We start from the raw sequence: 46,071 nt of genomic DNA, 5'->3' as shown, positions 1-46,071 counted from the left end.
CCTTTGCGAGCAACGCTCGCACATCATGCAGAGGCGGAGCCAATCCCAGTCTGCGTACTTTTTACAATAAAAGCCGCCTTAGAAATAAGGCGGCTTTTTTGTGTCCAGTCGACTGGGACGAGAACGCAGTTCGACTGCAGGTCATGCGAGCAATGCGAGAAGCACGCATCAATCCATTGCGCACTCGCTCGCATACCATGCAGAGGCGCAGCCAATCCCAATTTGCGTACAACAAAAAAGAGTCACTCTATGCCGAGTGACTCACAGACTGTTAAAAAACCTCTACGAGGTTTCTGCACCAAGCCCAGAGTGGTAGGACCAACTCTGGGTACTTGCAGAAATCAAACTAGAAGTCTGAAGGACTTCACGCTTGAAAATGATTTAGCTCGGTATGCTTCAAGCTCTAGCGTTGAGATCTGAATATCCACGACTAGACCCAAGGTTTTCTCCTACTCTCAAACTCTTGGGCTTAGCCCCCTTTGTTTTTTTAAAGCTTAATCCATGAAAAATCTCAGCCTCTTCCCTACAGGCTCTCGATACTAATCCTTCTTAACTCCAACGGATCTCCATGATCCTGGAAACCCAAGTACCCTGACATTGGCCGATCCTTCAAACCTGTTTTATCCAGATACATATCCTGCACCTTCTCGCCATTAAGCCAGACCTTGAGATGATGCCCCTCACAGCGCACCTTCACTTGATTCCATTCACCCGGCTTCCTTGACATGTTTTTGGCAGCACCGCGCGTGAAGATAACTCCGCCATTGTCGTGATGAGACAGCGCTCCCTTCTTCCCATAAGAATCCAAAATCTGGATTTCAATCCCAGTCTCCACCGGATCGTCCGCATCAGCAGCTCTGAAATAAAAACCACTATTCCCTCGCTTCCCGTGCTTATACTCGAATCGACACACAAAATCACCATACTGTTTCTTCGCCCAGAGGTAGGATCCATACCGCTTCCACCCTGACTCGCCGGAACGTGGAACCAGACTGATGACATCACCTTGTTCCTTCCAGTTCCCCTCAGTACTAAAATCTGAGAGCTGCATGGTTTGCCTCTCGTTAGGAAATTCCTTGATGCGAATATTCTTCCAGCGCACCTGCCACTTGGGATCACCAGGAACCGAATGCACTTGTAAGCCGATAAACCCCGAACGCGTCATTCCATCCTCTAAATCTGCAACGAGCACCCCATTCACCCAAGTCTTCAGCGTGTCCCCAACACACACAACACGATAAGCATTCCACTCACCCTTCTTGTATGCCTGACGCTTCTCCTCACCACTGCGATCTTTCGACAACCACCCACGACGACCTTCATCATAAATAAACCCAGCCGTACCATTCAGCGATTCTATCTCTACTTGATAACCATGCACTTGCCCCCTCCTGTAATCTTGAGAGCTGTTACTGCGAATCTGACAACCAGAATTGAGGGCATCGTCATCTAACATAACATCAAACCGTAAATCAAAGTTGGCATAATGCTTATCCGTACTTAAAAACGTGTTCGGTGACCCTTTCACTGTCGTCCCAACAATGGCGCCATCCTCAACTCGATACTCAGCCCTACCATTCTTAACACTCCATCCCGTTAAATCCTTGCCATTAAAAATCGCTTCAAACCCCTCTTCTAAGGGGGCTGCATGCGCGCAAGTCACTGCCATCATTACAGCTAAAATAGTTTTCATTCTCATTGTTTTGATTAATTTTTGGGAGCTCCTTTTTGAATCCATAACTCGAGCGCTCTTTGCATCTTCGAATCCACCGTTGGCATTGGATAGGGTGGCATACTTCCTGTATTCACCATGCCTAAGATATGGCTCTTGCTTGGACTTTCTGTATCGATGACCCGAAGCAACGACTCGTAACTCGAGAAGTCGTATTTAGAACTCGCATTGTGGCAAGCAATACACCCCTGGCCCATAATGATGTTCTGATGCACCCAATCATAATTCAGATCCTCCTCACGATAACGAACACTCGGCCCGACTGGTCGCTTGAATGAATCCCTCCCGGCACGCGCATCAAAGAATTCCATCAATGTCGCATAGGTATTCCCATTCTTCTGTTTGAAGGGCACTTTGAGATCATAGGCCTTGCCCTCCTGAGCCATTACCCCCTTCATCGCCACCTTCGGTAATTGATTCAAAGTAGCAAATAAATTGAGCGAAACCGCATCCCCTGAAATCGAACGCAAATCTCCAAATACCTGCGTACACATCGCCGGCAAAATAGCCGGAACATTGATGAACAACTCTTTCCCGTCATCAGATAGATAGACCGATGCCACTTCCAAATAATCATGCCCGATCTGCTCAGGGTGCTTCACCGAATACTCAGCAGATCCATAACTATGAGCGGAGTCGATATAGTTCCACTGCTGGACAAAAATGTGAGTGACACTCTCTGGATCCAGCGCCTGCTCAAACTTCACAGAGATCCCATTGCTGTATGCCTCCCACCCAGATGGCCCCAAATACTTCTTCCCAGTGTAGCGGACCCGATGCAAACAACCTTCCTTCACAGCAAAATCCCCCCACGCATCAAACCCCACCACATACAACTGACCATCTTTAGGACTCGTCGACAATCGCGCAGAGCCACTTGAAAACTCTCCCGGCAACATCTGCAGTGCAGCCTGAGGGCTGCCATTATTCTTATTGCGCATCACCTGATACATCCTCCCAGAGCCATAGCTCACCCCAACAATCGATTTCCCCAAAGGACCAAAGCTCCCACTATCCATAAACAAACGACTCCCCGGCGAGTTGTCCACGCCACGCGGCAAATAGAGAATCCTACGCAGCTTCGCAACCGACCCAGCATTCTCCGGATGCTGAGACTCAAAAATCGTACATGTCCCATTCCCTCTGTCACCCTCAGATGAATCACTCAAAACTAAGCCGTCAGCTCGCACACCCAAACCAAATGGATTCCTAGCCCTGTGCCCCACCACATCTAATTTCTTCCCATCCCGGCTCAGGCGGTGGGTCCCATTCACGTTGCTAAAATAAAAGTTTCCACCGGCATCAGTCTGCAGGTCATGTGCGTGGTCACTCGGCAGTCTAACACCCGTAAAGGGCTTCACCCTGTCAGCTTCACCATCCCCGTTTAGATCGGACACTTGTAACACTTGCGTCTTCGTCACCACATGCAAGACATCATCGACCATTTCCATCCCCAATGGCGTGTTCAACCCACTCGCAAAACGCTGCCACACCACCTCTTTCAAATCCCCATCTAAGCCTCGAACCCGCCACACATCCCCAACTAAACTCGAGACATAGGCCACACCTTTACTATCAAACGCAACCCCACACAAAGTCATGGGTGTCCCGTAGGGGTTCTCCACAGGCACAGGAATATCATCGATCTCATAAGCCGTCCCACTCGCTGCAGGATCAGCATTCAATACCCCAGCGACTTTGACCTCATCCTTAAAATACCTCTCCCCACCTGCTAAACACGCAGAAAGCTTCTCCAATGCAATTTCCGGAAACGTCGTTTCTTCCACCTCAAGCGCACTCGCCCAACTCGCTACTTGAACCTGATCACCCTTCTTTAAGGCAGAAAAATCTACCCAATAATCTCCACCTTCTTCCCTTACTTTCACTGTCCCTGGATCCCCAGAATACTGCACCTGATACACCACCCTTTGCTTCTCTCCACGAACCACACACCACCATGCATTGCCTGTCCGTGTCACCTTCACTTTCGGATTCTGCAGACGCACTGCCGCCTTCGCTAACTTATAACGCTTCGCACCTCCATCCTCCATCCACTCAAAATGCCTACTATAGATAGGCTTCCCACCCACTCTGCTGACGCGGGGACTATCCAACATAGCTACGCCGCCCACTGAACGACTAAAAACCACCGCATCTTGGTGCAAGTAGTAACCTTGCTTAGTCACCGTCATTGCCCCCCCCTCACCCCCATACCATTCCGCTCCAGAGTGGATAAAATAGTCCTTCCCATTGAGGGTCATTCCAAAGCCAAACCTATCCACCACATGCGCAAAGGCATGTACTGGAGCCCTGAGTTCTGCGTCTAACACAACTTTCTCAACCACAGGAGCGCCACCTCTCAAGAAACAAACTGCCTGCTTTCCTTCCTCTCCTGATACGATATATTGATCCCCTCCTTTTCCTCGATTCACCAGCCTGTGATAGACCGGCTCCTCCACTCTCCCCAGATACGCTGCCGATGTCTTCTCATTCGTCACACCCCAGTGCCCTCTCCTGCCCCCTTCCAAACCTGGATAGGGCAATAACAAGTCAGGGATCGTCGCCTGACTCAGATGGTGACGCGCCTGACGCGCATAAAAATCGTAGATGCGATACTGATTGATCGTGGCATCAGCAAATCGATGACCACGCCTCCCTAAATCTGTCTGAAAATGTGGCAACTCTGCAACCGGCTCTCTCAATGCCAATGCCCCATACTGCCCCTTCACCTCCTGCGCATGAACCATGCACAGTGCTATCAACCCCACGAATTTCAGATAATTTCTCATACACTTTGACGCCACTATTGCCTGGCTCTCATCCCCATAACAGTACCCTACGTCCCCGCACCCAACTACCTCTCATTGTGCACAAAACTAATACTCTAGTCTCACCCTCACAGGAGGTAACAACACAGCTTGACCCAAAAGGATCAAATAACGGTCCAATGGGTTCAGAAATAAAGGCGCGACAAAGAAGTCTCGCACACGCGGGACCACTGAAGAGAAACGGTGATTTATAAGCAAAGAGCCCGAGCCTCATTTGCTTTCGAGTCGCGCAATACATCAAGCCACAAAAAATGCATCATTCTATCTCTTTTGAAGTGCAATTTGGTATAAGACTCAGAATAGAGCACCGTACAGTCAACACACATGCAAAAGGAACGCATCCCATCTGACCCCAACCAATCTTTCCGCCTCTTTTCGTGGGAAGAGAGCTTGGAGAACATCCACTTGCACAGTGGCCACGGTGAGTCAACCCCACTCTCTGGTTTAGGCAATGTCTGGCACTACCACCCAGAAATTGAACTCACCTTCTTCACTCAAGGTGAAGGCATCCATTACATCGGCGATGACATCAGCGCCTTCGAGTCTCCAGAACTTGTCCTGCTTGGCTCGAACCTGCCACACCACTGGGATGTGGATCATTCTTCTGGATATTGCATCCAGTTCTCATTCACCCCCAGCTCCCCACTCGCCGGACTTCACGAAAGCAGCGACCTGACTAACCTGCTAAAACAAGCCGAACGCGGCTTGCTCTTCTCTAAAAATTGCCAGCAAGACATCCTCCCATTGATTGAAGAATGCATCCACCTCGACCCCATTCTACGACTCACGCATTTCCTCCAGATCCTTCACAGACTCAGTAAAGCTCGCGCCACCGCTCTCTCCTCTTACCTCCCTCAAGCCGCGAACCAATCCAAGAGCCCACAAATCAAAAATGCCATCCAATTCATTGTAGAAAATGCCACCAGAGAAGACCTATCACTCTCCCACGTGCTCGACCACGTCTCCATGTCCCGCGCTACCTTCTCACGCCAATTCCAAAAAGCTCTCGGCCTCAGCTACACCAATTTCATCCAATCTATCCGACTAGAAACAGCCAGACGACTCCTCACCACCACCAACCAATCCATCACTGAAATCGCCTACGCCTCCGGCTTCTCAAACCTCTCCCACTTCAACGCCCTCTTCAGAAAACGTTGGAACATGGCACCCAGCAGTCTCAGAAAAAAACTCTAATCAATCGCATTCAGAGCAAAGATCTAAAAACATTAGTGATGCCTACTCATCACTCTTCTGTTTCCTGAAAGTCAGTTCCTTTGGCTCAGACTTCTGATCAAATACATCACGCATCGATAGACGCACCTGATAGTCCTTTCCTCTATCCAACTTTCTAAGATCAAAAGTATGCTCACGCACGTGGGGATCCAGTTTTGAAATACTCTCAAGCACATTTAAATTGGGTCCTAACAAATCCAGCGAATAACCAAATTGAGGTAATCCTTTTTCCTCCACACTCCACTTCACTTTGAGCTTCCCTGCATCCTGCTGCAGCTGCATGCCCTTTAGTTTACCTGCCTCATAGCGTGGACTTTGATCTACCACGTTCACCGAAAAGAGAGCACTCGTCTTCTCTGGATAGGCGAGGGGCTTCTGGCTGCGAGCCTCTCCCCCAATTTCCATAAAATAATACGCACCCGTCGCGTCACGCTTCACACCTGCATTCCACTTATCTTGATGTAAAAACGATCTCCCCCCTTTTTTGAGATCCCAACTATTGACTGAAAACTTTGCCGTCCCAGCGCCGAGCCACTTTCCACTAGTCGTACGCCTCCAGTTACTGCGCAGGTGCATCCTGCGCGTCGTCCCTCCATTGCTCCCCCAATCTTCAATAAAGGCATCATTGCCCCCTTGAAGGCGAATATTCTTCTCTTTGACACCCACCGTGGAAAGGTGCCGCCAAATACCAGTCATCCCATCGCGCACAAAGAAGCCGTAGTGCGTCTCTTCGCCCACGGGCCAGCACCTAACAAGGTGGGTGTACCAGACACCTGTTTTCCAATACAGAGGGTCAGTCTTGTCGCTGGTCAGCTTCCACGTCTTCAGCCCCACACCTTCGCCACCAAAATGCTCGGACTGCATACCGTGCCCCAAATGCACAACATAGGGGAAATTCGCTGTATCCTTAGGGTCATCGACCTTATGCCAAATCGAAAAGATGTGCACTCGATTACCTCGCGAATCCAAGCTCTCTTGGATACCACCATAGCCATTACCCGTGCCATTCCCCTTATTGCCCAAAAAACCCAATGTCTCATAATACGTGGAATGCGCCAGACCATCAGCCGGAACTCTCACCTCACTAATCTGAATATCACCCAGTGCGGGCTCAGAATAATTGAAAAATAAATGAGAAGAAGGAGCGGAATCACCTGGCTTAGCCTCCACCATGACCCCGCCCACTAACATTGCCCCAATGACTCTCTGTGATTGTTTGAGTATACTCATAAGTAAATGTTCCTTGAAATGTCTGAGCAAGCGATTCCTCCTCCCGCTACAATGATGGAATGATCCAGCCATTGATCTTAGGGAATGGCTTCCACCATAGAGCCCATACTCTAAGAGAGCGAGAAATCTAGTGCTGCTAGACCCAAACTCATATACCAAGCCCCCCCAACCGTCACTACCCATCGCGCCTAGTAATCATTCTAATTATCGTATAACATCTCCGCCCCCCACAATCGCAACCGCATCATGAAATGTTCGAGGGCTACCCTCGTACTCCTGCTATATTCCATTGATATCCATCCACAGACCTCCATCCTCATTGCCTAACTCTTTTGAATGAAGACTACCTACACGATCGCCGTCACAGCACCATTCTGGATGGAGTATGCCTCTGAATTACTCAAAGGGGCACAGGCATATGCTAGGGAGCAAACCAATATGCGTGTGATTGCCCTCCCCATCCATGAACACGGACAGTCTCCCATCTCCTCGAAAGGCACGCATTTTGACGGCCTATTTGCATTTGCCAATGTCAAGGATCAGCAATGGATAGAAACACTCTGGAAAAATGGACTCCCCGTAGTGAATTCTAGCGGAGACATTCAGGACTCAGACATCCCGATGATTCGCCCAGAACCCATCTACCTCAAAGCCGCCGAATACCTAAAAAAACTCGGTCGCCAAGACGTCGCCTTTGTCTGCCCAGATCTCCAGAAGCATCCAGCCTGGAAACCCCTATGCGATGGGTTCCGACTAGATGTTCCAACATTAGGTCTCAACTCCCACATCTTTTCACAATGTGAAGTCGATCCCGGATACGCGCCCTCGCGTATCTTTGAAGCGCACCTAGAAACTGAGCTCATCGCATTCTTAAAAAAACTTCCCAAGCCTGCAGGCGTCTGGTGCCCGAATGACGAGCTCGCCGCCTTAGTATGTGAATGCGCGCGAATATCCGGTCTGTCTGTACCGCAAGATATTGCTGTCATAGGCACAGGCAACAGCCAAATTTCCCGCCTCTCTACCCCATCGATTTCTTCATTCAAACTTCCAGCTCAGACCATTGGATACGAAGGCATGCGCTTGCTACACCAACTCATTTTGGAGAAATACCCCCCAAAAGAACCCATACACATCAGTATCCCCGTCCCCCCCATCATTGAGCGAGAATCAACCATAACACAAGCCCCCGACCGCACTCTAACACTCGCGAGAGAGTTCATTCTAAACCATGCCTCAGACGGTATCACCATCAAAGATGTGCTCGCGCAAATACCTATGAGCCGAATGACTTTCTACAATCTCTATAAAGCTTCCTTTGGTTGCACTCCTGCCGAGGACTTGCGACGCAGCCGACTCGAGTCAGCAAAAAACCTCCTCGCATCTAGCTCGATGAACATCACCGAAGTTGCCTCAGCTTGCGGCTTCAACGAGCCCAATAAATTCTACGTTTTCTTTAAACGAGAAACCACTCTCAGCCCCAGCCAGTGGCGTGATGAAAATAACAAAACACACCCATAAACATCCTGAGTCCCAGCTTTGCCTATACCTAGCCCACGTAAAGGGCATTAGATAGAGCTTCCTAACAAGTTTGTGCCCGTCATGAGCTCAAATGGCGCCCCCATAGAGCATACCTTTGAAAAAAGTCACCCATGTCCCCCTAACATACAAATTTCTGGAAAAATTCCGAATCTATGCAAAAATACCCAAGATTATGAAAACACTCTGTCTCATCATCGCAGGTGCTGGAGCTTTAGCTCTAGCAAGTTGTGCTTCCACCTCTGGTTGCTCTGGAAAATCAAAAAGCTGCGGCACCGAAAAATGCTGTGGTAAATGTTCTTCCGGTCAGTGCCAGTGTGGCACCAAGCGCTAAGCCTCAACACTACCCTCAACGATCAAAGCCCCGCAGTGTCATACTCGGGGCTTTTTCTTGTGATCCAGAGTTGCCTCAACCACCGAGATGCGCCAAAAACACCCCCAGTATGGCAACACCACTCTACGGACTCCTCCTCGTCGGCGGCAAATCATCCCGCATGGGCCAAAATAAAGCCCAACTCATCTATCGCGATGACACCCCTGAGTGGTTGCGCCTCCATAGCCTCTTGAGCGCCGTCTGCCAGTCTACCTTTCTCAGCCACCCCGAAGACCAAGACTTTGGTGTCCCCTATATCGCCGACCCGGCCGATGGTCCACTCGCAGCCATCCATGCAGCCCAAGCCGCACACCCTGGTGCCCGCTGGCTCGTCCTCGCCTGCGACCTTCCATTGCTTGACTCTGAAACCCTCCAAAACCTCGTCGAACACTCCAACCAAACCCATCACGCTACCGGCTACCTGAGCCGAATCGACCAGCGCATCGAACCGCTTTGCTCCATCTACGAACCGAGCTCCCGCCCCCACATCGAGGCAGCCCTCAAAGCTAACACCTTCTGCCCTAGGTCCGTGCTTGAGTCACTAGACACCCACACACTCACACTCCCAAACCCACATGCGCTAGATAATGCCAATAGCCCCGCCGATGCTCTAGAAGTGCGCAGCCACCTCACCCAAACCCGCTCCAAAAAATCGGTCCAGATCCAATACTTCGCCCAACTGCGTGAACTCGCCCAATGTGATTCCGAGTCCATCACAACCGAATGCGTTACCGCTTCCGGGCTCTACGAAGACCTTAAGGCACGCTACCACTTCCCCCATAAGCAAAAACAACTCATGCTAGCCATCAATGACGACTTCGCTGACTGGGCCACCCCCCTCAATGAAGGAGACTCCATCGTCTATATCCCCCCAGTGGCTGGTGGATAGACTACACCAAATCAAGCCGTGTCTGATACCATTGAGCGAGACGGAATGGACGAATGGTCGGAATGAGCATGCAGAATATCAAGGCGGAGTGAAGGTCTCCCGCACGCGCGGGACAACTGAATGACAACGAAGCCAGATACAAAAGATGCCTCAGCCTCCCAAATCCCTTTGCCGCAAGGCAACTGACTCCATATCACCCTATCTATAACGGGCGGTGAAGCAATTTGTCCTCACAGCCCAGGTAATGGCGGAGAGCTTCCACACTCCCTAAGCTACCGTGGCCCTCAGCCACATAGCCACCGTGACCTCGCACGTATTCCTTCACCTCCTCCTGAGAATTACTCACACACGCTATCATCCCCGCGACCTCCGGATGTAACTTGTCGATGTCATTGTGCCCGTCGCCAATCGCAAAAACCTGCTCCACGGGCACTCCCACCCTACGGGCGAGTTCCTGTAAAGAACTCCCCTTGTGGTAATCTTTATGCGTGAAGCGCATGTAAATGGAATTCCTCAGCACCCCCACTAAACCATAGGATTGACGCTCCTGTTCCACAAACGCCGCTATGCCGAGCATCTCATCCTCCGAACTTGCTATAATCCCCGCGGGATCTCCCTCCTCCTCAATCCACTGCGCAGCCGTCTCATCCTCAATGTAGCGCTTCATCATCTCTATGAACTCCGCTGATTCCTCCATAAAATGCGCCATATCCCTCATATAATGAGCATGCCATTCCTCGACCCGATGCCACCTGCCAAATTGATCTCCAGCCGTGTATATCTCTCGCTCGCGTGCCACCAAAAAATCCGGCGCAAAGGGAAATCCCCCCTGCTGGAATCCTTCTAACATATAAAGCAGCGACCTCCCAGTGTTGATTGCCCACAACCACCCCTCGTCCCTCAGTCCCGCAATCGTCTCATAAAAAATAGGCTCCAACGACACCTCGTTCTCAGGTAAAAACAATGTCCCGTCAAAATCAAAGGACAATATCCCCTTCACCTCCTCTGGATACTCAAGTGGCTTCACCCCCACACTCTAACCACCGATCCTGAAATAGCAAAAAACATTTCCGCCACCTTCCACCACACCCCATTGCGCTATCCTTTCGCAAATGGACTCCTAGAGCGCCCCTTCCTCAACGACTTTCCAAACGCCCACCCACCGAGGCAATCCATAGCATGACCCAAGCACATCCGTCCCGGCCGTCTCAACCTCAGCGTCACCAACAACAAAATCACTAAAGTAAAAGCCGAATGACCCCACCCATTCATTTCTGATTTCTGATTTCTGATTTCTGAAAACTTCCACCTTTCTCCTCTCACCTTTTTCCTTTCACCTTTCACCTTTTTCCTTCTGACTTTCACCCATGTCCGATTCCTACTTCGACCAAACCAACAAAGCTCCCGACACAGCGTACGAAAATTCGCTTCGTCCACCCGACTTTGAGGCATTCCACGGACAAGAAAAAATCAAAGACCGCCTCACCCTCATGGTCGAAGCCGCCACTCAACGCGACGATGTCCTCGAACACGTCCTGCTCTCTGGCCCTCCAGGACTCGGTAAAACCACCCTCGCCAATATCATCGCCGGCGCCGCAGGCACCCAACTCCACACCACCTCCGGCCCCCAAATCGAAAAAGCTGGCGACCTCGCTGGCGTCCTCACCAACGTCCAAAAAGGGGATATCCTCTTCATCGATGAAATCCACCGCCTCCACCCCGCTGTCGAGGAATACCTCTACCCAGCCATGGAAGACTTCCGCCTCGATATCATCATCGACTCCGGCCCCTCCGCCCGATCGATCCAACTCAACCTCCCCAAATTTACCCTCGTCGGTGCCACCACCCGCGCCGGTATGCTCACCTCCCCACTCCGCTCACGCTTCGGCCTCGTCAATCGACTCGATTACTACTCGCACGACGAACTCGCCGTCATCATCACCCGCTCCGCCGGCCTGCTTAAAATTCCCATCAAACCCGATGGTGCCGCCGAAATTGCCTCGCGCTCCCGTGGCACCCCACGTATCGCCAACAACCTCCTGCGCTGGGTCCGCGACTTCGCCCAAGTCCGCAGTGATGGCACCATCGATGCCGAAACCGCCCACAATGCCCTCGCCATGATCGAGATCGATAACGATGGGCTCGATGAAATGGACGTCCGCATCCTCGAAGCCATGATCTACAAATTCAGCGGAGGCCCCGTAGGCCTTAGCTCCATTGCCGTCGCCGTCGGTGAAGACGCCTCCACCCTCGAAGAAGTCCACGAACCCTTCCTTATCATGCAAGGTTTCGTCAAGCGCACCCCTCGCGGCCGCGTCGCTCTCCCCGCCGCCTACGCCAAAATCGGCGCCCCCATCAGTAAAAACCAAGACGAACTCTTCTAGACCTAGCTGACATCACATTACTGACGTATCAGCTAAGTGATGAACATCATTGCAGAAGGCCACCTTCCTAGCCAATAAAGCTAGTCTGCTGACAGAGAAGTAATCGACATCATTGCGAAAGGTAATTTTCCTGATCAATAAGGCCAGAGGAACTCCTAAAGAAACATTCAAGACCCAAGCACTTGAAAACCTCAACGAGGTTTCGGCTCCAAGCCCAGAGTGGCAAAGCCAACTCTGGGAACTTGCAAAAAATCAACACGAAGTCTGAAAGACTTCAGGCATAGAAGATGGCTCAACACCCAGTTGACATCACGCGAGGCCAAATGCACCCGAAGAATCTAAAAACAAACACTTTGCTCTATTTAAACAATAAATTCCTTGACCCAAAGCACAAGCGGTGGTTATCTCCGCGCCCACAACAAATTTCAAGATTATGGCAAAAGTATGTAGCATCCGCGGTTCCAAGGTTCGCGTAGGTCGCAAGATCCACCGCTCCGGTCTCGCAAAGAAAAAAGGCGGTATCGGTCGTCACGTAACGAAGACCGTCAAGCGCACCGTGTCTCCAAACCTTCAAACTAAGCGTATCTTCGTTCCAGAACTCGACCGCTACATTCGCGTAAAACTTACGGCGAAAGCGATCAAGACCATCAACAAGAACGGCGCATACGCAACACTCAAAAAAGCAGGCCTCATCTAAGCCCGCTCACACTGAGTCCATTCAATTTCCAAACGACGTGTCCACCTCGGACACGTCGTTTTTTTTTGCACACTCATCCACAAAACTAAGCCCATCTACTCCAGCCCCCCCTTCAACCCAATTTGCCATCCATTATTTCGCTTATGCACAGTGATTTTAAAAAATTAAATGGTAACACTAAGTAGACTAATGACATACTATAAAGACATACTTAGTACCACCAGCGCACTCAGCCTCCTCCCCTCGCTTCCCCCTCAGGCCCAACCAGTGCCGCTACAGCCAAAACACCTTCTATCTTAACCCAATCTTAACAAAAAAGTCTGACTATTCTCTTGAAGCCACCACCCCCTAAACGCTAGCTTCCTGTATCCAAAATTTGAGATCCACCATCTCTCCTCAGCCATTCCCCTTAACCTAAGAAAATACACCATGAAAAAGATCCAAATTGCCGGGCTCTCCGCCCTCACCATCTTCGGCTCTCTCTCTGCCGTAAACGCTCAATCCGCTACCACCGACCCAGTCGGGTACACCACTGTCACCTGCCTCGCGAACTCTGATACCATCGTTTCAGTTCCATTCCTGAACTCAACCGATAGCATCTCTTCATCAGTTTCGGGTTCCGCTACAGCCGATGGCACAAAAGCGGAATTCACCATGTCAGGAGTTTCCGGTCTCACCACTGACCAATACGCAACCCTATATTACGTCCGTTTCACTAGTGGAACTCTCGAAGGTAACGTCTACCAAATCACCAACAACGGCGCAGACTCAGTAAAAATTGAACTCAATGGCGACGCCTCTACTGACATCACCAGTGGAGACACATTCAAAATCTACAAATTCTGGACTCTCGGCTCTCTCTTCCCAGTGGGTAATGATACGATCGAAGAATCCACAGGCAATCTTGCCTTTCAGCGCAAGTCATCAATTCTCCTTCCGGACAACACTTCAGACGGCATCCAACATGCTCCTGCTGCAACTTATTTCTTAAAAAGCACAGGTTGGACTAACAACTCAAACACATCTGAAGATTCTTCAAACGTTATTCTATGGCCTGACACATATTTCATCATCCGACATAGCTCACTTGTGCAATCTGCTACAACATATACGGCTACTGGCACCGTAGATACCCACGCTAAAACTAGTATTCCACTCTCAACAAGAACAGATGGTCCTCAAGACAACTACGTTTCCATACCCAGACCTATCGATGTGAAGCTAAACGAGCTTAATCTTTTTGAAAGTGGCTCTTTCACACCTAGTACTGGAAACCTATCCTTTCAACGTAGAGACCAGTTGTTAGTATTCGACAACGGTGTACAAGCTCAACGCAAGGCTCCATCCAAGATCTACTTCCACAATGGTACAAATTGGGTCGACAATGGAAACGTCACCGGTAACGCAGATGAAGCTATTATAAAAGCAAGCCAAGGCATCATTATTCGTAAGTACCAAACTAATGATGGCGCCACCATTTTTTGGAACAATACTCCAACATACTAAGTCTCTAACGATATGATTAAATCAAAAAACACATTAGCTGCAAGCCTCTTAGCTGCAGCAGTAACAACGAGTAAGCTTGCAGCATCGGTCACACTTACTTTTCAAGGAGGCGTTCTTTCTGATTCTGATGGCATAGCTTTAGCCAACGGTAGAACAGTTGCCATTTTTGCCGACACCAGCGAAGACGGCTTCCTTCCTGGCAACAACGCGCTTGTAAACCAGACTTTAACTGAAGGCGCATTTTACGGTGGTGACCTACTTCTCTCTCTTTTTACTATTGATTCAACTGCCACAGGCTTTGCTGGGGGTTACCTCCATGAAGAAGCTAATATCACCTATAATGGAGGTAATTTTGATGAGGGAACAATCCTTGGCCTTTACTGGTTCGAAAACGGTACCGCTGTAGGAGATGATTACGGAGTTTTTACTTCTACAGTGATCGACACAGCTTCCTTTGGCACTAGTGCCCTTCAACTTCCTGCCGATGGATTCAGTTATGACGTAGCATATTTCGATGAAAATATTGTTGGTCCCGGTAGCATAGGCAAAGCTGAAGACTTCAAGGCAGCTCTCACCTTCACAGCAGTGCCAGAACCATCCAGCATCACTCTACTCGGTCTTGGTACAGTAGGTTTCCTTCTCCGTCGCCGTCGCTAAAGACCACGTCGAATAAGGACACGTATTTTCTCCCGCCCTCCCACCAGAGGGCGGGCTTTTTTTTGGAGTGCGCAAGCTTGCTTGCGCTTTTGCGGATCGCTGAAGCTTGCTTCAGGCGGCAGCCACTCCCACAGGAAAATCCAAACCAAAAAATCCTCCCTCCACCCGAGAAACACTTCTCACTCTCAGCTTTTGCGGATCGCTGAAGCTTGCTTCAGACGGCAGCCCTCTCCCACAGGAAACTTCAAACCAAAAACTCCTCACTCCCCTAGAGAAAAACTTCTCACTCTCAGCTTTCGCGGATCGCTGAAGCTTGCTTCAGACGGCAGCCACTCCCACAGGAAACTCCAAACCAAAAAATCCTCCCTCCACCCGAGAAACACTTCTCACTCCCAGCTTTTGCGGATCGCTGAAGCTTGCTTCAGGCGGCAGCCCTCTCCCACAGGAAACTTCAAACCAAAAACTCCTCCCTCCACCCGAGAAACACTTCTCACTCTCAGCTTTTGCGGATCGCTGAAGCTTGCTTCAGGCGGCAGCCCTCTCCCACAGGAAACTTCAAACCAAAAACTCCTCACTCCCCCAGAGAAAAACTTCTCACTCTCAGCTTTCGCGGATCGCTGAAGCTTGCTTCAGACGGCAGCCCTCTCCCACCCCAAAAAGCCTCTCCCTAAAACTCCCCCGAGAAGCAAGCTTCTCTCGCCCCCAGAGCACAAGCAAGCTTATGCACTCCACAATCCCCTCACCTAGCGTGCTCTTTGATTCAAAAGTCGTCTCGAACCCGAAGCGTATCAGTCTTAAAACTATTCACTGTATGATAATAGCTAGTGTCTGCGACACGTTCAAACCAACGCGCTGAACACCATGGATAGAGACTCGCTTTCCTTACTAATCCATGATGCACCGCATTTTCATTCACATACTTCAATCTTGCGTAGTGAGATGTCTCGTAGGTAATCAGTGAGTCCCAATAGTTAAACCACACTCTACGTCCCGGACTCCCATCAATCTGGTTCACAAAACGCGCACTGACACTATGCAGATGCTGGATGAATCTGCGCAACTGAGGCTCATCTGGAGACAGAGCAATGAAATGGTAATGATTAGGAAATACAGCCCAAGCCTGTAGTTGCCATTCATATTTTTGAGCGAGCTCAAGCAAGACATCCTGCAAATAGGCTAACTGCTTCCAGCTCTTGAAGAAATGCTCTTTCCCCATCGTCCCCGCAGTGACCATATAAATCCCTGAATCGCGTGTATAATGTGGTGGCGCATGTGGCCAAAATTGATTGTTAGACATAATCTAACACCTTACCACAGGACGCAAGTCTCTCGGAGTGCGCAAGCTTGCTTGCGCTTTCGCGGATCGCTGAAGCTTGCTTCAGGCGGCAGCCCTCTCCCACAGGAAACTCCAAACCAAAACCTCTCCCTCCGCCAGAGAGAAACTTCTCACTCTCAGCAGGCGCGGATCGCTGAAGCTTGCTTCAGGCGGCGGCCCTCTCCCACAGACCCTCCTATTCCTCAACCACACAGGGAACAAGGATCCCATCCTTCATCCCGTGGATCTTCTTCTTATCAGCGGGGACAATGGTCGCAAGCGTACCACCCAGCTGAGTTTCACCAGCATCATTCGTGAAGTAGTATGGGCAAAGTCGCACTCGCCCTAACATGAGCTTTTCCTCACCGGTATCGGGGTCAAAATACGGATGCTCCACCACGCGGCCTGCGTGATATTCTTGCATGACCCACGGTTGATGATCAAAAGCGTAGGTCGCATCCTCTATCGCCTCAGCCCACTCCTGGCGCGGCATATCGTGACCGATCTTCACACTCTTAGAACCCCAGGCCAACTCACTAAAGCCACTCACCTTCACGACCAAGCGTCGTTCTTTCTGGCTCATTTGCCCGACCTCTTTCCACGAATGCACCCCCAGCCTCGGCAAGGCCGCATGCGGCGGCAATTCCTGAGGGTCCATCATCCACCCGAATGGCACGACTTCACGCACACGCTCAAGGTGCTTCGCTCGCATCGACTCTTGCCATAAACCACGCAATGCTGGCGTCCATAATAAGGCCAACCAAAGCTTTTCTTCCAAGTGTGGCTTGCAGGGAGAAGTCAAATGCCCCTGCTGCGCCAACGCTTTCGCCGCCGGGATATTCTCCCAATCAAACCACTCAAAAAAGCGATAACTCGCATCCTCCGTCGCCTGCGCTGACTCCGCTGACTCCACACGATACCCATCACCTAACTGACGAGCCAACCATTCCATCTCAGGTCGATAGTCAGCACTTTCCTCCGAATGCAATATCCTACCACCCTCAGGCATCAGCGATTTGAAACCATCTAACACACCATCGCGGCCACCAAAAACTTCATAGCCAGCATCAGCATAAAGCTGGCTCAGCCACGTAGTGATCCCCATCCCCCCCGGCACACTGTCCAGCTCAGTCAGAGCAAATCCATCTTCTGTGAGAATCAAGTCTGGGCGAATCACCCTAGGCTGCACGTCGCGTAACGAAGCATCACGCTGTTGCTCTACTATCCATTGCGGCTTCCCAGCATCAAGCACCTCAGAGATCCAGCGCGGCACGCGCCCCATAGCGGATCGTTGATAAATCACATCACTAGCGCGCTGAAAATTGGCCAACACATGCCCAAGCGACGCCACCTTTCTCGCTTCCTTCTTGCTCAACACAAAAGGTCGCGGAGAAAAAAGCCACTCAGCCCCTTCTCGAAGTCCCGAGTCAGGCAAAGCCGCTTTGATGTCTGATTCCGTTAGGCTCATAGTTTCTGATGCGATAATTAACTTCCCACGTTCAATCTCACAATTGCCACGATGAGGAATCTTGATTCAACCATGCGTGGCAATGCCATTTTAAGCCGTGGTCAGCATACCATCGCTGGCTCACTAGATATCGAGGAAGTTTTGTAGCATTTGCTTACCGTGCTCGGTGAGGATCGACTCTGGGTGAAATTGCACACCATGCACTTCAAGCTCCTTGTGCTTGAGCCCCATGATCACACCATCCTCAGTCTCTGCCGTCACCTCCAAACAATCCGGTAAGCTCTCGCGCTTCACCACCAAGGAATGGTAACGAGTTGCCGTAAAGGGACTCGGTAGACCCTTGAACACACTCTTGCCAGTGTGAAAAACCGGTGATGTCTTGCCGTGCATCAAGGCATCCGCGCGCACTACCTCACCACCAAACACCTGCCCGATCGATTGGTGGCCAAGACAGACACCAAAGATCGGTATCTTCCCAGCAAACCTCTCAATCACCTCCAAGCTAATACCCGCCTCAGTCGGCGTGCATGGCCCAGGTGAGATACAAATGTGACTCGGCGCAAGCGCTTCAATCTCCTCAAGACTGTACTTATCATTGCGCACCACCTTCATCTCCTGACCAAGCTCGCCAAAATATTGCACGAGATTGTATGTGAAGGAATCGTAGTTATCGATGACTAACAACATGATCTCTTATCCTTGTACTTTATCGCTGCTTGCGATGGTTTTTGCTAACTCTACCGCGCGTAACATCCCCATGGCTTTGTTGCATGTCTCGTTATACTCGTAGGTTGGATTGCTGTCCGCAACCACACCTGCACCAGCCTGAACATACACCTTCTCATCTTTCACAAGACAGGTCCGCAGCGTGATACATCCGTCGTGACTACCATCCCATCCGAAATAACCAACAGCCCCAGAGTACGTGCCTCGCTTATTCTTCTCCAAACTATTGATGATCTGCATAGCCCGAATCTTAGGCGCACCACTCACGGTCCCTGCCGGGAAAGTAGAACGCAGCACATCGTAAGCACTGAAGCCTTCAGCCAAATCACCATGCACATTCGAAACAATATGCATCACGTGGCTGTAGCGCTCAACAATCATGAAATCATCTACAGACACACTCCCGTGCTTCGCGATACGCCCCACATCATTGCGCGCTAAATCCACTAACATCAAATGCTCAGCGCATTCCTTCTTGTCAGATAACAAATCCGCAGCAAGCGCATCATCTTCTTCTTGAGTCTTCCCCCTCCAGCGAGTGCCAGCAATCGGACGGATGTCAATACGCCCAGCAATCGAACGCACATGCACCTCAGGCGAACTCCCGACGAGTGCAAAACCATCCAGCTGCAAAATAAACATGTACGGCGAAGGGTTCACATGACGTAAAGCTCGGTACAAATTCACCGCAGACCCATCGTAGTCAGCCTCGAACCTTTGGCTAGGCACCACCTGAAAGGCATCACCCGCGGCAATGTATTCCTTCGCCTTCACCACCATCTCCTCATACTCAGCCTGCGTCGTGTTGCTGCGCCCCTCCGGCTCTGCATATTCCACCAAGCCATTGAGTGGCGCCACATGCACCGCCTCATCAAGCTTCTCAATCATCGCCCCAATCTTACCTACCGCATCCGTATAGGCAGCATCAGCTGATTCAAAATCATCTAACAAGGCATTGGAAACCACCAAAAGACGACGCAACTTGTGATCAAAGACCAGCATCGTCTCAGCCAACATAAACACAGCATCAGGCAAACCGAGGTTGTCCTCCGGCACCTCAGTGATCGTTGGCTCGAATTGCTGCACAGCATCGTACCCGAGGTAGCCAACCATCCCCCCGTAGAAGGGAGGCGCATCGCCGTGACTCACCGGCTTATAAGGAGCCATTAACTTTTCCAACTCCGCTAAAACATCGCGCTCCGCAGTGATAAATTGTGTCTCGTTACCAACTTGCCACTCGATCTCTTTTCCATATGCTTTGAACACGGCGCGTGGGGCACTTCCTACAAATGAGTAGCGACCACCAGCGTCAGTACTCTCAGCACTCTCCAACAAAAACGCACCTCTTTCCTCCGCAATCTTCAGATAAGCAGAGACAGGCGTCTCAAAGTCGGCAGCAAGCTGAGCATACACAGGAACGACATTTCCACGCTCAGAAAGCGTACGAAACTCGTCGAGACCAGGTTTGACAGGCAGTTGATTCACGCCGTGAGAATGCTCCAGCTCCGCTAACATGCAAGTGAGAAATGTCGCTTCTCACTGCTATTCGCACGCTTTCTCACAATTCAACTGACACAGGCAAACAATTGCCGATAATAGACAAATACCATGCGCAGTCAGATCATAGCTCTATCCCTCGCCATCACTAGCGTCGCAACTTGCCAAAACCAAGCCATACCTAGCTCCATCGACCTGGCTCCCTATCAGCAAAAAATCAACAATGCATTCCTCACCAATGGCGCCACCCCCGAACAAACACAAAAAGCCACCCAAGCCCTTGGCCTAAATACCATCACCCATGCCAGCCAAACCACTCAGCTAGTCAATGGCGCCTATCAAAGCACCCTCACACTCAAACGCCCCCAGCGTGGCATCTTCCAATGCTTCGGTACCCCGTCCACTGACGCGCTCCCATTTTATGCGCCCGCAAGCACAGATATCGCCCTCCAGCTCTCACTCGACCTTAGCCACTTCGAAGACCTCTACCTCGCCTACCACTCCGCACTCAACCAGAGAGATCAAGCCCGTGCCTGGCTCGACCAACCCATCGGCTCGCTCACCCTCGCCCAACACCTGAAAGAACTGCACCCCCGACTCCACCTAACCATCGACTTCGAAGACGATACCTCCCTAAACCTCGGGAACAAATCCATCGGCCGCCCACAATGCCTCCTGCGAATCGATGGTATGAGCCGCCCCCTTGAAAAACTCCTCCAGCACTACGTGAAGACACGTGGCGTTCCCTTCAAAAAAAATCCAGCAGGCAACTACCAACTCCCCGCCTACCTCGCAGAAGCTATGGCCAACTACCTTCCAGTCATCCGCTTTAACCACACCTCAGACCAAACCATCATCGCCTCCAGCACTCAGACACTCGAACGCATGGCCGACCGCGATGACGAAATTGTCGATGACCCCAATTTTCTGAAAACCTGGCAGCCAATGCCCGCTCGCGCTCACAGCAAACTCTACATCTCCAAACGTGCCGTCCACGGCTTCAGACTCCTCTTCCAGCAGGCAATGAAAGAAAAATGGACCGACAACCCCATCATCATCGAAAACAAACTAGCACTCACCGCTGCTGTCAACCAGCTCGATGCAACGGAATTCGGGCTTGCCTTCGCCCTCGTGTCCGACGAAAAGCAAGACACACTTCACGTCCATAGCCCTATTCCTCTCAGCTTATTCCTCTGGTTTCTCGCTAAATGACCATCAACGAAACGCTCTTCACCGCCATCGACTTCGAATCCGCTGGCACCGCCCCCGGAAAAACCGACGCCCCCGTCCAAGTCGGTACCTGCTCATGGTCACCAAACACCGGCATCACGGACACCTGGATTTCCTACATCCACACCGAACAAGACATCACGTGGTCAGCCCAAAAAGTCCACGGCATCACCCGCCAAGACCTCCGCCACGCCCCCAAACTCATGATGCTCTGGCCCAAAATTAAAAAACGCCTCAAAAACCACGCCGTCGTCGCCCACGGCCATGGCACCGAAAAACGCTTCCTCAATGCCTTCCCTGGACATGGATTCGGCCCCTGGATCGATACCCTCCAACTCACACGCGCCGCCTGGCCAGAACTCCCCAGCCACTCGCTCGGCGACCTCTGCATCAGCCTCCAGCTCGAAGAAAAAGTCAATGCACTCGTCCCCAAAAAAACCTGGCACGATGCCCTCTACGACGCAGTGGCCTCAGTCGTCCTGCTCGAAAAAATCATCGCTGACTTCTCACTTGAACAAGCCCCACTCTCCTGCCTCGAGTCCCCAGACACCCGAGCTTGGCACGCGCTGCGTCCCTAATTCAAAATAGCCCCACCACCAATGGCTCTTTTCTCAAGCCACATTGAGAAACAAGATTGTGGCCACCGCGTGATTTCTGTTAGCATGCTGTATGCCCTCTAATAAAATCACTCCAGATGAACTCAATGCCCTGATGGCTTCGGTCGACTCACTCCTAGTCATCGACGTCCGCCTCGACGACGACTTCGCCTACCAGCATATCCCAAAATCCCTCAACAATGCCGTCTTCGAAATGGCCTTTGCCGAACGTATGGCACAAATCGCCCCCAACCCACGCACACCCATCTGCGTCTATGGATCTCAAGAAGGGAGCCTAGAATCCGCCGAAGCTGCCGCAAAACTTGTCCGCCTAGGCTACGAACGAGTCTACGACCTCCATGGCGGCATCGACGCCTGGGCTCACAGCGGCCACGCCATTGTCAACGGCGACGGCTCACCACCCACTCCTCCCAAACTCAGCGACGGCGTCTATCAAGTTGACCTCGATAACTCCCACCTCAAATGGATCGGCCGTAACTTGCTCAACTCACACCATGGATCCATCGCCATCACCTCCGGAAAGATCGAAATCCAAAGTGGCTCGCTCGTCGACGCCCAACTCGAAGTCGACTTCACCAAAATCACTTGCGATGACCTCCAAGGCTCCGAGTGGCATGACGTCCTCATCGCCCACCTCGAAAGCGATGACTTCTTCGATACCGAACATTTCCCCGCCGGTGGCTTTCGCCTAACAGACTCCGAGACACTGGCCGACCTCAATTCCGGCGCCCTCAACCTCAAACTAGAAGGAGACCTCGTCATGCGCGGCCAAGTCCATCCAGTCACCCTCAGCGCCTCCGCTGGCATAAGCCCTGATGGCCAACCCGCCCTCCAAGCACATTTCTCAATCGACCGCACCCACTGGGGAATGCGCTATGGCTCAGGAAAATTCTTCTCACGCCTCGCCGGCCACCTCGTCAATGACCAGATCGAACTCGAACTCAAAATCATCGGCAAGTCAGACACCACACTAGCTTGAAGCATTCCTCCACCAACAAACGGATAATGAAGCTGATAGTTCATACCAGAAGAACAACACGGTACAACGCACAGGAATACTTGCCCCTCTAACCATAGCCCCCAACCAGAACTGAATCCGGACCTCACAAAAAAAGTAAACCAGAACTTCTGCGTCTCTCGTTGACAGAAGATCCCTGAAACCTATCCATTTCACTGGGCGTACTTCTTCCCAAGCTTCAGCTAACAACGAATATAACATTCATATGAAACCATTCATTCACCTCCTAGCACTACTCATCATCACCAGCTTTTCACTCAAAGCTGAGGAAGCCTTCGAGACGCGATTCACCCAACAACTAACCACCTTTATAAAGTCTCTCGACCAAGAGCAGCGCGAACAATGCCTCTTGCCCGCCAATGACAAACGCCGATGGAAAATGCAATACACCGGAGGCAAACGCGCCGGCCTGCAAATTGGAAAACTCACCCCCGAGCAGAAAGTAGAATTCGAAAAAACCATCAAGCTCGTGCTCTCAGAGGAAGGCTGGGAAATGGCTACCAAAGTCGCCCAACAAGACGGCGAAGTCGGCCTCAATAAATACTACATCGCTTGCTTCGGTGACCCAGCGAAAGACAAACAATTCGCATTCAGACTCGCAGAACACCACCTCACCATCGTCAACCTCATCCTCCGCGAAGGAAATACCAAAGAATTTGGTCCCATTCTCCTCGGCTCCAACCCACCAGAGCTCTGGAAGAAAGATGAAGAAGCACTCATGCAGCTCTGGAAAGATGCCAATGACCCCAAGCTACTCATCAAAGGTCGAGGAGCCATCTCAAGCCGCCCCATGCCGCAAGGCGACGGCCAAGCATACGCATCGCTCAACCCTAAGGCTCAAAAGCAGTTAGAAGCCGCATGGCAGGAACGCCTGAGAATCTTCACCCCTCCCGTCCAAGCCACCCTCACCCGCTTGCTCAAAGAAAATGGTGGCTTCGAGGCCGCCAAAGTCGCCTTCTACAACCAAGCCCCCGAGCAACGTTGTATCAATGGCGGCAAGTGGGACTTCAACTGCCAAATCAACAAGCTGCTCTGGGATTATGAAGGAAGCCGTGGCCACATCCATATGAGTCTCTGGGTCAAACAATAGGCCCATCAGCCCTTCAGAGCTCTCACGTGTGCTTCCACACAGTCAGCTAACAAAGGTGGCTCATACCCTCCTTCTAACACGGAAAGTACGCGCCCCTCGGACCATTTCGCTGCATACTTGCTCACCAACTTTGTCAGGGCTGCAAACCCCTCTGGGCTCACATTCAAATCGGCAAGTGGATCTCCCTCTGCAGCATCGAACCCTGCGCTGATGATGATCAACTCAGGCTTGAATGCCTTAAGCTTTGCTTTCAAAGGTGCCCCCCAAGCTTCCAAGATTTCAGCATCACCCGCACCAGCTGCTAAGGGCACATTCACCGTCGTCCCCTTCCCCTTGCCAGCCCCCACCTCATTTGCCTGGCCACTCTGCGTGAATAAACCTAACTGGTGGGTGGAGAAGTACAACACGCTCGGGTCATCATAGAAAATCTCCTGCGTCCCATTCCCACAATGGACGTCCCAATCGAGAATGGCCACGCGTTCGATACCATAGTTGCTCTGGGCATAGCGCGCCGCGATCGCCACATGGTTAAAGATGCAGAACCCCATTCCGAGGTCCGCCGTTGCATGGTGCCCAGGTGGGCGTACCGCACAAAAGACGTGATCCACTTCACCCGTAAATATCGCATCCACCGCATTGAGTACCCCACCCGTAGATAACACCGCCGCATCATAACTATATTCACAGATCGCCGTGTCCCCCGTGCGCAAACGCTCCGCAAAATTCTCCACATCCATCTTCACCATGTCGTGGTAATGTGCCGAATGCACCAATGTCACCTCAGCGACAGATGCAAATCGGTCATCAATACGCTTCATCTTCGGAAATGCCGAATCTAAACGATTTAACACAGATTGATAACGCACAGCTGACTCTGGGTGGCCAGGTCCTGTGTCGTGCTTCAACAGTTCCTCAGAACTCCAGAGTGCTACCTTCGCCGCTTTCTTGCGCTTCTTCCTCACCGGCTTAGTCTTCACCGCCGCCTTCTTTGTCGGCTTACTCACCTCTGCCTTCCCACGTTTCGCCCTCTTCTTCTCCCATTGCTCAGCCTGTTTCACCAAACTCGCAACCGACATCGTAAACTCATCACTGTCGTCACCTGGCACCCGCTCGCGCTCCGCCCCCCTATTCATAAATAATTGAATCATCGGCTCGTTGCGCTTCTGCACCGATGCCCAAAATGTCTCCACCCCTCGCTCTTGAGCAATCTTCGCAATCTCCGAGAGTAAGAAATTCGCAATCCCCTTTCGCCGCGCCTTCTCATGTACCAAAAAGGCCACTTCAGCACTCTTGCCACCAGAATCGAGGTAAAAACGCCCCACCGCCCGCAACAACTCACGGTGGTTGTCCCGGTAAAAAATCCCCAATGCCAAATCGTGAGATTGATCCACTGCCGACATCCTATACGCCGACCCTTCGTCCAGCACAGGCATGGCATGCCCATAACGTAAACGAATCGTCTCCTCATCTTGGGCATAGAAAAATTGCTGCAGCGAACGCACGTCACTCGGGTGCATCGGCCGCATCATATATTGGATGCTTCCAAACTCTACCCGCTTGATGTCAATACCCGCATCCTTGTCGTGAATCCCCGATGGGTTGAACCCATAAATCTCTGGAATCCATTTCTGCATCCGCGCCCCCTCAAGCAACGACTCCCGAACATCCGGGTGCGCAATCTCCACCAAACGTAACACCCGCTGGCGAATCGTCTGCCCAACCAAATTCGCCACTCCATACTCGGTCACCACATAGTGCACATCACCACGTGAACTACACACCCCACTGCCGGAAGTCAGGCCAGTCACGATCCTGCTGGATCCATCCGAGTCACACGAAGCCAAAGCAATGATTGGACGCCCCCCCTCACTCATCGCTGCTCCCCGAATGAAATCCTGAGTCGCCCCAATCCCTCCGTAAAACCGATGCCCGCGAGAATCCCGCACCACTTGCCCGGTCAAATCAATCTCACGCGCTCCATTGATCGAGACCATCTGTCGGTTCTTTGCAATCCGATGCGGGTCATTTGTCCACTCACTCTTGTGTAACTCGATCTCCTTATTCTCGTGCACGAAATCGTACAACTCTTGCGACCCCAGACAATGGCTCGCCACACTCACCCCCTTCTGGTACGCCTTCTTCGCATTCGTGACCACCCCTGCCTTCACTAAATCCATCATCTCATTGGTGAAACAACCAGTGTGAATCCCCAAGTCACTGTGCTTCCCCAAAGCCCTCAACACCGCCTGTGGACTATTCCCCATGCTCACTTGGAGCGTTGAACCATCCTCAATCAATTGCGCCGCATACTCACCAATCTTCTTATGATGCTCTTTATATTCCCATTGCTCTAAGTACGGTAACTCAGCATCGCACTCGATATAGTGGTCAATCTGCGCCAATGGAATGCGCGTGTCACCATACGTCATCGGCACATGCTTGTTGATCTGCGCCACCACCTTCTTGGCCGACTTCAACGCAGAATAGATCACATCCGTACTCAATCCCAGCGAGACATACCCATCCGCATCCGGCGGACTCACCTGAATCAATGCCGCATCCAAGGTGATCACACCGCTCTTAAATAACCGTGGCACCTCCGACGTCGGACACGGCGTGTAGTCAGCCCATCCTTCCCCCACGGCCTCACTCATTCGACGCGATAAAAAAAAGCTGTTCGTCCGAAAATTCCCCTCATAGCGGGCCTCCACCCACGGTAAATCCCCAAGCGTGTGTATGTGCAATAATTCCACATCCTGAAACTTTTCCGATTGCTCCAGTAATTGATCAATCAATGCAAATGGCACCATCGCTCCGCCTCCTATGAAGACCCGCCCCCCATTCGGAATGATCTTTTTCCATGGTAATGACTGCATGCCGCATTCCTAGCACGATTGCCCACCCGCGGCCACCACGAATGCCCAACCATCAGCCCAATTTCAGCCCACCCGTGACTCCCCTACTCTATACTTCCATCCATCCCACCCACAAATCTCCACCCGCCGCCGAGATTTCGATTGACACTTGACCGCAAGACTCCTAGTTTGCCCGCCCCTTCCCCACGGCTGAAATATCCAATGCATTTCTGACCGTGACATAAGGACAACCAAGAAAACGATAAAATGAAAACATTCTCCGCCAAAGCTCAGGACGTTGAGCGCAAATGGTACGTGATCGATGCCGCTGACAAAGTGCTCGGTCAGGTCGCTCGTGAAGCAGCAGTGCTCCTCCGTGGTAAGCATAAGCCAATCTTCACACCACACGTTGACACAGGTGACAACGTCATCATCATCAACGCTGAAAAAGTCGTCCTCACAGGCAACAAGGAAACTCAAAAGATCTACACAGCTTACACTGGATACGTCGGTAACCAAAAAGTAGAAACACCTAAGAAGGTGCGTGAGCGTCACCCAGAACTCCTCGTCGAACGCGCAGTCAAGGGCATGATCCCTCACAACAAGCTTGGTAGCGCAGTCTACAAGAAGCTCCACGTATACGCTGGCACTGAGCACCCACACGCTGCTCAGAACCCAGAAACTTTTGAAATCGCCTAATCATTCATTTTAATCATTTTCACATTATGAGCGAAGCAACAACATTCTCCGCAACTGGTCGTCGTAAAAACGCAGTAGCACACGCATGGGTCACTGAAGGTACCGGCCAAATCACTATCAATAAGCGCCAGTTCGAAGACTACCTTCCTACGATCACTCTTCAAAACGCAGTACTTGCACCATTCCAAGTCACTAACCTTCTTAACAAGTTTGACGTTCGCGTTTCCACCAAAGGTGGCGGCATCAACGGTCAAGTAGGCGCTATCCGCCTCGCTGTGGCACGTGCTCTCATCCAGCACGACCCAGAACTTCGTCCAGCACTCAAAGAAGCTATGCTCCTTCGCCGTGACCCACGTATGAAAGAGCGTAAGAAAGCTGGTCAGCCAGGCGCACGTAAGCGCTTCCAGTTCTCCAAGCGTTAATCCGCATCAGAGAATTGGGATGGTTCCCAATTTTTACAAAATCCGCATCTCCTCTCGAGGTGCGGATTTTTCTTTTGCCCACAGACCTGATGGACACCACTTCGTGATTCAAAAGAATCAAATGACGGTGCAATCTGTTCAGAAATTATACCATTGATCGAAACGGAATGGACGAATGGTCGGAATGAGCTTGCAGAATATCAAGGCGGAGTGAAGGCCTGATGTGGGCATCAGAACTGAATGACAACGATGACATTATGCAAGATAATCCGATTTACTCTAAAATCGCGAAGCGCAAACTTCACAGGACTAAACCCAACTCCATTCGTCTATTCCGAGTCGAGAGATGGTATAAGCCACTATGCAGAAAGTCCGCACGCCCTGGTCGACTGAAGGGAAACGCTGGTTTATCAGCAAAGAGACCACCCCTAGTTTTCTCTAGCTGTGAGCGATTTACCAAGCCCCCAAAATATCATCATTTGCCTCTTTTGAAGTGTGATGTGACACCACACTAACGGACAAAGTCCAGCTCGTCGCCACTGAGTTGCTCACCGTGCACGTGCTCCCTCAACATCATTGCGATGTCCATCTCCCGCCGATCAGTCCGCTTCCAACGGTAACCCCATCGCGATTCATCATCCTCCCTCGCCTCGTAAAAATATCCATCAGAGTCGATCACTAAGTACACCCCATCCTTCACATCACACAGATCCAAGCGACCATTCGTCTCCGCTAACGAACCCGTGATCCCAATCCACCCCTCTCGGTCAATGTCGTAATATTTGAGTACAGATACTTCCATGGCACTATGAGTCATTTAGCATACCCATACCATCGCCTAGAACAGCTGAAAACTCAAAAACTTCCGTCTCTCCAAGCTATTCCTCGTCGCCCTTCCACAGCCTCCTAGCATCCACCACCGGCAACTGGCACTGCATCCCCTCACACAGATAAGCAGCCGCACGACCATCTACTGGCTGTAATGATCTCTCGAAGGCCCCCACTGCTCCCTGATTCCCCATCACCGTCAACTGCGGTCGAAAAGCCCCGTGCGAGACATTCAAAAAGGTGCGCAGCCCTCCCTCACCATCTACCAAAACCAAGCGTTGCTTCTTGCCATGGTAAAACACCAAGGCCTTCAGCATTCCTGTCAGCGCACTGGGTGATCTCTCCAATGTGTCCGCATAGTATTTCAAAGTTTTCTCAGCCGCTTCCACATACGCTTTGTGACCCGTAATCTCCCCTAATTTTAATAATTCATAGGCAGCCACTGAGCTAACACTTGGCAGAGCCCCATCAAAATCCCCCTTTAAACGCACCAAAATATCCTCAGCATCCACACTCTCATAAAACCCTCCCGCCTCAGCGTCATAAAACACCTCCATCAACCTGTCAGCCAAGGCGCACGCAAAGTCCAATGCCTTTGGATCTAGCTCAATCTCATAAAGCATCCGAGATGCCTGTAACATCATCACGTAGCTTTCAGCTTGCTCCACCTTGTCTAGCTGCCCCTTCCACCAGCGGTGTCTCAGCTGCTTCCCATCCCACATCTGCCCCTCGACAAACTGATAGGCCCTACGCGCCGCCTTCCGGTAGCCTTCCTCATCGAGTACCAGCCCAGCCCGCGCAAGACTCCCAATCATCATACCATTCCAAGAGGCTAACACCTTGTCATCGACCTTTGGACGCACTCTCTTCCCCCGCGCTTCTATCATTTTCTCTTGCGCCTTGGCCAACGTCATTCTGCGCTCCGAATTTAGCCAAGCACCCTCCCTCACAACAGCCAACACATTCTGCCCCAGCAACGCCTCCGGATCCGAATGGTCATAAAAATTTCCTTTCTCAGAAATCCCATAGTACTCGCGAATCACTGCCCACTCCGCAGGTTCCAATATCCCTTTCAACTCTAACTCAGTCCAACAATAAAACTTCCCCTCCTTCCCCTCACTCTGCGCATCCTCCGCACAATAAAACCCACCAGCATCATCCTGCATCACCTCCAAAACATAATCCGCTATCCCTCGAGCCACCCCCGCATACGCTTCCTTCTTCGTTACCAAATATAAATCTACATAAAGGTCTAACAATTGCGCTTGATCGTACAGCATCTTCTCAAAATGCGGCACCAGCCACTCCCCATCCACAGCATAACGATGGAACCCTCCGCCAAGCTGGTCATAAATCCCTCCTGCTGCCATCTTCCTTGCCGACATCTCAACAAACTCTAACACATGCTCGTCATCACCACGCGCGCGCAACAAATAACTCAGGTGAGAGGGCATCGGAAACTTTGGCCCCTCGCCCCAGCCTCCTTGCTCGTGATCCCCCTCATCGACCAATGAGGAAGTCGCCGCAGCCACAAGACGAACAGGCGGCACAACCTCCCCACCCCGTTCATGCATCACTTGTTGTTCAAGCAATTGCTGCAATGTACCCGCCGAACTCACCACCTGATCTTGCTTATGCTCCCACGCTGACTGAAGCTGTGTGAGAACATCCATAAAGCCTGGCCGCCCAGCTCTCCCCACCGGAGGAAAATACGTCCCAGCGTAAAATGGCTTCAAATCTGGAGTCAAAAATACATTCAGCGGCCACCCGCCCCCTTCGCCAGTCATTGCCTGCAGGGCCGTCATATAGACCTTATCCACATCCGGCCTCTCCTCACGATCCAATTTCACCGAAATAAAGTGCGCATTCAGATAAGCTGCCACCTTCGCATCCATAAAGCTCTCGCGCTCCATCACGTGACACCAATGGCAAGTCGCATAACCCACGCTCAAAAATATCGGCTTATTCTCCTTTTTCGCCCGACGAAATGCCTCATCCCCCCACGGGTACCAATCTACAGGATTACTCGCGTGTTGCCTCAAATACGGTGAAGCCTCCCCAGCCAAGCGGTTCTCCTTCACCTCATCCCCCCAGACTCCCAGCACACCAATCAGCATGCAGGTAAGACAAAGTAAGCAATGCATCCTCATCCCCACAGCATACGCCCCCAACCTCTGACCTCAAGCCCAGTCACACACCACACGCATTTTGTACAAAAGCGGCAGACCACTTTACAGAATCGGCAGATCCAAAGCAGTATGATAGAATGAACCTTACGCTCCTGTACCCCCTTAGGACAGCCGCTTTGTCACACACTATGATGATCAAAAAACTTCTACCTCTGACTTGCTTCGCCCTCGCCGCCTGCTCGGACGACACCCCTGAGTCAGCCGCAACTCCCCAAAACCCCACTCTCACCTCCCCACAAGCACCTCAGGAGATTGCGAACCTGTCCTTCAACGAACACATCCAGCCCATCCTCTCAGCTTCCTGCTACCATTGCCACGGACCTGATGCTGGCACCCGCATGCCCGAAGAAGAACCACTGCGCCTCGACACTGAAGAGGGAGCCTTCGCTGTCAGAAAATCAGGCAAACCCGTCATCATCAAAGGTGATCCAGACAATTCATACCTCCTCCAACTCATGGAGACCGATGACCCAAACACGGTCATGCCTCCACACCCGACAAAAAGCCCTCACGGCAAGATTATGAAACCAGAGGAAATTGCTCTGGTGCGCCAGTGGATCCAACAAGGAGCCGAATACGAAGACCACTGGGCCTTCATCCCACCAAAAAAAGCCACCCCGCCTACCCCCACCAAAGCTGAATGGGCACGCACCCCGATCGACCACTTCGTCGCCGCTAAACTCGAACGTGCCGGACTCACTCCCAATCCTGACGAAGAGAAAGCACGCCTCCTCAGACGCCTCAGCTTCGACCTCACCGGATTGCCTCCAAGCCCCGAATCCACAAAGGCATTCCTCGAAGACCAACGTGACTTCGACACCGTCTACGCCGAAAAAGTCGACCAACTTCTCAACACCCAAGCCTATGCCGAGCACTTCACGCGCCACTGGCTCGATGTCGCACGCTATGCTGACACCCACGGAATTCACATCGATAACTATCGCTCGATCTGGCCCTACCGCGATTGGGTTCTCAATGCCTTCAAACAGAACATGCCCTTTGACCAATTCACCCGTGAACAAATTGCTGGTGACATGTTCGAAAACGCCACCCTTGAACAAAAAATAGCCTCAGGCTTCCACCGCTGCCTCCCGACCACCGGTGAAGGTGGCGCAATCGCTGAGGAGTACCAAGCAATCTACGCCCAAGATCGCGTCGATACCACCGCCGCTGCTTGGCTTGCCCTCACCACTGGCTGTGCCGCATGCCACGACCACAAGTTTGACCCAATCTCTACCAAAGAAAATTACCAACTCACCGCCTTCTTCCGCAATACCACCATGTCGGCCCTCGACAGGAATAATGCCACGCACCCACCCAACCTCCTCATCCCCGTCAAACAAGACCGAGAACGCTACAGCCAAATCGATACCGAAATCCATCAGGCTCAAAAAGCGCGCGATGACTACCGGAAAAAACACGAAGCCACATTCCAAACATGGCTGAAATCCGAGTCTGCCGTCGATAATTCAGAAATCGCCAAGGCCAATCGCCTCATCAAACTCCCCCTCACCGATCGTTCCCTCGGCATCACCGACACCAAAGGCACCACCTACACCAGCAAAACCCCTGTCGAGTGGGTCAGCAGCCCAGATGGTGACGCTATCCACTTCAATAAAAATAACCACATCAACCTCGGTGACGTCGCCAACTTCGAAAATAACCAATCGTTCAGCTATGGCGCTTGGATCAAAGTACCACACGCACTCTCCGCTGGCATCATCGCCAGAATGGACGTCGCCGACTCACATAAAGGTTACGACCTCTGGGCCGAAAATGGCCGACTCGCCGTCCACCTCATCCACGCCTGGCCACAAAACTACCTGAAAGTGCGCACCAAATCCAAAGTCCCAGAAAATGAATGGGTCCACGCCTTCGTCACCTACGATGGCTCCAAAAAAGCACAAGGAGTCAAAATCTACCTCAATGGCCAAGAACAAAAACTCGACATCCAAGGCAACAAACTCACCGAGTCCATGAAAAACAAGGCTCCCCTTCTCCTTGGATCTCGCCACGATGCCCAATACTTCACTAACGGACAACTCCATAGCTTCCAAATCTTCGACAAAAAACTGAGCCCCGACGAAGTCATTGCTATCTCCATTAATGGCAGAATCAACCAACTCAGAAAATCCTCAAAGCAATCCCCCAAAATCGTCCAGCAAATCCGTAATTACTACTTCACCCACGTAGATAAAAAATCACAACAACTCAACGCAGCCCTGGCCAAACTCAATGAGGAAAAAGCCGCGATCGAAAAACGCGGCACCATCACCTTGGTCATGCAGGAAAAGGCAAACCAGAAACCTACCGCCCAAGTCCTCATTCGCGGCCAGTACGCAGTCAAAGACGAGGAAATCCTCAGCCCAGACACACCTGCCGTTCTGCCTCCGATGAGCTCCTCCATGCCAAAAAACCGCATCGGCCTCGGCATGTGGCTCACCGACCCAGCAAACCCATTGCCAGCGCGTGTCACCGTCAACCGCTATTGGTACTACCTCTTCGGCTCCGGAATCGTAGAATCAACCAACGACTTCGGTATCATGGGCTCGAGACCCAGCCATCCGAAGTTGCTCGACTGGCTCGCTGTCGACTTCGTCGAAAATGGTTGGGATTTCCACCACCTCCTCCGAACCATCGTCACTTCATCTACCTACCGCCAGTCCGCTGTCCTCACACCCGAGAAACGTGAAAAGGATCCCAAGAACATCCTCCTCTCACGCGGACCGCGCTACCGCCTCGATGCCGAACAAATCCGTGATCTCGCCCTCCATTCCTCAGGCCTTCTCGCCGATCAATGGGGCGGCCCTTCTGTGAAACCCTACCAGCCAGCCAACATCTGGGAATCCGTGGCCATGAAGCAATCGAACACCCGCCACTATAAACAAGATTCTGGTGAAAAACTCTACCGCCGATCACTTTATACCTTCTGGAAACGCACGGCTCCACATCCATCCATGGAGATCCTCAACGCCCCAGCTCGTGAAGTCAGCTGTGTGCGCAGGGAACTTACCAACACCCCCCTCCAGGCATTTGTCGTCATGAACGACCCCCAGTTCGTGGAAAGCTCGCGCCAGCTTGCTGCCAGCGCCCTCAAGGAATCAAAGGACGACACATCCACCCTCCAGTGGATCGCTCACCGCCTACTCAACCGCCCACTCAACAGCACCGAGATCGAGATCGTCAACCGCACCCTCGTGAGCACGCGCGCCAACTTTAAAGCCAACCCAGAAAATGCCGCCAAGCTCATCGCCGTCGGCGAGTCAACCGCCCCCAAAGAACTCGCTCCCGATGAACTCGCCACTTGGACACTGATTGCCAACCAAATCCTCAACATGGACGAAACCCTCAATAAATAAGCACATGAACTTTACTGACATCCTCAAAAGCGTCGACCTCCACGATAAGTCCGTGAGCCGGAGACAATTCTTCCGCCACAATGCCATGGGTCTGGGTACTGCTGCCCTCAGTGCCCTTCTCCCCAAGGAGCTCCTCGGCGCCATCGGCAAAACCACCGGAAACTCGCACTTCGCCCCAAAAGCCAAACGCGTGATCTATATCTCATTGATCGGCGCTCCCTCACAACTCGAAACATTCGACTATAAACCCAACCTCAAAAAGGAGTTCAAAAAAGATATCAAAGACTTCTTGGTCAAATCCGGCCAGCGACTCACTGGCATGACCGCAGGCCAAAGCTCCTTTCCGGTCGCCCCCGCCTTCACCGACTTCAAACAACATGGAGAATCCGGCGCCTGGGTCTCAGACCTCCTCCCCTATACCGCCAAAATGGTCGACGATATCTGTATCATCAAATCGATGCATACCGATGCCATCAACCACGAACCCGCAAACCAACTCATCTACACGGGTTCCATGCAGAATGGCAAAGCCTCGATGGGATCCTGGCTCTCCTACGGCCTCGGCTCACTCAACAATGACCTCCCCACTTTCTGCGTGCTCCACGCCCAGCACTCCAGCCCGTACTCAAACGTCCAAGCCATCTCATCCAGGCTCTGGGGCTCTGGCTTCCTCCCCGGCAAACACGCAGGGGTCAACCTCCGCTCCCAAGGCGACCCAGTGCTCTTCCTCAAAGACGCTCCAGGCATCGATCGTACCATGCGCCGCGACATGCTCGACGGTCTCTCCTCACTCAACCAACAGACCCTCCAACACGTTGGCGACCCAGAGATCCAAACGCGTATCCAACAATACGAAATGGCCTACCGTATGCAAATGTCAGTCCCCGAACTCACGGACTTGTCGTCAGAGTCTGAACATACCTATGCACTCTACGGCCCGGATTCAAAAAAACCTGGCACCTTCGCCTACACTGCTTTGATGGCCAGAAGACTCGCCGAAAGAGGCGTCCGCTTCACCCAAATCTTCCACCGCGGTTGGGACCAACACGGAAACCTCCCACGCGATATCAAATCCCAATGCGGAGACATCGATCAGGCCTGCTACGGCCTCATCCAAGACCTCAAACAACGAGGCCTGCTCGAAGACACTCTCGTGATCTGTGGCGGGGAATTCGGCAGAACCGTCTACTCACAAGGGCAATTGACTGAAAAAAATTACGGCCGTGACCACCACCCGCGTGCCTTCTCCATCTGGATGGCCGGCGCCGGAGTCAAAGGCGGTATGGTCTACGGAGATACGGACGAATACTCGTTCAACATCATTACTCCCGACCAAAAAGTCCACGTGCGCGACCTCCATGCCACCATCCTCGAACGCTGCGGACTCGACTTCCACAAGTTCTCTTACCTCTACCAAGGCCTCGAACAAAAACTCACCGGAGTCGAACCCGCTCGTGTGGTCACTGACATCCTCAATGGCTCACACCTCGCGCATCACTAAACCGCATGTCCTTAATCCGACCAATCAGCTGTTTGATCGAAGGATTTTCATAATCCCTCTTGGAATAATTCCCTGCCTCCGTCTATCTTACTATCACCATGAAGAAGTCGATACTCCTTACATGTCTAGCTAGCACCCTAGCCCTCACCGGCTACACGCATGCTGAAGACACCAATAAAGCCACGACCGAACAAGAAGTCGGACACGTCGCCAAATCACTTGAGGGCAAGTTGCAGATCCTCAAAGACGATAAATACGTGCCACATAAAGCTTCTGCCGACACCGAATACTACCTTGTCTACTACACAGCAAGCTGGTGACCACCATGCCGCGCGACGGTTTCACAGTTAGTGAAATCCTATAACGACAAGATTACCAAAATGGACAATGTCGAACTCGTCATGATGAGCTATGACCGCACCGACAAAGCCGCTCTTGATTGGGCGAAAAAAGAATCATTCCCATGGCCAACTGTCCTCGGCCAAGACAAAGACGCCGTCCACTTCGGTAGCGTTGAAATCCTCGGAGTCCCTACTTATATTCTATTCAATGCCGATGGAGACATCGTCACTCGCGGTAAGGATGACATCTTCAAAAAACTCGAGGAGATTAAAAAGTAATACCCCCCCTGCGAACGGTTACACTTGCACGTTCTTTAACAATAAATTGCCCAGCTAGAGGATCCCCCCTTGCTGGGCAATTTTTTTACCACATACCGCTGAATCCACAGCGGATACAAAATGAGCCCTATCACAGTCCAAAAGCTCAGGGACTTAAAACTAGCTCTTATTTGCCCCCATCACACGGTACGCAAGCGCTCCTAGCACAGCCCCAATTATCGGAGCCACCCAGAATAACCAAAGCTGCTTGATCGCCCAACCACCTGCAAACAGCGCCACTCCTGTGCTACGCGCTGGATTCACTGAGGTATTCGTGACCGGAATGCTCACTAAGTGAATCAATGCCAGCCCCAAGCCAATCGCAATCGGAGCTAACCCTGCTGGCGCACGCTCGTCTGTCGCACCCAATATGATAATTAAAAACATCATCGTCATCACCACCTCACACACAAAACCTGCCAACATACTGTAGCCATTCGGCGAATACTCTCCATACCCGTTCGAAGCAAACCCACCGCTTAAACTAAATTCCTTGTTGCCACTCGCAATGATATACAACACCCCTCCAGCCACTATCGCGCCAACCAATTGCGCTATGATGTATGGAACCAAATCCTTCTTGTCGAACCGCCCACCCAACATCAAACCAATCGATACAGCAGGATTCAAATGACACCCAGAGATGTGCCCAATCGCAAAGGCCATCGTTAATACCGTCAAACCAAAGGCTAACGATACCCCCAAATAACCAATCCCCACATCCGGAATCCCCGCCGCTAGCACCGCACTGCCACACCCACCTAATACTAACCAAAATGTCCCAAAGGACTCTGCAATATATTTGTTCATAGCTCTCAGTATTTTATGATGTTACACCATCACCTAACAAGATAACAAAGAATCTGTTTGGACTCCAGAGCTTAATTCACACAAGTCCGACACCTATCCTCCTCAAACCATCTGCGTCCTCCCCCTCTGACAAAAATTCCACGTCCACCAATCCCATAAAATAAAGCATCAGGGCAAAAAGAAAGCGACCCGAGTGAAATCATCTGGAAAAACCCAAAAACCAGGAATGACATTCAATCGGGCCGCCTATTAGTGTCGACGGCAGAAACCTACACGAATCTCGACGCAGGTCAATACCTTTCTGAAAGTTTTTTTACTTTTTTTGTCATTGGTCACATTAGACCAACTTCAAACCCTCTATAAAATCAAGGTTTACCCAGTGATTGCACACTGCGTAAATTTTCTTGCATGGCCTCCATCCAGTCCTTTTCCTCTGGACGATTGCCACAAGGATCAAAAACGTAACTCTCAATGCCCATGCTCCGCAATTGTTGCACCACTTCATCCAGAGGCTTACCTTCCCACATCATGACACTTGCGGGATGTGTTTCCAAAACTTGCTTAAGTTCCTGCCATTGTTGCGCACTCGGAACGACTCCTGGCTCCCAATGCACGCTCTTCAGTTTCAGTCCGTACCGACGCGCAAGATACTGATACACTGGGTGAGAACCCACTATCACAGTCTCTCGTAGGCCCCTGAATTCCTTTTCAAAAGCAGCGTCAAGTCCAAGTAACTGTTCATAGATCTGCTTGAACCGGGGTTCAAACTCCTTCTTATGCTCAGGCCAATGTGCACATAACTGCTCATAAACCACCACCAACTGTAACTTCGCTAACTGTGGATCTAGCCAAGTCGTCGAGGCAATCTCTCCATGACTATGCACCTCACCATCCCCGTGGCTATGCGCCTCACCTCCCGCCTCCTCAATCAAACGATCCGAAAAATACTCAGAACTTACCACCAGCTTCTTCCGTGGCAAACTTACCTTGTCGACCCACTTCGCATAACCCGCCCCATTCAGAATGATTAAATCAGCTTCCTGAAACCTCCCAATTTCCTCGCTGTCGGGCTGCCAAAATGCCGGATCTCCCGCTATCACTGGAAAATGCACCTCAAATTGATCACCCACAATCTGCTCCGTAAAATACGCCAGTGGATAATTGACCACAGCCACACTAGGATCACGCTGCTCTTGCTCATGTTTCGTCTCAGAACATTGACTCAAGACCAATGCCGCTATGCCCCCCATTACCACTCGTCTTACTATCATCGCTTAACTAATTAACTGTTGAATCAACTTCGGTCCATAAACCACTAAACTCGCAGTACATGCCGCCGCGAGCACTCCCCCCGCCAATAAAATCATACTGACTTCTAGCCCAATCAAAGCCCCCACCTTTCCACGCTCCGCTCCTATTCGCTGCATCGTTAATATTTCACGTTTGCGCAATTCCACTGAGAGCATGAAGACTAATACCATCGTCATCCCTGCTGCCCCACCCGCCACCATCAAGCCGATCATCACAAAAGCCTGCACACTCGCTACCGTCTCCAAAAGCTCTTCCATAATCACTCTAGGCTGAACCATTTGCACAAATTGATTCTTTCCCACATACCTTCCACGCAACAGAGTCTCGGCCTTTTTATCATTGGGCACCACAATCAATGCGGATATTGGAAACTCATCTTGACTGCCATGAAAGTGAAATTGATGCACATTACTCGCTGTGACTTCATTGTATGTCTTCACAGCAGCATTTGCCACTATCTTGCCCTCCTCTTTTTTCAACACAGTAGGAGCAGCCTCCGCACTCGCCATATCCATATGTCCATGCGCTAAGCCCTGAATGACCCATGTCGTCTTGATATCTGTAAACACACCCATGTCGTCGGCTGTTCCGCTTTTAGCTAACACGCCAACAACCTTCATCTTCAGTGGATACACCCCAGCTAAATCAAACACACTCTCAGGTGAGGAAACCACACTATCACCTACTCCCACGCCCAATTCTTCTGCAGCTTCACTCCCCAATAAACACTCGCCTAAAGTGGCAAACAAGCGCCCCTCCCTCAATCTAAGCTTGCGAAAGCCCATGTAATCCAAGCTCGTCCCAACAATAGGTAAGCCCTGCACTTCAAATCGCGTGTACAAAGGAATCGCCTCAGCCAGCCCCCCTTCCATCACCTTCTCAGCTTCCCCATAACGAACGGCCTCAGGAGCTTCCCTGCCAAAATACAAGGCATTCATCGTAAGCTCTAATGCACTCCCTTTTGCTCCTAACAAAAGTGGTGTCGACTCAGACCGCGCCTTCAACACTCGCCCACCTTCTTCCACCACCAATTTCAACCCGCTTGGCAAAAAGAGAACCAATGCCACCGAGAATATCAAAATAATCGACTTCGCCCGGTAATAACACAAATTCCTCCAAGCCAAATAAAGACTATCTCTCACACCTTCCCTCCTTCTAACAAGGTGCTAAAATCAACACAGCGGTCAAACCGATCCAACAAATGCCGCTCGTGTGTCACACTCACTAGCGTCGCTCCAGATTCCTCCACGTACTTAAATAAAATCTCTAGCACCTTGTCGGTATTCTCAACATCAAGGTTTCCCGTTGGCTCATCCGCCAATATCAAACTTGGCTTCGCTAACAAAGCCCGACAAATCGCGACCCTCTGCCTCTCCCCCTGAGAGAGTTGCCTCACTGGCCGCTTAAGCTTATCACCTAACCCTACCTCATCCACTAATGCACCAGCACGTTGTTTCACCCCTCCATCTAGCTTCAACGCTCGGCTGATTCTATACGGTAATAATATATTATCTAACACATTGAGGTAATCCAACAACTCGAACTCCTGGAATATCAACCCAATATTCTGCACCCTAAATGCCCGCACATCTGCCTCACTCAACGAACAAAGTTCCTTGTTCATCACCAGAATCCGCCCGTGACCTGGCCTCTTAATCCCAGCTATCAAATGCAATAATGTCGTCTTACCACACCCGCTAGGTCCCACGATTGCAGTAGCTCTCCCCCCCTCCAACTTCAACTCAGGAATGTCCAAACAATACCCCCCCTCCGGATAGCTGAATCTTAACTTTTCGACTTCTACCATGAATCTGCATTCAGACTATGCAAAAGCCCGCTACCTCCTGCCAAGCCAGAAGCAATGATTTTTACTCAATTCGCTCTTCGTTCAAAATCTGCATCTCTACAATCTTCCAGTATCCAGTCCAACCATCAATACACCCTCTCCTCATCGAGCACCTCGACCTCCCTTATTGTCCAAACGCCTGAACTCGATACCAAATGAATCTTGGCTCGGTACATATTCTGCCGGTAATGCGTATGACCAAAGTGGTTCACTGAACCACGCACTTTCCAGCTAGCTACTAATTGCACGCCCTCTTCTCTTGCTTCGATATCCTGGATAGAAATGATTTCAACGTCCTCTACGCGAGCCCTCGCACCACCGCTCCTCTCTAACTCCAAAGCTCTTTGCTGATCAATATAGATTTCCGCAAGCTGTGGTCCAGAAATGCTCTTCTCAAGGGCATCATAAATCACACTCTCTCTTCGATAATCAAACGCTCGGTAAACATTACCCAATAAGGACCCTAATACCTCCTCGGCCCGCTTGCTATCTAATGGACTGACGAATGGATTGTGCGCCCTCACCAATGGATAACTCACAAAACCTATTCCTATTGCCGCAACCGCCATCATCGGCTTTTTCCGTAAAATTACAAAACCTAACAAACACAGCAGTGAGACGGGTGCCCAACTTGGCATTTCTGCCACCGTACTCACCACCTGAGTTTCCGCTACCGAACCATCCGCTGACCAAACTACCTTCATTGAGTCAGCCCCCACTTGATACCCATCGGTCGTCTCAGATGTCATCACGGAACATGGAATCTCAATGCCTTCGATCGGAAGCTTTAACCAGCGCATCTCTAAATCGCTAATAGGCGAATCCACCAAATATTGAAAGCTCAGCCCCACAATCGCATCCGCCATGCTCTCAACTACCGGACTCTCACGCACATATGCTCCCGCAACACCCAAAGTCAAAAAGTCCGCCCTCTGCGTTTCTGGCCTTACCGGCTGACCATCAATATCAAGCTCAAGCATGGCCCCTACCGCCTTGAGAACCTCTGCTTTAAAGTGATCTAACTCACTCAACCCGATAACTCTCTCGTCTTCTAGCTGAATACCCAACTTCTCTTGTAATGCCTCCGCCGAACACATCACCTCCACCCTTATCGCATAAGGCTCCACGTTAATAAAACTCATCACAGGCTCACTCAACCGACGCGGTGACTGAGAACGCACTTTGTTCTCAGCTTGAGGCGCCACTTCTACCACCGTCTTTGCATGCACCGCTTCTTCTGGATTACTCCACTCCCACAGCATCATAGCAACAACTCCTCCACCAAGAATCACTCCCAACACACGCTCTCTCTTGACCAATCTCCTGCACCCGACTCCAAGACCTATACCCACCAACGCCACCAACGCGCCACCTAATACAAAACTGAAAGTATCAACCTGATCCCCCCTCATTCCAATACTCTCAGCAAGCACAAAACCATACGAGAAAACAATCACACCAAGAGCCTTATCACTGTACCTCAAACACATCAAAGCTGCTAAAGCAGCCCATAAATACAACACTGTGCTAGACACCTCTAACACATAGAAATCCCTCAAAATTAAAGCCCCCAACACTCCAGATCCAAATGCACAGAACCGTGCTATCACCGCCCTGCTTCCCACGCCAAATCCTAACACTATACTCACACAGACGATTCCCCATTGCTGCACCGCCCCCCATAGCCCAGCCTGATAGCTTTCCCATGCCGAAGCCTCTTTCCCACGTTCCTTAAGAACAGATATCTCAACAGGGATGCCTACTAGGTCATTCAAAAATAATGAATGAGTCTCACCACCATCTAACCAAGTCGCGTAAACAAACGCACCAGTCCTTCCCCACGGTAACAAAACCACATCGCCCCCCTCCAAAAAACGCCCCCCGACTACCTCATACTCGACACGAACCATCGCCCCTCGCTTCGTATACACGGCAGGCTGGACTTCAAAACCATCAGGAAACAATGGCTCAGACAACACACTCTGCAACTGAGGTGAAACATCCACACTCAGACTGTACCGGTGCCCCTCCTTCTCATACAGACGCGTAGTGATCAGACCTGCATCGTCCGCGTGCGCCCCCCCAATAACCAGTAAATACAGGCAGAGAATCGCTCGCCTAATACAAAACAATCTATCGGACATCTCTAGTCAGGGCTTACAATCTGATACTTTTCTCTCAATGCGAGAAGTGCCTCATCCTGCTTTTTTTCTATTTGCTCAAAACGCCAGGCCTCCCTCATGTACCCCTCCACTTCCTCAAATAAAGGCTCTCTAGCCTCAATCACATTGAGTACCCTCACATAATGTTGCCCAACTCTGGATCGAACGGGGCCAAACCATTCCCCAACAGCATGAGTCTCCACACCCTCAGCCATTTCTGCCCCGAAATACATCGCCACACGTTCTCTCTCTTGCCCTTTAAAAAGATGCCCATACGCATACGGATCACCCAAGGCAGCCGCGCGATCTACCCCATCTAAGGTATCAAGAAACCCCTCAGAGTCCTCAGGCAATTTCTCTGAAACATGAGAAAAATAAACATGCTCGTAATCATAAGAAACCTGACTCCGGTATTCAGACTTCTTCTTCTGATAGTATTCCTGTAACTGAGTGATACTTGGATCTGCCACCACTGGCGTAATCGCAGAACGCATCAAGGTCAGTAACCTCTTCCTCACCCTAGGGTCCGTCCTGTCATACCCCGCAGCATAAGCCTCCCTCAACAAAACCTCTTCATCAATAATGCTCTCTATCGTCCGAGACCGATCCTCCTCCGTGCTTTTTCTACCTGAGAGCTCTTCATCTCTCTTTAGATACGCTTTCACAAGCTCAGGCCTCACCTCTATCCTCTCTTTCTCAACCTCCCCACCAGCACGCCACTCCACAATACCGTATAACATCGCCCCAATAATGAGATAACCAAACCAAGGCTCATTCCATATCTTCTTCATACCTGATATCAATCTGCACCACATGCTAGAGCATCCCCACTCCACAGCAACTCAATTCCATAGGTCTTAGCGTCGCACCGTCTCAGAAGGACTCTCCCCAAAGAGCTCCTTGTAGCGCTGTGCCATGTTACCCAAATGTTGGTAACCTAACGCGTACGCATATTCCTTAACTGCCCCCCGTTGAACATCAGCTCCTATTAACGCGCGCCTCAATGCATGCATTCTCATGATAGAAAGATATTGCCCAGGACCCATGCCAGCCCAGCGATGAAAGAGCCGGTTCAGCGTACGTGGTGAAATTTCTAACTCCTGAGCCAATTTATCTAAACATCCACCAGCCCCCTGAGCTCTCATCCACTCAGATGCTAGTGAAATCACTGCATAACCACCATTCACTCTCGCTGCAATCTCTCCACCTAATTCCCAGTCGCCAATCACCTTTCTTATCATCCTTACAATCTCTGCCTGCCATAAGAATAATTGCTCCGCTTCAACCTCTCCCCCCCTATGCCTACAAGCTCTGATCACCCCCCTCACACACATGCTCAATTGGTCTAACATTCTTCTCGAGCACCGTATCGGCCCAACATACAGATCTCCAAAACCTAACTCTCTAGAGAGATTGTAATCTAATTCAATCATCGCCCCCTGTGACCCCGCTGGTAAAATATAGTCATATTCATGCCCTCCTTGCTGCACCACCAAATCACGATCTCCCAATGCTTCCCCTCTCCATTGCACACACCTAGGCGACTCATCTACCACCCATAAACCAACCCCGCGCATCACCGGTCGCTCCACAAACCTCAATGTCGCATCGTGCCTCACATAATGCAATGTCATACTAGGCAACGCAGCCACCTCCCTCTCTCCTACATCGCCTGAATCTAACTGGTATACCTCAGTCTGGTAACTCTCAGAAAAATCACTCCCCAGTGCCTCAATGTCTGAATAAATATATTTCTGATATACCATAAACAATCCCACCTAACATTTTTTATCACTTCAGAAAAGGTAAAATGGTGGCAATTATTGGACTGCTCACACCCTTGATCGAATCTCCCAAATACCGCTATGATTTACTTTGAGAGATTCCTCCAACCGTAGCTCTCTATCCATTCTTACCAGCATGTCCCCCCTATAGAGAACCTTCATCACATATTGCAAATCTATCCAATCCTCACAAACAACACCATAAACACAATGAAAGCACTAAGAAACACCGCCCTATTAGGATTGGGCGCCCTGAGTATCACTTCCCCACTCAAAGCCGAAGACCCTGCCTCACCCGACCTATCTAAGGACCCAATCATCGATGGCCTCCCAGCAAGCCTCCAACCGTGAGAGATCCCAAAAATCCTGATGTCATCAAACTTGATAAAGACTACAACTCCTTTTTCATGCGCAAGGATCGCAGCAAAGAAGAACGAAAAGCAGGCCCTATCGACCTCAATCGCTACGAGTTCCAATTTTCTAAATGGGCCTTCCCACCTACCTTGGAGCCCCCATAGCCTTGAGCAAAGAAGACCTCATTGCCGGCAAAGTGGATGTTGCCATCGTCGGTGTTCCGAGTGACTTTAACGCCACTGGCGGCCAAGGCTGGGCAGCCAATCAGATGCGTATCATCCGCACGATTGATACAGCCAACAAAGGCTACGACCGCCATGTCTCCATCGACTACATGAAAGAACTCAACATTGTCGATTACGGCAATGCCGCCCAAAGTATGTTTCAGATGGGCCTCTCACTCGCTGAAGGCGCAAAAGTCGTCGGTGAAATTCTAGACGCAGGTGCGACCGCCATGGTGATTGGAGGTAGCCACGACACCGAAGCTGTTGGCCACATGGCCATGGTAAAGAAATTTGGCCCGAAGAACTATGCCACTATTCACTTTGATGCTCACGAAGACACCTACGATGTCTCACTCGGCACCTTTGTTCACGGTGGAAGAGCCCGTCGTTGGGCGTGGGAAAAAGGCTGGATCAAAGGTGAGGACCTCCATTCACTCGGTATGCGCGGAGCCTACGGCAGCCCAGAAATCCTCAAATGGCAACGCGAAGTCGGAGAACGCTACCACTACATGGCGGAGTTCGAAGAAAAAGGCTTCGACGCGACTTGGAAAAAAGTCCTCGAAGAAGTCAAAGGCAAGCGCCTCTACATTTCCTTCGACGTGGATGTGGTCGACCCGTCCCACGTACCAGGAGTCTCTAACCCTGATCCAGGTGGTTTCACTTCGGCTCAAGTGATTCGCATGGTGCGTGAACTCGCGATCCAGAACGAAGTCGCCGTCATCGACTTCTGCGAATACACCCCACTCCTCGATGACCGCCACTACAACACCGCACTCGTCATCGACCGCCTTATGCGCGCCTTCCTCGCAGGCAAAGCACTCCGCGACAAAAAGGGCATCACCGATCCGAACTATGTCGACCCACAAGTCCTCGACCACGGACAAGAGAAGTAGGTAACCAACTGTTCCGAACAGGAGTTATATCCCTCATACAAAAGCCCGTGCAGCATTCGACTCCACGGGCTTTTATGTGAAGAGAGGTCAACTGGTAAGTTTATTTCCTTTCTATTGGTTAGGGGTAAGTTGTATTGAACAACGGAATC

General features: G+C 51.1%; 40 protein-coding genes. 22 read left to right on the top strand and 18 right to left on the bottom strand.

Features of this window, described 5'->3' with window-relative positions; translation table 11 throughout:
* On the top strand, positions 1-260 hold a 260-nt coding region (locus tag ACFSW8_RS09820), incomplete at its 5' end, for a hypothetical protein (RefSeq protein WP_377178105.1).
* Between the two features lie 263 nt (positions 261-523).
* On the opposite strand, the gene ACFSW8_RS09815 is transcribed toward ACFSW8_RS09820, so the two are convergent.
* Complete coding sequence (locus ACFSW8_RS09815) at positions 524-1,693, bottom strand: 3-keto-disaccharide hydrolase (RefSeq protein WP_377089769.1); 1,170 nt, start codon at positions 1,691-1,693, stop codon at positions 524-526.
* Between the two features lie 14 nt (positions 1,694-1,707).
* A complete protein-coding gene (locus ACFSW8_RS09810) occupies positions 1,708-4,479 on the bottom strand; it encodes a hypothetical protein (RefSeq protein WP_377178103.1) in 2,772 nt (923 codons plus the stop codon).
* A gap of 405 nt (positions 4,480-4,884) precedes the next feature.
* Between ACFSW8_RS09810 and ACFSW8_RS09805 the strand changes: the two genes are divergently transcribed.
* Positions 4,885-5,754 (top strand): helix-turn-helix domain-containing protein, encoded by an 870-nt coding sequence (locus ACFSW8_RS09805; protein ID WP_377089765.1) that lies wholly within the window; start codon positions 4,885-4,887, stop codon positions 5,752-5,754.
* A gap of 42 nt (positions 5,755-5,796) precedes the next feature.
* Here ACFSW8_RS09805 and ACFSW8_RS09800 read toward each other — a convergent pair whose 3' ends face one another.
* Complete coding sequence (locus tag ACFSW8_RS09800; RefSeq protein WP_377178101.1) at positions 5,797-7,023, bottom strand: DUF3472 domain-containing protein; 1,227 nt, start codon at positions 7,021-7,023, stop codon at positions 5,797-5,799.
* A 336-nt stretch (positions 7,024-7,359) separates the two neighbouring features.
* Between ACFSW8_RS09800 and ACFSW8_RS09795 the strand changes: the two genes are divergently transcribed.
* From ACFSW8_RS09795 to ACFSW8_RS09785, 3 genes are all read left to right on the top strand, one after another.
* Positions 7,360-8,541, top strand: a complete 1,182-nt coding sequence (locus ACFSW8_RS09795; RefSeq protein ID WP_377089763.1) for a substrate-binding domain-containing protein — start codon at positions 7,360-7,362, stop codon at positions 8,539-8,541.
* A gap of 193 nt (positions 8,542-8,734) precedes the next feature.
* Positions 8,735-8,893, top strand: coding sequence for a hypothetical protein (locus tag ACFSW8_RS09790; RefSeq protein WP_377089762.1), 159 nt, complete (start codon positions 8,735-8,737; stop codon positions 8,891-8,893).
* A 109-nt stretch (positions 8,894-9,002) separates the two neighbouring features.
* A complete protein-coding gene (locus ACFSW8_RS09785) occupies positions 9,003-9,821 on the top strand; it encodes an NTP transferase domain-containing protein (RefSeq protein ID WP_377178099.1) in 819 nt (272 codons plus the stop codon).
* 202 nt (positions 9,822-10,023) lie between these two features.
* On the opposite strand, the gene ACFSW8_RS09780 is transcribed toward ACFSW8_RS09785, so the two are convergent.
* The gene (locus ACFSW8_RS09780) at positions 10,024-10,854 is read right to left on the bottom strand and encodes an HAD family hydrolase (RefSeq protein WP_377089759.1); all 831 of its coding nucleotides are present in this window, start codon (positions 10,852-10,854) and stop codon (positions 10,024-10,026) included.
* A gap of 334 nt (positions 10,855-11,188) precedes the next feature.
* Between ACFSW8_RS09780 and ruvB the strand changes: the two genes are divergently transcribed.
* The 4 genes from ruvB (at position 11,189) to ACFSW8_RS09760 (ending at position 15,065) form a co-directional block, all read left to right on the top strand.
* A complete protein-coding gene (ruvB, locus tag ACFSW8_RS09775) occupies positions 11,189-12,205 on the top strand; it encodes a Holliday junction branch migration DNA helicase RuvB (protein ID WP_377089757.1) in 1,017 nt (338 codons plus the stop codon).
* 433 nt (positions 12,206-12,638) lie between these two features.
* The gene (gene rpmB / locus ACFSW8_RS09770) at positions 12,639-12,902 is read left to right on the top strand and encodes a 50S ribosomal protein L28 (protein WP_377089752.1); all 264 of its coding nucleotides are present in this window, start codon (positions 12,639-12,641) and stop codon (positions 12,900-12,902) included.
* A 429-nt stretch (positions 12,903-13,331) separates the two neighbouring features.
* Positions 13,332-14,408: a TIGR02597 family protein gene (locus ACFSW8_RS09765; protein WP_377089749.1), complete on the top strand. Its 1,077-nt coding sequence runs from the start codon at positions 13,332-13,334 to the stop codon at positions 14,406-14,408.
* A gap of 12 nt (positions 14,409-14,420) precedes the next feature.
* The gene (locus tag ACFSW8_RS09760) at positions 14,421-15,065 is read left to right on the top strand and encodes a PEP-CTERM sorting domain-containing protein (protein ID WP_377178097.1); all 645 of its coding nucleotides are present in this window, start codon (positions 14,421-14,423) and stop codon (positions 15,063-15,065) included.
* Positions 15,066-15,825: 760 nt separating this feature from the next.
* Here the strand turns inward: ACFSW8_RS09760 and ACFSW8_RS09755 are convergent.
* The 4 genes from ACFSW8_RS09755 to trpE all read right to left on the bottom strand — a co-directional run bounded on the left by ACFSW8_RS09755 (position 15,826) and on the right by trpE (position 20,059).
* Positions 15,826-16,362 (bottom strand): transposase, encoded by a 537-nt coding sequence (locus tag ACFSW8_RS09755; RefSeq protein ID WP_377089742.1) that lies wholly within the window; start codon positions 16,360-16,362, stop codon positions 15,826-15,828.
* Positions 16,363-16,576: 214 nt separating this feature from the next.
* Complete coding sequence (locus ACFSW8_RS09750) at positions 16,577-17,848, bottom strand: hypothetical protein (protein WP_377089741.1); 1,272 nt, start codon at positions 17,846-17,848, stop codon at positions 16,577-16,579.
* Positions 17,849-17,971: 123 nt separating this feature from the next.
* The gene (locus ACFSW8_RS09745) at positions 17,972-18,535 is read right to left on the bottom strand and encodes an anthranilate synthase component II (RefSeq protein ID WP_377089740.1); all 564 of its coding nucleotides are present in this window, start codon (positions 18,533-18,535) and stop codon (positions 17,972-17,974) included.
* A gap of 6 nt (positions 18,536-18,541) precedes the next feature.
* Positions 18,542-20,059, bottom strand: coding sequence for an anthranilate synthase component I (gene trpE, locus ACFSW8_RS09740; protein WP_377178095.1), 1,518 nt, complete (start codon positions 20,057-20,059; stop codon positions 18,542-18,544).
* Positions 20,060-20,182: 123 nt separating this feature from the next.
* Here trpE and ACFSW8_RS09735 point away from each other — a divergent pair, with 123 nt between their 5' ends.
* The 4 genes from ACFSW8_RS09735 to ACFSW8_RS09720 all read left to right on the top strand — a co-directional run bounded on the left by ACFSW8_RS09735 (position 20,183) and on the right by ACFSW8_RS09720 (position 24,026).
* The gene (locus ACFSW8_RS09735) at positions 20,183-21,283 is read left to right on the top strand and encodes a hypothetical protein (protein WP_377089737.1); all 1,101 of its coding nucleotides are present in this window, start codon (positions 20,183-20,185) and stop codon (positions 21,281-21,283) included.
* Positions 21,280-21,879: a 3'-5' exonuclease gene (locus ACFSW8_RS09730; protein WP_377089736.1), complete on the top strand. Its 600-nt coding sequence runs from the start codon at positions 21,280-21,282 to the stop codon at positions 21,877-21,879. Before ACFSW8_RS09735 ends, ACFSW8_RS09730 begins: the two co-directional genes overlap by 4 nt.
* A gap of 91 nt (positions 21,880-21,970) precedes the next feature.
* Positions 21,971-22,897 (top strand): YceI family protein, encoded by a 927-nt coding sequence (locus tag ACFSW8_RS09725; RefSeq protein WP_377089735.1) that lies wholly within the window; start codon positions 21,971-21,973, stop codon positions 22,895-22,897.
* A 244-nt stretch (positions 22,898-23,141) separates the two neighbouring features.
* Positions 23,142-24,026, top strand: coding sequence for a DUF3500 domain-containing protein (locus ACFSW8_RS09720; protein ID WP_377089732.1), 885 nt, complete (start codon positions 23,142-23,144; stop codon positions 24,024-24,026).
* Between the two features lie 5 nt (positions 24,027-24,031).
* On the opposite strand, the gene ACFSW8_RS09715 is transcribed toward ACFSW8_RS09720, so the two are convergent.
* The gene (locus ACFSW8_RS09715) at positions 24,032-26,902 is read right to left on the bottom strand and encodes a GNAT family N-acetyltransferase (RefSeq protein WP_377089731.1); all 2,871 of its coding nucleotides are present in this window, start codon (positions 26,900-26,902) and stop codon (positions 24,032-24,034) included.
* Positions 26,903-27,148: 246 nt separating this feature from the next.
* Between ACFSW8_RS09715 and rplM the strand changes: the two genes are divergently transcribed.
* Both rplM and rpsI read left to right on the top strand, forming a co-directional pair.
* On the top strand, positions 27,149-27,580 hold the full coding sequence (gene rplM, locus ACFSW8_RS09710) for a 50S ribosomal protein L13 (RefSeq protein ID WP_377089729.1): 432 nt from the start codon (positions 27,149-27,151) through the stop codon (positions 27,578-27,580).
* 26 nt (positions 27,581-27,606) lie between these two features.
* Positions 27,607-28,002 (top strand): 30S ribosomal protein S9, encoded by a 396-nt coding sequence (gene rpsI / locus ACFSW8_RS09705; RefSeq protein ID WP_377089728.1) that lies wholly within the window; start codon positions 27,607-27,609, stop codon positions 28,000-28,002.
* A 511-nt stretch (positions 28,003-28,513) separates the two neighbouring features.
* On the opposite strand, the gene ACFSW8_RS09700 is transcribed toward rpsI, so the two are convergent.
* Positions 28,514-28,804, bottom strand: coding sequence for a hypothetical protein (locus tag ACFSW8_RS09700; RefSeq protein ID WP_377089725.1), 291 nt, complete (start codon positions 28,802-28,804; stop codon positions 28,514-28,516).
* A 76-nt stretch (positions 28,805-28,880) separates the two neighbouring features.
* Positions 28,881-30,947, bottom strand: coding sequence for a thioredoxin domain-containing protein (locus tag ACFSW8_RS09695; protein ID WP_377178093.1), 2,067 nt, complete (start codon positions 30,945-30,947; stop codon positions 28,881-28,883).
* 200 nt (positions 30,948-31,147) lie between these two features.
* Here ACFSW8_RS09695 and ACFSW8_RS09690 point away from each other — a divergent pair, with 200 nt between their 5' ends.
* The 4 genes from ACFSW8_RS09690 (at position 31,148) to ACFSW8_RS09675 (ending at position 36,499) form a co-directional block, all read left to right on the top strand.
* Positions 31,148-34,378: a DUF1553 domain-containing protein gene (locus ACFSW8_RS09690; RefSeq protein ID WP_377089724.1), complete on the top strand. Its 3,231-nt coding sequence runs from the start codon at positions 31,148-31,150 to the stop codon at positions 34,376-34,378.
* A 4-nt stretch (positions 34,379-34,382) separates the two neighbouring features.
* Positions 34,383-35,879 carry a DUF1501 domain-containing protein gene (locus tag ACFSW8_RS09685; RefSeq protein WP_377178091.1) on the top strand — a complete coding sequence of 499 codons (1,497 nt, stop codon included), beginning with the start codon at positions 34,383-34,385 and terminating at the stop codon, positions 35,877-35,879.
* Between the two features lie 98 nt (positions 35,880-35,977).
* On the top strand, positions 35,978-36,199 hold the full coding sequence (locus tag ACFSW8_RS09680; protein ID WP_377089722.1) for a hypothetical protein: 222 nt from the start codon (positions 35,978-35,980) through the stop codon (positions 36,197-36,199).
* Between the two features lie 30 nt (positions 36,200-36,229).
* Positions 36,230-36,499, top strand: coding sequence for a TlpA family protein disulfide reductase (locus ACFSW8_RS09675; protein ID WP_377089721.1), 270 nt, complete (start codon positions 36,230-36,232; stop codon positions 36,497-36,499).
* Between the two features lie 159 nt (positions 36,500-36,658).
* Here the strand turns inward: ACFSW8_RS09675 and aqpZ are convergent, their stop codons facing one another.
* The 7 genes from aqpZ to ACFSW8_RS09640 all read right to left on the bottom strand — a co-directional run bounded on the left by aqpZ (position 36,659) and on the right by ACFSW8_RS09640 (position 44,433).
* Positions 36,659-37,348, bottom strand: a complete 690-nt coding sequence (gene aqpZ, locus ACFSW8_RS09670) for an aquaporin Z (RefSeq protein ID WP_377089720.1) — start codon at positions 37,346-37,348, stop codon at positions 36,659-36,661.
* A gap of 365 nt (positions 37,349-37,713) precedes the next feature.
* The gene (locus ACFSW8_RS09665; protein ID WP_377089719.1) at positions 37,714-38,619 is read right to left on the bottom strand and encodes a metal ABC transporter substrate-binding protein; all 906 of its coding nucleotides are present in this window, start codon (positions 38,617-38,619) and stop codon (positions 37,714-37,716) included.
* A 3-nt stretch (positions 38,620-38,622) separates the two neighbouring features.
* Positions 38,623-39,801, bottom strand: a complete 1,179-nt coding sequence (locus ACFSW8_RS09660) for an ABC transporter permease (protein WP_377089718.1) — start codon at positions 39,799-39,801, stop codon at positions 38,623-38,625.
* Complete coding sequence (locus tag ACFSW8_RS09655; protein ID WP_377089717.1) at positions 39,798-40,466, bottom strand: ABC transporter ATP-binding protein; 669 nt, start codon at positions 40,464-40,466, stop codon at positions 39,798-39,800. The genes ACFSW8_RS09660 and ACFSW8_RS09655 overlap by 4 nt, the downstream gene beginning before the upstream one ends.
* A gap of 125 nt (positions 40,467-40,591) precedes the next feature.
* Positions 40,592-42,649, bottom strand: a complete 2,058-nt coding sequence (locus ACFSW8_RS09650) for a hypothetical protein (protein ID WP_377089714.1) — start codon at positions 42,647-42,649, stop codon at positions 40,592-40,594.
* Between the two features lie 2 nt (positions 42,650-42,651).
* Positions 42,652-43,458: a peptidyl-prolyl cis-trans isomerase gene (locus tag ACFSW8_RS09645; RefSeq protein WP_377178089.1), complete on the bottom strand. Its 807-nt coding sequence runs from the start codon at positions 43,456-43,458 to the stop codon at positions 42,652-42,654.
* Between the two features lie 66 nt (positions 43,459-43,524).
* Positions 43,525-44,433 (bottom strand): helix-turn-helix domain-containing protein, encoded by a 909-nt coding sequence (locus ACFSW8_RS09640; RefSeq protein ID WP_377091517.1) that lies wholly within the window; start codon positions 44,431-44,433, stop codon positions 43,525-43,527.
* Between the two features lie 228 nt (positions 44,434-44,661).
* On the opposite strand from ACFSW8_RS09640, the gene ACFSW8_RS09635 reads away from it, so the two are divergent.
* From ACFSW8_RS09635 to ACFSW8_RS09625, 3 genes are read left to right on the top strand one after another with little or no spacing between them, the layout of a single operon-like run.
* Positions 44,662-44,802 carry a hypothetical protein gene (locus ACFSW8_RS09635; protein ID WP_377178087.1) on the top strand — a complete coding sequence of 47 codons (141 nt, stop codon included), beginning with the start codon at positions 44,662-44,664 and terminating at the stop codon, positions 44,800-44,802.
* Positions 44,799-44,969 carry a hypothetical protein gene (locus tag ACFSW8_RS09630; RefSeq protein WP_377089711.1) on the top strand — a complete coding sequence of 57 codons (171 nt, stop codon included), beginning with the start codon at positions 44,799-44,801 and terminating at the stop codon, positions 44,967-44,969. Before ACFSW8_RS09635 ends, ACFSW8_RS09630 begins: the two co-directional genes overlap by 4 nt.
* Before the next feature lie 2 nt (positions 44,970-44,971).
* Positions 44,972-45,922 carry an arginase family protein gene (locus ACFSW8_RS09625; protein WP_377178085.1) on the top strand — a complete coding sequence of 317 codons (951 nt, stop codon included), beginning with the start codon at positions 44,972-44,974 and terminating at the stop codon, positions 45,920-45,922.
* Positions 45,923-46,071: the final 149 nt, after the last annotated feature.

This window comes from Rubritalea tangerina (genome assembly GCF_042683245.1).
In the GTDB taxonomy this organism is placed as follows: domain Bacteria; phylum Verrucomicrobiota; class Verrucomicrobiia; order Verrucomicrobiales; family Akkermansiaceae; genus Rubritalea; species Rubritalea tangerina.
Note: the sequence above shows the minus strand (reverse complement) of the source record. Positions and strands in the feature narration are given on the sequence as shown.

What these genes read in the sequence shown, in the direction of transcription:
- ACFSW8_RS09815 (WP_377089769.1), bottom strand. Translation starts at nt 1,693, where the DNA reads ATGAAAACTATTTTAGCTGTAATGATGGCAGTGACTTGCGCGCATGCA.
- ACFSW8_RS09810 (WP_377178103.1), bottom strand. Translation starts at nt 4,479, where the DNA reads ATGGTTCATGCGCAGGAGGTGAAGGGGCAGTATGGGGCATTGGCATTG.
- ACFSW8_RS09805 (WP_377089765.1), top strand. Translation starts at nt 4,885, where the DNA reads ATGCAAAAGGAACGCATCCCATCTGACCCCAACCAATCTTTCCGCCTC.
- ACFSW8_RS09800 (WP_377178101.1), bottom strand. Translation starts at nt 7,023, where the DNA reads ATGAGTATACTCAAACAATCACAGAGAGTCATTGGGGCAATGTTAGTG.
- ACFSW8_RS09795 (WP_377089763.1), top strand. Translation starts at nt 7,360, where the DNA reads ATGAAGACTACCTACACGATCGCCGTCACAGCACCATTCTGGATGGAG.
- ACFSW8_RS09790 (WP_377089762.1), top strand. Translation starts at nt 8,735, where the DNA reads ATGAAAACACTCTGTCTCATCATCGCAGGTGCTGGAGCTTTAGCTCTA.
- ACFSW8_RS09785 (WP_377178099.1), top strand. Translation starts at nt 9,003, where the DNA reads ATGGCAACACCACTCTACGGACTCCTCCTCGTCGGCGGCAAATCATCC.
- ruvB (WP_377089757.1), top strand. Translation starts at nt 11,189, where the DNA reads ATGTCCGATTCCTACTTCGACCAAACCAACAAAGCTCCCGACACAGCG.
- rpmB (WP_377089752.1), top strand. Translation starts at nt 12,639, where the DNA reads ATGGCAAAAGTATGTAGCATCCGCGGTTCCAAGGTTCGCGTAGGTCGC.
- ACFSW8_RS09765 (WP_377089749.1), top strand. Translation starts at nt 13,332, where the DNA reads ATGAAAAAGATCCAAATTGCCGGGCTCTCCGCCCTCACCATCTTCGGC.
- ACFSW8_RS09760 (WP_377178097.1), top strand. Translation starts at nt 14,421, where the DNA reads ATGATTAAATCAAAAAACACATTAGCTGCAAGCCTCTTAGCTGCAGCA.
- ACFSW8_RS09755 (WP_377089742.1), bottom strand. Translation starts at nt 16,362, where the DNA reads ATGTCTAACAATCAATTTTGGCCACATGCGCCACCACATTATACACGC.
- ACFSW8_RS09750 (WP_377089741.1), bottom strand. Translation starts at nt 17,848, where the DNA reads ATGAGCCTAACGGAATCAGACATCAAAGCGGCTTTGCCTGACTCGGGA.
- ACFSW8_RS09745 (WP_377089740.1), bottom strand. Translation starts at nt 18,535, where the DNA reads ATGTTGTTAGTCATCGATAACTACGATTCCTTCACATACAATCTCGTG.
- ACFSW8_RS09735 (WP_377089737.1), top strand. Translation starts at nt 20,183, where the DNA reads ATGCGCAGTCAGATCATAGCTCTATCCCTCGCCATCACTAGCGTCGCA.
- ACFSW8_RS09730 (WP_377089736.1), top strand. Translation starts at nt 21,280, where the DNA reads ATGACCATCAACGAAACGCTCTTCACCGCCATCGACTTCGAATCCGCT.
- ACFSW8_RS09725 (WP_377089735.1), top strand. Translation starts at nt 21,971, where the DNA reads ATGCCCTCTAATAAAATCACTCCAGATGAACTCAATGCCCTGATGGCT.
- ACFSW8_RS09720 (WP_377089732.1), top strand. Translation starts at nt 23,142, where the DNA reads ATGAAACCATTCATTCACCTCCTAGCACTACTCATCATCACCAGCTTT.
- ACFSW8_RS09715 (WP_377089731.1), bottom strand. Translation starts at nt 26,902, where the DNA reads ATGCAGTCATTACCATGGAAAAAGATCATTCCGAATGGGGGGCGGGTC.
- rplM (WP_377089729.1), top strand. Translation starts at nt 27,149, where the DNA reads ATGAAAACATTCTCCGCCAAAGCTCAGGACGTTGAGCGCAAATGGTAC.
- rpsI (WP_377089728.1), top strand. Translation starts at nt 27,607, where the DNA reads ATGAGCGAAGCAACAACATTCTCCGCAACTGGTCGTCGTAAAAACGCA.
- ACFSW8_RS09700 (WP_377089725.1), bottom strand. Translation starts at nt 28,804, where the DNA reads ATGGAAGTATCTGTACTCAAATATTACGACATTGACCGAGAGGGGTGG.
- ACFSW8_RS09695 (WP_377178093.1), bottom strand. Translation starts at nt 30,947, where the DNA reads ATGCTGATTGGTGTGCTGGGAGTCTGGGGGGATGAGGTGAAGGAGAAC.
- ACFSW8_RS09690 (WP_377089724.1), top strand. Translation starts at nt 31,148, where the DNA reads ATGATGATCAAAAAACTTCTACCTCTGACTTGCTTCGCCCTCGCCGCC.
- ACFSW8_RS09685 (WP_377178091.1), top strand. Translation starts at nt 34,383, where the DNA reads ATGAACTTTACTGACATCCTCAAAAGCGTCGACCTCCACGATAAGTCC.
- ACFSW8_RS09680 (WP_377089722.1), top strand. Translation starts at nt 35,978, where the DNA reads ATGAAGAAGTCGATACTCCTTACATGTCTAGCTAGCACCCTAGCCCTC.
- aqpZ (WP_377089720.1), bottom strand. Translation starts at nt 37,348, where the DNA reads ATGAACAAATATATTGCAGAGTCCTTTGGGACATTTTGGTTAGTATTA.
- ACFSW8_RS09665 (WP_377089719.1), bottom strand. Translation starts at nt 38,619, where the DNA reads ATGATAGTAAGACGAGTGGTAATGGGGGGCATAGCGGCATTGGTCTTG.
- ACFSW8_RS09655 (WP_377089717.1), bottom strand. Translation starts at nt 40,466, where the DNA reads ATGGTAGAAGTCGAAAAGTTAAGATTCAGCTATCCGGAGGGGGGGTAT.
- ACFSW8_RS09650 (WP_377089714.1), bottom strand. Translation starts at nt 42,649, where the DNA reads ATGTCCGATAGATTGTTTTGTATTAGGCGAGCGATTCTCTGCCTGTAT.
- ACFSW8_RS09645 (WP_377178089.1), bottom strand. Translation starts at nt 43,458, where the DNA reads ATGAAGAAGATATGGAATGAGCCTTGGTTTGGTTATCTCATTATTGGG.
- ACFSW8_RS09640 (WP_377091517.1), bottom strand. Translation starts at nt 44,433, where the DNA reads ATGGTATATCAGAAATATATTTATTCAGACATTGAGGCACTGGGGAGT.
- ACFSW8_RS09635 (WP_377178087.1), top strand. Translation starts at nt 44,662, where the DNA reads ATGAAAGCACTAAGAAACACCGCCCTATTAGGATTGGGCGCCCTGAGT.